The organism is Rhodopseudomonas sp. AAP120, assembly GCF_001295845.1.
Classification (GTDB): Bacteria; Pseudomonadota; Alphaproteobacteria; order Rhizobiales; family Xanthobacteraceae; genus Rhodopseudomonas.
The window spans coordinates 56,868-113,931 of the sequence record NZ_LJIC01000015.1 but is presented as its reverse complement, the minus strand read 5'-3'; the positions used below and the strand labels follow the sequence as shown (position 1 = coordinate 113,931).

General features: G+C 64.0%; 54 protein-coding genes (2 of these 54 only partly in view). 17 read left to right on the top strand and 37 right to left on the bottom strand.

Annotated elements, in window-relative coordinates; genetic code table 11:
• Both cas8c and cas5c read right to left on the bottom strand, forming a co-directional pair.
• On the bottom strand, positions 1-762 hold the 5' end (the start) of the coding sequence (cas8c, locus tag IP86_RS02570) for a type I-C CRISPR-associated protein Cas8c/Csd1 (RefSeq protein ID WP_054161002.1). 987 nt of this gene lie to the left of the window's left edge; the window shows 762 of its 1,749 coding nt (coding positions 1-762); it begins with the start codon at positions 760-762; the stop codon falls past the left edge of the window.
• The gene (gene cas5c, locus IP86_RS02565) at positions 759-1,454 is read right to left on the bottom strand and encodes a type I-C CRISPR-associated protein Cas5c (RefSeq protein WP_054161001.1); all 696 of its coding nucleotides are present in this window, start codon (positions 1,452-1,454) and stop codon (positions 759-761) included. The genes cas8c and cas5c overlap by 4 nt, the downstream gene beginning before the upstream one ends.
• A 560-nt stretch (positions 1,455-2,014) precedes the next feature.
• Between cas5c and IP86_RS02560 the strand changes: the two genes are divergently transcribed.
• The 3 genes from IP86_RS02560 (at position 2,015) to IP86_RS02550 (ending at position 3,929) form a co-directional block, all read left to right on the top strand.
• Positions 2,015-2,752, top strand: coding sequence for a metallophosphoesterase family protein (locus tag IP86_RS02560; protein WP_054161000.1), 738 nt, complete (start codon positions 2,015-2,017; stop codon positions 2,750-2,752).
• Between the two features lie 11 nt (positions 2,753-2,763).
• Positions 2,764-3,450, top strand: coding sequence for a hypothetical protein (locus tag IP86_RS02555; protein ID WP_054160999.1), 687 nt, complete (start codon positions 2,764-2,766; stop codon positions 3,448-3,450).
• A gap of 227 nt (positions 3,451-3,677) precedes the next feature.
• On the top strand, positions 3,678-3,929 hold the full coding sequence (locus IP86_RS02550; RefSeq protein ID WP_156332362.1) for a hypothetical protein: 252 nt from the start codon (positions 3,678-3,680) through the stop codon (positions 3,927-3,929).
• 35 nt (positions 3,930-3,964) lie between these two features.
• Here IP86_RS02550 and IP86_RS02545 read toward each other — a convergent pair whose 3' ends face one another.
• Positions 3,965-4,195, bottom strand: coding sequence for a hypothetical protein (locus IP86_RS02545; protein ID WP_054160997.1), 231 nt, complete (start codon positions 4,193-4,195; stop codon positions 3,965-3,967).
• Positions 4,196-4,448: 253 nt separating this feature from the next.
• Between IP86_RS02545 and IP86_RS02540 the strand changes: the two genes are divergently transcribed.
• From IP86_RS02540 to IP86_RS02530, 3 genes are all read left to right on the top strand, one after another.
• The gene (locus tag IP86_RS02540; RefSeq protein WP_245290513.1) at positions 4,449-4,712 is read left to right on the top strand and encodes a hypothetical protein; all 264 of its coding nucleotides are present in this window, start codon (positions 4,449-4,451) and stop codon (positions 4,710-4,712) included.
• A gap of 139 nt (positions 4,713-4,851) precedes the next feature.
• A complete protein-coding gene (locus IP86_RS02535; RefSeq protein ID WP_054160995.1) occupies positions 4,852-5,130 on the top strand; it encodes a hypothetical protein in 279 nt (92 codons plus the stop codon).
• A gap of 154 nt (positions 5,131-5,284) precedes the next feature.
• Positions 5,285-6,490 (top strand): hypothetical protein, encoded by a 1,206-nt coding sequence (locus IP86_RS02530; protein WP_054160994.1) that lies wholly within the window; start codon positions 5,285-5,287, stop codon positions 6,488-6,490.
• Positions 6,491-6,502: 12 nt separating this feature from the next.
• Here IP86_RS02530 and IP86_RS02525 read toward each other — a convergent pair whose 3' ends face one another.
• Entirely contained in the window at positions 6,503-6,895 is a 393-nt protein-coding gene (locus IP86_RS02525; protein WP_054160993.1) for a hypothetical protein, read from the bottom strand.
• A gap of 1,232 nt (positions 6,896-8,127) precedes the next feature.
• Here IP86_RS02525 and IP86_RS28435 point away from each other — a divergent pair.
• The 4 genes from IP86_RS28435 to IP86_RS02505 all read left to right on the top strand — a co-directional run bounded on the left by IP86_RS28435 (position 8,128) and on the right by IP86_RS02505 (position 12,759).
• Positions 8,128-8,394: a hypothetical protein gene (locus IP86_RS28435; RefSeq protein WP_156332361.1), complete on the top strand. Its 267-nt coding sequence runs from the start codon at positions 8,128-8,130 to the stop codon at positions 8,392-8,394.
• Positions 8,395-8,646: 252 nt separating this feature from the next.
• Entirely contained in the window at positions 8,647-9,213 is a 567-nt protein-coding gene (locus IP86_RS02515; RefSeq protein WP_054160991.1) for a hypothetical protein, read from the top strand.
• 705 nt (positions 9,214-9,918) lie between these two features.
• A complete protein-coding gene (locus tag IP86_RS02510) occupies positions 9,919-10,389 on the top strand; it encodes an H-NS histone family protein (protein WP_082363786.1) in 471 nt (156 codons plus the stop codon).
• A gap of 1,026 nt (positions 10,390-11,415) precedes the next feature.
• Positions 11,416-12,759 (top strand): UDP-glucose dehydrogenase family protein, encoded by a 1,344-nt coding sequence (locus tag IP86_RS02505; protein WP_054160989.1) that lies wholly within the window; start codon positions 11,416-11,418, stop codon positions 12,757-12,759.
• Between the two features lie 110 nt (positions 12,760-12,869).
• Here IP86_RS02505 and IP86_RS02500 read toward each other — a convergent pair whose 3' ends face one another.
• The gene (locus IP86_RS02500; protein WP_245290512.1) at positions 12,870-14,015 is read right to left on the bottom strand and encodes an ABC transporter substrate-binding protein; all 1,146 of its coding nucleotides are present in this window, start codon (positions 14,013-14,015) and stop codon (positions 12,870-12,872) included.
• A 159-nt stretch (positions 14,016-14,174) separates the two neighbouring features.
• Between IP86_RS02500 and IP86_RS02495 the strand changes: the two genes are divergently transcribed.
• On the top strand, positions 14,175-15,656 hold the full coding sequence (locus tag IP86_RS02495; RefSeq protein ID WP_082363780.1) for an undecaprenyl-phosphate glucose phosphotransferase: 1,482 nt from the start codon (positions 14,175-14,177) through the stop codon (positions 15,654-15,656).
• A 337-nt stretch (positions 15,657-15,993) separates the two neighbouring features.
• Here IP86_RS02495 and IP86_RS02490 read toward each other — a convergent pair whose 3' ends face one another.
• The 22 genes from IP86_RS02490 to IP86_RS02380 form a co-directional block, all read right to left on the bottom strand.
• Entirely contained in the window at positions 15,994-17,451 is a 1,458-nt protein-coding gene (locus IP86_RS02490; protein WP_082363778.1) for a NosD domain-containing protein, read from the bottom strand.
• 7 nt (positions 17,452-17,458) lie between these two features.
• Positions 17,459-18,544, bottom strand: coding sequence for an acyltransferase family protein (locus IP86_RS02480; RefSeq protein ID WP_054160986.1), 1,086 nt, complete (start codon positions 18,542-18,544; stop codon positions 17,459-17,461).
• Between the two features lie 224 nt (positions 18,545-18,768).
• On the bottom strand, positions 18,769-20,037 hold the full coding sequence (locus IP86_RS02475; RefSeq protein WP_054160985.1) for a glycosyltransferase family 4 protein: 1,269 nt from the start codon (positions 20,035-20,037) through the stop codon (positions 18,769-18,771).
• Entirely contained in the window at positions 20,024-21,166 is a 1,143-nt protein-coding gene (locus tag IP86_RS02470; protein ID WP_054160984.1) for a glycosyltransferase family 4 protein, read from the bottom strand. Before IP86_RS02470 ends, IP86_RS02475 begins: the two co-directional genes overlap by 14 nt.
• Positions 21,144-22,526 carry an O-antigen ligase family protein gene (locus IP86_RS02465; protein WP_054160983.1) on the bottom strand — a complete coding sequence of 461 codons (1,383 nt, stop codon included), beginning with the start codon at positions 22,524-22,526 and terminating at the stop codon, positions 21,144-21,146. The genes IP86_RS02470 and IP86_RS02465 overlap by 23 nt, the downstream gene beginning before the upstream one ends.
• A complete protein-coding gene (locus IP86_RS02460; protein ID WP_054160982.1) occupies positions 22,523-23,656 on the bottom strand; it encodes an acyltransferase family protein in 1,134 nt (377 codons plus the stop codon). Before IP86_RS02460 ends, IP86_RS02465 begins: the two co-directional genes overlap by 4 nt.
• Positions 23,653-24,810, bottom strand: coding sequence for a glycosyltransferase (locus IP86_RS02455; protein WP_054160981.1), 1,158 nt, complete (start codon positions 24,808-24,810; stop codon positions 23,653-23,655). The genes IP86_RS02460 and IP86_RS02455 overlap by 4 nt, the downstream gene beginning before the upstream one ends.
• Positions 24,807-25,460, bottom strand: coding sequence for a class I SAM-dependent methyltransferase (locus IP86_RS02450; RefSeq protein WP_054160980.1), 654 nt, complete (start codon positions 25,458-25,460; stop codon positions 24,807-24,809). The genes IP86_RS02455 and IP86_RS02450 overlap by 4 nt, the downstream gene beginning before the upstream one ends.
• Complete coding sequence (locus tag IP86_RS02445; RefSeq protein ID WP_054160979.1) at positions 25,457-26,284, bottom strand: glycosyltransferase family 2 protein; 828 nt, start codon at positions 26,282-26,284, stop codon at positions 25,457-25,459. The genes IP86_RS02450 and IP86_RS02445 overlap by 4 nt, the downstream gene beginning before the upstream one ends.
• Positions 26,281-27,465 (bottom strand): glycosyltransferase family 4 protein, encoded by a 1,185-nt coding sequence (locus tag IP86_RS02440; RefSeq protein ID WP_054160978.1) that lies wholly within the window; start codon positions 27,463-27,465, stop codon positions 26,281-26,283. Before IP86_RS02440 ends, IP86_RS02445 begins: the two co-directional genes overlap by 4 nt.
• Position 27,466: 1 nt before the next feature.
• Positions 27,467-28,759 (bottom strand): hypothetical protein, encoded by a 1,293-nt coding sequence (locus IP86_RS02435; RefSeq protein WP_156332360.1) that lies wholly within the window; start codon positions 28,757-28,759, stop codon positions 27,467-27,469.
• Entirely contained in the window at positions 28,756-31,779 is a 3,024-nt protein-coding gene (locus tag IP86_RS02430; protein WP_054160976.1) for an oligosaccharide flippase family protein, read from the bottom strand. The genes IP86_RS02435 and IP86_RS02430 overlap by 4 nt, the downstream gene beginning before the upstream one ends.
• Positions 31,779-33,011 carry a glycosyltransferase gene (locus tag IP86_RS28430; RefSeq protein WP_054160975.1) on the bottom strand — a complete coding sequence of 411 codons (1,233 nt, stop codon included), beginning with the start codon at positions 33,009-33,011 and terminating at the stop codon, positions 31,779-31,781. The genes IP86_RS02430 and IP86_RS28430 overlap by 1 nt, the downstream gene beginning before the upstream one ends.
• A gap of 36 nt (positions 33,012-33,047) precedes the next feature.
• Positions 33,048-34,034 carry an NAD-dependent epimerase/dehydratase family protein gene (locus IP86_RS02420; protein WP_054160974.1) on the bottom strand — a complete coding sequence of 329 codons (987 nt, stop codon included), beginning with the start codon at positions 34,032-34,034 and terminating at the stop codon, positions 33,048-33,050.
• A 28-nt stretch (positions 34,035-34,062) separates the two neighbouring features.
• Positions 34,063-35,103: an NAD-dependent epimerase/dehydratase family protein gene (locus tag IP86_RS02415; RefSeq protein WP_054160973.1), complete on the bottom strand. Its 1,041-nt coding sequence runs from the start codon at positions 35,101-35,103 to the stop codon at positions 34,063-34,065.
• Between the two features lie 231 nt (positions 35,104-35,334).
• Positions 35,335-35,901, bottom strand: a complete 567-nt coding sequence (gene nusG / locus IP86_RS02410) for a transcription termination/antitermination protein NusG (RefSeq protein WP_197279598.1) — start codon at positions 35,899-35,901, stop codon at positions 35,335-35,337.
• A 413-nt stretch (positions 35,902-36,314) separates the two neighbouring features.
• Positions 36,315-36,995, bottom strand: a complete 681-nt coding sequence (locus IP86_RS02405) for a hypothetical protein (RefSeq protein WP_156332359.1) — start codon at positions 36,993-36,995, stop codon at positions 36,315-36,317.
• A 91-nt stretch (positions 36,996-37,086) separates the two neighbouring features.
• Positions 37,087-39,333, bottom strand: coding sequence for a polysaccharide biosynthesis tyrosine autokinase (locus tag IP86_RS02400; protein ID WP_054160970.1), 2,247 nt, complete (start codon positions 39,331-39,333; stop codon positions 37,087-37,089).
• A 244-nt stretch (positions 39,334-39,577) separates the two neighbouring features.
• Complete coding sequence (locus IP86_RS02395; RefSeq protein ID WP_054160969.1) at positions 39,578-40,204, bottom strand: hypothetical protein; 627 nt, start codon at positions 40,202-40,204, stop codon at positions 39,578-39,580.
• Positions 40,205-40,369: 165 nt separating this feature from the next.
• Complete coding sequence (locus IP86_RS02390; protein WP_082363766.1) at positions 40,370-41,899, bottom strand: O-antigen ligase family protein; 1,530 nt, start codon at positions 41,897-41,899, stop codon at positions 40,370-40,372.
• Positions 41,817-42,563, bottom strand: a complete 747-nt coding sequence (locus IP86_RS02385) for a hypothetical protein (RefSeq protein WP_054160968.1) — start codon at positions 42,561-42,563, stop codon at positions 41,817-41,819. Before IP86_RS02385 ends, IP86_RS02390 begins: the two co-directional genes overlap by 83 nt.
• 244 nt (positions 42,564-42,807) lie before the next feature.
• Positions 42,808-44,013: a polysaccharide biosynthesis/export family protein gene (locus IP86_RS02380; protein ID WP_054160967.1), complete on the bottom strand. Its 1,206-nt coding sequence runs from the start codon at positions 44,011-44,013 to the stop codon at positions 42,808-42,810.
• A gap of 372 nt (positions 44,014-44,385) precedes the next feature.
• On the opposite strand from IP86_RS02380, the gene IP86_RS28425 reads away from it, so the two are divergent.
• The 3 genes from IP86_RS28425 to IP86_RS02365 all read left to right on the top strand — a co-directional run bounded on the left by IP86_RS28425 (position 44,386) and on the right by IP86_RS02365 (position 46,478).
• The gene (locus tag IP86_RS28425) at positions 44,386-44,748 is read left to right on the top strand and encodes a hypothetical protein (RefSeq protein ID WP_156332358.1); all 363 of its coding nucleotides are present in this window, start codon (positions 44,386-44,388) and stop codon (positions 44,746-44,748) included.
• Between the two features lie 66 nt (positions 44,749-44,814).
• Entirely contained in the window at positions 44,815-45,153 is a 339-nt protein-coding gene (locus tag IP86_RS02370; RefSeq protein ID WP_054160965.1) for a hypothetical protein, read from the top strand.
• A gap of 98 nt (positions 45,154-45,251) precedes the next feature.
• Positions 45,252-46,478 (top strand): hypothetical protein, encoded by a 1,227-nt coding sequence (locus tag IP86_RS02365; RefSeq protein WP_054160964.1) that lies wholly within the window; start codon positions 45,252-45,254, stop codon positions 46,476-46,478.
• A gap of 87 nt (positions 46,479-46,565) precedes the next feature.
• Here the strand turns inward: IP86_RS02365 and IP86_RS02360 are convergent, their stop codons facing one another.
• From IP86_RS02360 to malQ, 5 genes are all read right to left on the bottom strand, one after another.
• Positions 46,566-46,895 carry a response regulator gene (locus tag IP86_RS02360; protein ID WP_245290511.1) on the bottom strand — a complete coding sequence of 110 codons (330 nt, stop codon included), beginning with the start codon at positions 46,893-46,895 and terminating at the stop codon, positions 46,566-46,568.
• Between the two features lie 77 nt (positions 46,896-46,972).
• On the bottom strand, positions 46,973-47,170 hold the full coding sequence (locus IP86_RS27845) for a hypothetical protein (RefSeq protein WP_082363797.1): 198 nt from the start codon (positions 47,168-47,170) through the stop codon (positions 46,973-46,975).
• 222 nt (positions 47,171-47,392) lie between these two features.
• A complete protein-coding gene (locus IP86_RS02355) occupies positions 47,393-48,049 on the bottom strand; it encodes an HWE histidine kinase domain-containing protein (protein ID WP_245290510.1) in 657 nt (218 codons plus the stop codon).
• A gap of 42 nt (positions 48,050-48,091) precedes the next feature.
• Positions 48,092-48,811, bottom strand: coding sequence for a Crp/Fnr family transcriptional regulator (locus tag IP86_RS02350; RefSeq protein WP_054160962.1), 720 nt, complete (start codon positions 48,809-48,811; stop codon positions 48,092-48,094).
• A 37-nt stretch (positions 48,812-48,848) separates the two neighbouring features.
• The gene (malQ, locus tag IP86_RS02345) at positions 48,849-51,005 is read right to left on the bottom strand and encodes a 4-alpha-glucanotransferase (protein WP_054160961.1); all 2,157 of its coding nucleotides are present in this window, start codon (positions 51,003-51,005) and stop codon (positions 48,849-48,851) included.
• Positions 51,006-51,298: 293 nt separating this feature from the next.
• Here malQ and IP86_RS28945 point away from each other — a divergent pair, with 293 nt between their 5' ends.
• A complete protein-coding gene (locus IP86_RS28945; protein ID WP_197279596.1) occupies positions 51,299-51,526 on the top strand; it encodes a hypothetical protein in 228 nt (75 codons plus the stop codon).
• A 59-nt stretch (positions 51,527-51,585) separates the two neighbouring features.
• Here IP86_RS28945 and IP86_RS02335 read toward each other — a convergent pair whose 3' ends face one another.
• Positions 51,586-52,461, bottom strand: coding sequence for a manganese catalase family protein (locus IP86_RS02335; protein WP_054160959.1), 876 nt, complete (start codon positions 52,459-52,461; stop codon positions 51,586-51,588).
• 242 nt (positions 52,462-52,703) lie between these two features.
• On the opposite strand from IP86_RS02335, the gene IP86_RS27840 reads away from it, so the two are divergent.
• Positions 52,704-53,441, top strand: a complete 738-nt coding sequence (locus IP86_RS27840) for a DUF4336 domain-containing protein (protein ID WP_082363758.1) — start codon at positions 52,704-52,706, stop codon at positions 53,439-53,441.
• Here the strand turns inward: IP86_RS27840 and IP86_RS02325 are convergent.
• Together IP86_RS02325 and IP86_RS02320 are read right to left on the bottom strand one after the other, a co-directional pair.
• Positions 53,372-54,100, bottom strand: a complete 729-nt coding sequence (locus IP86_RS02325; protein WP_197279594.1) for an alpha/beta fold hydrolase — start codon at positions 54,098-54,100, stop codon at positions 53,372-53,374. The genes IP86_RS27840 and IP86_RS02325 overlap by 70 nt on opposite strands.
• Before the next feature lie 30 nt (positions 54,101-54,130).
• Complete coding sequence (locus IP86_RS02320) at positions 54,131-54,379, bottom strand: DUF378 domain-containing protein (RefSeq protein WP_054161064.1); 249 nt, start codon at positions 54,377-54,379, stop codon at positions 54,131-54,133.
• A gap of 252 nt (positions 54,380-54,631) precedes the next feature.
• Here IP86_RS02320 and IP86_RS02315 point away from each other — a divergent pair, with 252 nt between their 5' ends.
• A complete protein-coding gene (locus IP86_RS02315) occupies positions 54,632-55,417 on the top strand; it encodes an SDR family NAD(P)-dependent oxidoreductase (RefSeq protein ID WP_054160957.1) in 786 nt (261 codons plus the stop codon).
• A 226-nt stretch (positions 55,418-55,643) separates the two neighbouring features.
• Here the strand turns inward: IP86_RS02315 and IP86_RS02310 are convergent, their stop codons facing one another.
• Both IP86_RS02310 and IP86_RS02305 read right to left on the bottom strand, forming a co-directional pair.
• A complete protein-coding gene (locus IP86_RS02310) occupies positions 55,644-56,693 on the bottom strand; it encodes a patatin-like phospholipase family protein (protein WP_245290509.1) in 1,050 nt (349 codons plus the stop codon).
• On the bottom strand, positions 56,690-57,064 hold the 3' portion of the coding sequence (locus tag IP86_RS02305; RefSeq protein ID WP_156332357.1) for a hypothetical protein. Its footprint extends 42 nt past the window's final position; 375 of the gene's 417 nt are visible here — the last part of the coding sequence; its start codon lies off the right edge, out of view; the stop codon is at positions 56,690-56,692. Before IP86_RS02305 ends, IP86_RS02310 begins: the two co-directional genes overlap by 4 nt.

Below are 57,064 nucleotides of genomic sequence, written 5' to 3'. Positions count from 1 at the left end.
GTCGAGGAGCCGGTTGAGCGCGGTGCCATAGGCGAAGGCCGCTGCTTCCGAGATCGGCGCATTGGCGCCCTGCTGATGGCCGTAGGAGGTAAAGGCATCGAGATTGAAAGACACGATCGATGCACCCGACGATTGCGCGCCGGTCACTCCCTTGATCGCGGGATGCAGCCGGGCCAATGGGCCCCGTTCGCCGGACAGCAGACAAATCGTATCGGCCTTGTCTCCACCATCCATCAGCCGCGTCCATGCGGCACGGGCCGCCAAACGATCATGCAGAAAGATCGAGAGCGGACGTTCGCCCTCGAGCGCGAACACCACATTCTGATCGAGCATCTCGGCGGACCAGCCACGCTCCGCGAACTGCTCCGGTCTCCACCTGTCGAGAAAGCGCAGGAGCGCTCGCAAGCCTTCGTCGTGGCTGTCGTCCAGCCAAGCGTGGTGCTGGTCGCGAAAGGCGCAGTGCTCCTGCGCGGTCCGTTTGGCCTCGCTCGCGGTCACGCCGAGCACATAGGCGGTCTTGTCCCACAGGAAATTCGGCGCGATCGCCGACGTCCGCTTGGCCGGCTGCGGCACGGCCAACAGCCGCGAGGTTTTCTTGCGACCGGTGCCGATGCGAAGATCGATCGGCTTTCCGGCCACGGTGCCGTCCGCATGCAGCGAAATCAGAAAACCGATGCGTTGGTGCGAGTACCCGAACGGCGGGAGCTCGCCGCGCGCCTCCATACGCGCGTAGACGCGAACGAGGGCGGCCAGCGCGCTCACCGCCGCAGCTCCGGTGAATCGGGCGGCGGCACCTTGACGACTCCGCGGTCGAGCGTGGCGCGAAACAGCACCGAACCGCCGTCGCCGCCGTGGTCGATATCGTAGAGCATGAAGCCGAGGTCGCGCGGAATTCCGAAACCGAGCCCCGCCGTACGATCCTCCGGATCCGGCTGCGGCAACGGCGTGTGCGGCTCCAGAAGCTCGAAGCTCGCCGGAAACTCGCGCGTGCCGAGGCATGGCTGATGAAACGCCTGTCCCTTGCGGGCTCGCCGATTGAACGTGTCGAGGTGCTTGGCTTCGTTGTCGTCGATGCCGGCCTTCGTGGTCATCGCAAAATGCGCGCAGATCACGTAGTCGACGTTCGACAGCAACGTCGCTGCACGCTGCTGCCGATGGTCCTCGATGACCAGCGCGAGGTCTCCGATCTCTTCGCTTTTCATCGCCCTCCGGATCGTCGCGACCGGTGCCTTGGCGCCGACCTCGTTGCGGCGGATCGACTGAAAGCGGATCGGCTTGAGGACGTGGATCTCATCGATGATCCAGCGGATCGCCGGCTTCCAGTGGATCGCTTCGAGAATGCCGCGCGCGGCGGACGGGGTCATCACGTCATAGGAGACCCGCTCGACCTTCATCTCCGGCCGCGTGAACAATGCCCATCGCCCCTTCACACGGAGGCGAACGCCATACGCCATACTCGATCCTCGGCCTCAATCCGGCGGCAAAAAGTAAACATGACAAGTCGCCACTGGCAATTCACCGGCCCCTGAAGTCCACATACGCGTCGAGCTGCGCAGGTGCTCCGACGTCAGCGCAGAGGTCGCTGAGATCGCCGGCCGTCGTCGTTCGAAGCCGAGCAACGTGGAGGCGTCCTGATTTGGTACGGCTGCGCCACGCGTGGCACGCACGCCTGCCGTCCCGCCAGAGCCGTAACCAAGTCTAGACGACCCCGCTCGTGTAGCGCGCAGTCGGAAGCCGACGCAATTCGAACCCTGTCCCCGATACATCAGACGGATGATGGGCACGATCGGGTGCAGGCACAAATTCACCACGATCAGTCACCACAGACGGCGTTCACGCGCTCCGCCGTCGTGCTCGGCAAGGTGTGTGCGGGCCGGATGCGACGACATGATGAGATTGGGCGACGAGTGTCCGGTCGGCGGATTGGCTCGGTGCGGGATCTGCCGCGTGAAGCCGGCGGCTTGACCGACCAGTTCGTGTTCGATTTCGCGAGATCTGTGTTGTAAACGAGGTCATGGCGCTTCTCCGATTTAAATCCAGCACGCCCAAGCCGCGCCTTCCATCCGGCGTCCGGATCTACGCGGTGGGCGACATTCACGGACGAGCCGACCTGCTGGCGCGGAATTTCGCCGCCATCGACGCCGATCTTCATCTTCGGCCTGTCGCTCGCGCGATCGAGGTGTATCTCGGAGATTATGTCGACCGCGGACCCAACTCGCGCGGCGTCCTCGATCTGTTGATCGAGCGGCGAGGCGCTCGCGAGACGATGTGCCTCAAAGGCAATCACGAAGCCTTCATGCTCGACGTCCTGGCGGAGCCGCGCAAGGTCGCGGACTGGCGGCTGTTCGGCGGTTTGCCGACGCTGCTGTCTTACGGGCTGCGGCCGAGCGTCAATCCCGGGCCGGACGAGCAGGCCGATCTGGTGGCGGGCCTCGCAGTGGCGATGCCGACCGAACATCTGGCCTTCCTGCGGGACTTGCAATCCTCGTTCAGCATCGGCGATTATTACTTCGTCCACGCTGGCGTGCGGCCCGGCGTCGCGCTGGAGGCGCAGCGGGACGAAGACCTGCTCTGGATCCGCGATGAGTTCCTCAACAGCTCGGCCGATTTCGGCAAATATATCGTTCACGGCCACACGCCGGTGGCCGAGCCGGAGATCCACCCGAACCGGGTGAATATCGACACCGGCGCCTACGCGACCGGAAAGCTCACTCTGCTCGCCATGCAGGACGACGGGATGGTGGCGATTTAAATCGGGGGCCGATGCTGCAAATTCTCGATCGCGATGCGTCGCCGATGCCGCCGGGGCGCCCGATGCGCAAAGTCGGTAGCGGACATGGCGCCGCCACCTGGCGGATCGCCACCGCAGGGCTGGGCGCGGTGTTGCTGCTGTATGCGGCTGCGCGGATCGCGCTGCCCTGGAGCGCCGAGCATGGTGAATTGAACGGGGCGGGTAGGGCGGTGGCGCTTTGGTCGCTCGACGGACCGGCCTTGTCGCACGATGCGGAGGCGCGCGCTCGCCGGCTGCTCGCCGAGCCGTCGGCCGAAGCCTCAGGACTGCGGATAGCCAATTCAGATGCGCAGACCGCGCTGAGGGCGGCGTTGTCTGTTTCGCCACTCTCGGCCGAACACTGGCTGCTGCTCGCCTTATTGAATCGCCAAGCGGGCGAGCCGGCGTCGACGTCGTTGAAACTGTCGTTCTTGACCGGGCCGATCCCGGCCGGCGCGACGGCCACGCGGCTGCGGGCCGTGGCGACCACAGCGGCCGCCGACGACGAAGAGATCCGGCTGTTGGCACAGGCGGATATCCGGACGATGCTGAACCCGACGCCGGCCGCGCAGGGGGACGAATTGCGCGCGATCTACCGCGAGGCCACGCCCGCCGGACGCGCGTTCTTGCGGGCTGCGGTGTCCGCAGTCGATGGCCGGTTTGCCGCGACGTTGCAGTAGGTCCGCCCGCATCGCGGCCAAGCCGGCAGAAACTGCCAAATTCGCCATCCACTTTACGCCGCGTCAGTGGTGTCGCCGGGTGCCGACGGCGATCGGGATCGGCCGGACACGGCGGGGATTTAACCATCCCTGCGTCCTCAGCCGAAATCGCAAGATTTAATTTGGGGACGAATTGCGTTCCTCCCGGTCCTGTGGTGCAAATACGCCGGGCAAGAGGGGGAACGTCTTTGGCACGGATGTTTGGCTTTGTGCTGTCGCTCGTCACGGCGACCTTTTGGATAATCATGGCGGCGTCGCCCGCTTCGGCAATCTCGGCGGCGGTGGCGAAAAAATGCCAATCCGCCGCGCTTCTCGCATTTCCAAATCAGCGCGTCGGCACCATGTCGGGCGTCGAGGCACGCGAGAAATTTCGGCGCGATTGCATCGACAAGAACGGCGAACTGCCGTCTCCAGCGGCCGACGCATCCCCGGCCAAGTGAACTTCGCTTTCCGACTCTGCGCTCGCAATCGGCATTCAGCGCAGGTGGGACTGCAATTTTCCGTCCCGGTAGGTGCGTTGAACGGCTCTGCCGGGAGGCAGCGCGTTGTTCGGAATATTCTGGATCGCGGTGGGACGCGAGGGTTGGACCGTCGCACTCTGGCCGGTCGGCCTGATCGCTCCCGAGGTCGCGGTTTGCCTGACGCCCTGTGCCTCGGCGGCCGTGACGCTCGTCATGGCGGCCAAAATCAGCGTAATTCGGAGCATTTCGATTTCCTCCGCATTTAAAGTTGATCGGAGTGTAGCGAGGGATCACAATTGTTTCCAGATATTAAATCTGCCGACGCGGTCCGAGGCATGACGGCACGCCGAATAGCCACACTCCCATAAATTTAAATAGTGAAAGCGGGTTCGCGCTGTTCGAAGCCGGTCGGATTTAATATAATCCGCATGCGTAACCCGGCGAACCGGCCGAGCCGTTTCCTGGCGGTTGCACATGCCGATGGCGAGGGGGTGTTGGATGGTGCGGAATTTGGTGTCTGTTGGAGTTCTTGCTGTCGTGGCTGCGATCGCCGCGCCGTCTGTCGCGAGTGCCGCGATGTCGCCGGTGCCCTTGGCGCACCGCGCGGACGTCGTTCCGGCGTCGTTCTGGGCACGGCCCTATCCGCAGGGGTACACGGGCTGGCGGCGCTGTCCGCTGGTGCGAGTTCAGACTGAGTATGGCTGGTACTGGGAACGCGTCTGCTCCGAGCCCAGCGAGCCGGTGCTGCGCCGCGCCTATTGAGGGAAATCTTGCTCGGAGGAGCGCGGCGGGCCGTGCTTCTGTCCGGCCCGGCCGGAAGGCTCGTTGCTATCTGTCGCGCGGACGGCCGTCTTGCCTGAAGTTTCGATATTCGCGAAGTGGCGGGCGAATGCCGAGCGGAATGCTGGATCTCGGAGGGCCGAGATTCGGTGTCGACGTCGGGCGAGACGGCGTCGAGGCGGACGCGCCGGAGTTGGTCGGGCCGGAAGCCGAAGTTGGCGGATCGTTGACGCCCTGCGCACGGGCAACCGAGCCGCAGATCGCGAAATGGAGCGCTGCTGCCGCGACAATAATCCGCATGGTGAACTCCGGGCGTCAGTGGGGCGGCACGACCTTCGCGAGCCAACTCTCGGATGCCGGCGACGTTCCGATCGGGGCCCGAATGCACCGCGGGCTTTAAATGTCGCAGGCTCCGGACAGAAATGATTTAAATGTGTTGCGTCGCCGTAACCGGCGGACGGCCGTCGCAGGGGCGCGATGTCGAGCGGCTGGGCGGATTTTTGCTGCCTCCGAACGCCGAGCGTTCCGGCAGCCGATACAACTCAAGTCGAGACATGACCGAGAACGCTACGAAATTGGTGTTGCCACCGGCAGATGATCCGCTGCAGGTGCATTTTGCGCTGGTCCTGTCGCGTCTGATCGAAACCGCCCAGGCCGATCAGGCGCAGCTCCGTCATACGGTCTACGAACTCGCGCGGATCAAGCTCCGAGATGAGTTCCGCAGCCGGGACGACGGCGACATCGCACGTCTGGCAGCAGCGCTCGACGGCGCGATCGAAGGCTTGGAGTGTTGTTCGGAGGGGCGCGTGCCGGAGCCGCGCTGGCCGTCGGCATTGTCACGACTGGCCGCGCCAGACGATGTGGTGCCGCCCTTCGTCGTTGCGCGCGCGCTCTTGCAGGGCGACGTAACGGCTGACGCCGGGCGCGAGGCTGGCGCCGGCAATGCGAGGCAGCGCGATCCGGTGGCCACGGCGCGAGGCCGGCGATTGTCGCAAGACGGCTCCACCATCGCGGGTCTTGCGGTGGTCGGACGACTGGTGCTGATTGGCGCCCTCGTCGTGGTCAGCGGCGCTGTGGCTGTGAACTGGAGCCGGCTGCACCGGGCCATCGTCGAATTAAGGGGGGCGCCGGCCGTTGCCGATGCGCCACTCCGTTCGGTCGTGGGCCAAGGCACCGCGCCAGAGGTTATGCCCCAGACGACACCGGCGTCTGCTGCGCCGGCCGGGCCGGGCTTCCCGTTGCCGACAAGTTTCGGCGTCTACGTGATCGACGCGGACCGGCTGGTCGAGCTGAAAGCGCTGCCCGGTCGTGTTCCCGATCCGCGGGTTGCGATTTCCGCGGCCATCGCCACGCCGAGCGACGCGCATCTTGCCTCCAGCCGACCGCGCTTTGTGGTTTTCAGGCGAGATCTGGTCGCCAATGTACCCGATGCCGTGCAGCTCCGGATTGTAGCCAAGGTGAAAACTGCCATGGCGGGGCGTCGAGACACTACATCAGCCGCCGCTCGGGATCAGGACGTTTGGGTCATCCGCAATATCTCGTTTCCCTACCGGGCCGCGCCGATCGAAGGACAGTCCGAGATGGTGATGATCCAGCCCGAGGCCGACGACCGGCCGCTGCCGGCGGGGCGCTACGCTCTGGTCATCAAAGGGCAGGCCTACGACCTTTCGATCGACGGGCCGGTTACCGATCCGCAGCAGTGTTTGGAGCGGGTCAACGCGACGAACGGCATGTTCTACATGCCTTGTCCAGGAGGCTGACGCCGGCGTTCGCTACCTGTTCGTCGCGAGCGCGTCCGCGTGCTCCGGAAAGCTGGCCACGAGCGTGGCCTTCAACGTCTCGAAATGACGGATATTCGCCTCCAACTCACGCAGGCGGCGTTCGCCGTTGGCGATTTCGAAGCTGAACACGTTCTGCAGATGTGTGTTGGCGGGCTCCCGATCCAGATATTCGTCCGCATCGTTGCCGACTGTGATCGCGGCACGCGCCAGCACATCGTTCAGTCGTCTGTCGAGCCCGGCATGCTCGACGCGGGAGGCCTGGAGGGCGGCGTCGATGCTGCCGGCGATCGAGGCGACGCGTAGCGCGTCGGAGCGGCGGTCGCGTTCCGGCGAGCGGGCCCGGAACATAGCATCCGGCTGTGTGCGTGCGAACAGCTTGAACATCACTCCGACTGCGCCTCCTGTTGCCGAGCCGACTGCGACTGATCGCGAGCCGGAGTTTCGTTTCTGTCCGGATGTCGTGGGACCTGCGGTTCAATGTGCGCCGGGCTCGTTGCGCACCCATGTCCAGGCGATCGCGCCGAAGGTAACGCCGGCTACGGCGATGTAGGCGATCAGGCAACCCGCCAGGAAAATCGCGGTTCCCACCCCGGTTCGTATCCTCCGCGCAATGTCCGCCACGTTCGCCCCCGAATTAAATCGCGATTATAATAGGGCGCTTCGCTGCGGTCGCCAATAGATTCGACTCTAAGTCGCGCCCCGGGAGAGATAAATTTGAGAATTAAATATAATATAAATGTTTAAGGGGGCCGGAGAATGTCCAGGATGGCCCGGTCGGTCCCGGAGCGGAACTGCGACACGTTCCCCGAATGATCCTGACGGCGGCCGGGGGAGGCTGAGCCGGATGAGGGAGGGATGAATGATTGTAGATGAGCGGCTGCAGTTGTTGATCGGATCTCTCGCAATCGCTTGTTTGTCGCTCGGCTTGGTCGTCTGGCAGCTCTATCAAGCCGGCCAGAATGCGTGCGCAGGAGCCGGCTAGGCGCGCTGGTCTGGTCTTCTCTCGAGGTTGGATCCACCGGCTGGTGGTCATCCGCGCGAGAATGCGCCGCGAACGCTCCTGGCGCGCGTTTGTCAGTCGTACGGGGGCGTACGAAGCCCGCTGGGCCGACCGCCGAACATCACGCGGCTGTGAGCGGGCGCCTGCAGTTGTAAGCGATGTTCGTGAGCTGCCCCATGTCGGAGCGTTGCAGCCTCACAGCTCGCCCGTTGGCGGCGTCGGCGCGCTGGACGTCATCGAGCGGCGGCTGTTCCTGGAAGCATTCCGCGATCCTCGCGCTTAGTTGCAAAGTCCGGGGCTGCGGTTCTGCCGCGCAGTCGCGTTGAACCATCTGGCTCGATCGCTGTGGCTCTCGGTGAGTTCCTCGTCGGGCATTCGCCGCGACGCCGCATGAGGCGAGGACAAGATCGCCACGCTCAAACTTAGTCGAGGTTCGAATGCGGATTGAACTCGGCACTGCGCGCCGCTCTCACGGCGGATGCATCGAAGTTTAGGCAAATCCTCGTAATACTACGTAGTCCGTATTGCGGACGACGATCGCATATCGTCCGTCGGCGTTCAGAAATAAATATCCGGCGCGGTTGAAATAAATGCCGCGTTCGGCTCGCGGAGTCGCGTGTCGAGTTTTGTGTGCCGGCTAAATTATCGTGAAGGCGTTCATTTAAATTTTCGAGTAGTTGCAAAAAGACCGCTAAAACGGGCGCTTTTCGAAGATCGCCGCGCGCTGCTATCGGTCGATATAAAATGCGCCGTTCGTCTTCCCGATGAGTTTGTTCATTTTCACGATTGTTTTGTTCATCTTCGCGAAGGCGCGGGTATTGGGCGCGACGCGCGTTGCGAATTGCCATTCTTCGAGCACGATTGGATTCCAACAACCGGTTAGGAACGCTTGTACGGAATCGAATGGACTCGACATTTTTGGAAGTTTACGCAAGCATCATGCGCGCTGAGCAACTCGCTCGCCCTCTTGGCTCACGCCATAGCTTTAATCGGTGCCCGCCGGGGGAGGACGCAGAGTCGGGATGCTCGATCAGGTCAAACAACTCGCGATTCGCGAAACGGACGACACATCGCCTGATGGCGATCGTGGCCGCTTTCGTTTTCCTCCAAGTTTAGGGAAAGTTCCAGACTTTCGATGCCGCAGAAAGAGTACAACTTCGATCCACACGCGATCCCGGCGGACTTGCTGGCTGCGATCGGCGAGGTTGCGGTCGCGTCGGCTCATACCGAGTACGTCGTGGAGCTGGCGATCCGAGGCTGCGGGCGTGGTGACACCACGGCTGCCAAGGGAATGACCGCGCGCGCGGCAACGCGTTCGTTCGAGAACGCGTTGAACAGCCTCGCGGCAAGCGCGATCGTGGATGCCGACCGCGATCGCCTCGGTGAACTCCTCCAGCAAATCAGTTACGGTTTCGAACGCGCTGCGATCTACATCCACAACTCGGTCTGCCTCGATCCTCAGACGGGTGAATGTCTGATCGCGACGCGAGGCGCGCGAGGTGAACTGAGTGGAGAACTCATTCCGGTCACGGCTGCCGAAATCAGGGCCGAGGCCGACTTCATCTATCAAGGCGGCATCGCGTTGCTGGCTTTCTTGATGCAGAAGAAACTTCTTCCGACGCTCCGGCGTAGCGCGCGGTCTCCTGCGCAAAAGGGGCAACCGTCGAGGAAGCGGAGAGACCGTCGAGTCGTGGGGGAGTGATCGTCGGCTGGCAGTCCCGCCGGTGCGTCGGCCCAGCCGTACTGATGCATCCCGTGGCGCAGGCCGAGACGGTGGTGCTTCGAGTTGTGAGTTGGTGGGCGCCGCCTGTATCTGGAGGGACACGCCGTCGCAGCGGGAATTGCTTAAATGGCCACGTGCGTGGCGAGGAGAGGTTATTGGCGGCGCGCAGCGCTGTTGGAACTCACTCACATTGTCGCGCATGAGATGTGCGGGGGGACCGCTACACGGACACGCGATTTTGTTCCGCCTCACAGCAACCAATTAAGCGTCAGAGTATTCACTACCTTGGGACGACGCAGAGGAGCGCGGTTATTAAATATGCTCCGAGCGAAGTTTGGGGCGTATCGGTCGTAAAATGGACGCGCTCCGAGAGGCGATGGGCGGCGGAGAGTTATGAATGAGCAGTTCGGAGATTGGTTTTGCGACGCAGCATTGGAACTGCGGCTCAGCCCGGGTCCGCAGTCCCCGAGTGCGCAGTCAAAGTACACTCGCGTTAAGCGATTTTAGTTATTATTTAGACGAATAGTTGCGGGGCGGCATTTTGTATAATAGTGCACACGTCCGTCGTCTCACAAAAAGTCACCGAGTTGTAGCACGCGTGCGCGTTCTACTTCGGAGAAGCATCAGACGCCTAAAGCCATGGCACGTGGAAACAGCAGGCAAGAACGAGTCGGAGGGTCGATCATGAGGGTGCACTATCTGCGCTCTACCGCCGCAGACGCGGTGAGCGGCGGATCGGAGAAGCGCAACAGCCGTTTGGAAGCTGCTTGGAAGACGCTGGATCCGACAGTGATGACAGTCGATGAGTTGCTGTTGTTTCACGAGCGTGTTGGGCAGATGCTGTGCACCAAGCTCCAGTCGCTGAGTTCCAAGGTCCGTTTGGATCAGGAGAAGCTGCAGGCACATCTCTCCAAGCTGCGTTCGGGGCTGGTGACGGTGAATGAGGCGGAGCCCGAGCCGGAGGCGGCTGCCAAGCCGGCGCGGCGGCCATATCCGAAGGTTTATCCGAAGTACCGCAGCCTTCGGAATCCGTCGCTCACCTGGGCCGGCCGAGGAAAGCAGCCACGCTGGCTGCTGGCCGAGATGAAGGACGGTAAGACCCTGAACGATTTTCTGATAGATAAGCCGACCAGCAAACGCAGGAAGGCGCGCTGAGCGCTGACCGAGCCGAGCTTTCAAGGGCCGTTGCATCACGCAGCGGCCTTTCGGTTTTTAGGCCGCTTCAAGTTGCGCTGAGGCATGCTGCCTGGCGTCATCCCTCCTGGCGGCGTGGGTGTTTGGCGCGAGTTTCTCCCGCAGGGGCGCACCACTGACGCGGCCTGGGTCTCATGAGGCACTCACCCACGCCCAGCGAGGCGACCCTGGAAGCCGTCTAGACAACCGGCATCGCTGCGAGCCGGGAATTTTTTGAAATCGCGTCATACGTGTTCAGAAAGGCCGCTGTAATCTCGACGTGTTGGCGCCCGCGAGAGAGGGGCGCAAACGGCGCCGACGCAAAATCGCGCCGCGCAGGTTCGCGCGAGCAGCCGTCGGCACGTTCTTCGGCCGATTCGTTCGCGCGAGTCGTTCGGCGCATGCAATCCAGGATAGGGCCGGATAGAGGTTCACTTATCCACCGCACGGGAGACGCAGGGGATGCGCAAAATGCGACAAATTGTCGCATCAACGCGTTCTTCTTCCGCGAAGGATAACGCGGACGAACTCAGCAGGAGGGAGGCTCCGGAGAAACCTGTTCTCTTTAACTCACCGCAATAGGGGCGTACTTTAAATAGCCACCATCTTGATCAGCCCTGCATATAATTTCGACAGATGGTTTCTTGTTCCATTTTATACAGCGGCTTGGATCGCAGTTTCCCAAGCAGCTCCGTTCTTGATACCGGATGCCACGTTCGGCCGGCGCCCTATGTCGCGCTGGCGAGCTCCGACCCTGATCGAACTCCGCTTCGGCGCCTGCGATAAAGCTGGATTGCTGTCCGGGGCGGTGGATGAATATTTAATGTATTTAATTCTGTAGTTTGTCTCGTATTATATTGTGCTGCGCACAAGTTTTATTTAATGGTGGTCTGGCGGGTTCCCGCGAGTGCGTGCCGAGACCTGCGGCGAGTGCTCCGGACCGACGGCCCACCTGGTGAATCCAAGCGTCTCAGGTCGACCTCATTGATGCAGCAGAAAAGGTAACCGATGCGAATAGCGATGATTGGGACGGGCTATGTGGGCCTGGTGTCGGGCGCGTGTTTCGCCGATTTCGGTCACAGCGTCGTCTGTGTCGACAAGGATGCCAACAAGATCGCCGCGCTGCATCGTGGCGAGATCCCGATCTACGAGCCCGGGCTTGACGAGTTGGTCGCCACGAACGTCAGGGCGGGGCGACTGGGGTTTACGACTGATCTGACCGTGCCGGTCGGTGAAGCGGATGCCGTTTTCATCGCCGTGGGAACGCCGTCGCGCCGCGGCGACGGTCATGCCGACCTCAGCTACGTCTATGCGGCCGCGCGCGAAATCGCCGCCGCCTTAAAGGACTTCACCGTCGTGGTCACCAAGTCGACCGTTCCGGTCGGCACCGGAGACGAAGTCGAGCGGCTGATCCGCGATGCCCGTCCAAGCGCGGATTTCGCGGTGGCGTCGAATCCCGAATTCCTGCGCGAAGGCGCCGCGATCCGCGATTTCAAGTTTCCCGATCGTATCGTGATCGGCACGTCGGACGAACGTGCGCGTAAAGTGCTCGGCGAGATCTATCGGCCGCTGTCGTTGAATCAGGGGCCGCTGCTCTACACCACCCGTCGCACGGCCGAGCTGATCAAATACGCCGCCAATGCATTCCTGGCGACCAAGATCACCTTCATCAACGAGATGGCGGATCTGGCCGAAAAGGTCGGCGCCGACGTTCAGGACGTCGCACGCGGCATCGGCATGGACAATCGGATCGGTCCGAAGTTCCTGCACGCGGGCCCGGGTTTCGGCGGTTCGTGCTTCCCCAAGGACACGCGGGCGCTGGTGAAGATCGGTCTCGACCACGAGACGCCATTGCGCATTGTCGAGGCCGTCCTGGCGGTCAACGACAATCGCAAGCGCGCGATGGCGCGCAAGGTCTCGCAGGCTCTCGGTGGGCAGCTGCGCGGCAAGACCGTCGCTTTGCTGGGGCTGACCTTCAAGCCGGACACCGACGACATGCGCGAAGCGCCGTCGATTCCGCTGGTGACCGGCCTGATGGACATGGGCGCGCGTGTCCGTGCCTTCGACCCGGCCGGCATGACGCAAGCGCGCGACGAGCTGCCGGACATCACCTATTGCGAGGACGCCTATCATTGTGCGCATGGTGCCGATGCGCTGGTGATCGTCACCGAGTGGGTTCACTTCCGCGCGCTGGATCTGCTCCGCCTCAAGCAGGCGATGAAGCAGCCGGTGATCGTCGATCTCCGGAACGTCTATCGTCCCGACCAGATGAGCGAATCGGGCTTCGCTTACTTCAGTATCGGACGGGCGCACCATCGGACAACGATCGTTCCCGAACCGGTTCCGGCTTGACGAGGCGGGCGTAGCAGGGCGGGCGCGCCGATCCGCGCGCCCGGTTCCAGTGTTCAGGCGGAGACGCTTGCGCCGGCCGTTTAAGGCGAGGCCGCTTCCGCGCCGCGGCGCTATTTGACGACGCTCGACGTCGATTCCGGAAAGCCGACCGCATCGCTGCCGCGCCCGATCGCGGCCGACGACGCGGTCTCGCGCGCTCGTCGATACGCCTCCCGTAGCAACTGAAAATCGACGGATTGCGGCAGTGGGACGGTCTCGTCGCCGACCTTGGCGAAGATCAGAACGTCGCGCAGCGTGCGCCAGCGGCTGTCATCATAATCGCCGATCCGGCCTCCAGTGGGCAACACCAGGTCGCGCTGTTGGTCGAGGTCGAAACGGACGCGCTCGGCCCGCAACCGGCCGGGATCGCTGCCGACGATGACGGGCACGCTTCGCGCGTAGTCGGCGTAGACAAATCTCCACCCATCGATCAGGGCTTCGAGAATAGCCAGCACTTCGGCGCGATGTTCCTGGAGGAGTTTCGTGCTGGTGAAATAGACCAAGCCCGGAACGTGAATGGCAAAGTCCTGAGGCGCCATCCGGTTGGTGCGAACGAAGTCGGCGTCCGAGGGCTGCGGCAATCGGTCGACCGACGAGATGATCGCATCCACCGTTCCCGTACGCAGCGCCGCGATCGAGTCGGCCCCGTCGATCTTGCTGATGCGGCTGCGGGGAAGGCCGAGCTGCGTCAGCATCGCGTCGACGACGATGTCGCCTTCACTGCCCCTGCGATGACCGATGGTTTTGCCGATCAGATCGGACGGGCGGCGAAGTCCCGACGATTCCAGCGTCAGGATCACCGTAGGTGTCTCCAGAAGACTCGCCGCAAAAGCTGTGACGGGAACGCCGCGCCATGCGGCGGCCAGAAAGGCGGCGCCGGTCGTCACGCCGATCGCGCCGCGCCGGACGACGTCCGCGACGAAATCGGGAGCGCCTGGCTCGGCTCGTACATCGACATGCGGCGGCAGCAGTCCTCTGCGATGGGCCACGATCTCGCCGGCAAAGCGCGGTCCGAGTTGCCCATCGATCAGCAGGGCCGATGGTATCGAATCAGCACGCTTCACGACGCGATGAGGCGAGATTCCATCGCGGGGTGGCGGCGATTCCGGTCTCACGATCAGCCAGCCCGAGCCGAGCAACGCCATGACGGTGAGCAGGGCTGCCGCGATCCGCAGCAGTCGCCGTTGTGTTCGCTTTTTATTCTGCTTCCGTGGCAACTTTGATCCCGAATTAAATGGTGCATTTAATTTAAACATAAAAATTAAATAGGCAAAACGGGCGGATTGAAATATCTGTTGGGTGGGTCGCGAGCTCGACGAATTAACTCGAATGCAGATCGTTCGTGAGCCAATCTTCCGGAACGGAAAGTTTAATCGATGACAATCACCACCTCGAATAAACTGCCCCATCCCGACGACGGCGCGACGGCAGGGGTGTTGCCGTTGGAGCCGCGGCGAAACTGGCTGAGGCCCGCCGTGATCGAGCGCCTGCTGCCGGTGGCGGACGGCTTGATCAGCATCATCTGCGGTGTCGCCTGCGTTCTGTTCTACGATCTGTTCCCCAGCACAGGTCCCTTCACGATCGAGACCTATGCGTCCGCGAGCCTGCTGATCGGGGTCAACTTCTGCCTGCTCATGATGTTGCAGGACGGCTATCGGGTGAAGAACCTGGTCGAGCTGTCGCAGCAGATCAAGATGACGATCGCGACCTGGACGGCGGTGTTCGCCGCACTGCTCGCAATCGCCTTCGCCATGAAGGTCAGCGGCGAATTCTCGCGGGGCGTCACGCTGTCGATGTTCGTGCTCGGCTTGGTCGCGCTGCTCGGCTGGAAGGCTCTGGTGTCGCGCCTGACGGTCTACGCACTGCAGTCGGGCGCCTTTGCCAACGGCCGTGTCGTCGTCATCTCTGAATCCGACATGCACAAATCCTCGGATGCCATGCTCGAATTGCGGCGCCACGGGTACCGCGTCAACCGTACGCTGGAAATCAACTCCCACGATCTGACGTCGCCGTTCATGATGTCGGCGATCGCGCCACGCCTCAACGATCTGATCGGCTACTGCCGTCAAAACCGGATCGACCAGATCCTGCTGTTGATGCGCTGGGATCGGCAGAACGCCATCGACGGTCTGCTCGATATCCTGAAGATCCTGCCGATCCCGGTTTATCTGGTTCCCGACGCTAATGTATCGCGGTTTCTCAGCTATCCGCTGGTCAATGCCGGCAGTACCTGGACGGCCGAGTTGCGGCGCGCGCCGCTAAGCTGGAGCGAGCGGGCCGTCAAACGCGTCGTCGACATCGTCGGTGCATCGGTCGCTTTGGTGCTGTTCGCGCCGGTGATGCTGATCGCCGCGGTCCTGATCAAGCTCGGCTCGCCGGGGCCGGTGTTTTTCCGTCAGACCCGCAACGGCTTCACCGGTCGTGATTTCAAGATTTTCAAGTTCCGCACCATGCGGGTGCTCGAGGACGGTCCGAAGATCGTTCAGGCCACTCGTAACGACCCGCGCGTGACGTGGATCGGGGCCTGGCTGCGGAAAACCTCGATCGACGAAATGCCGCAGCTGTTCAACGTCCTGAAAGGCGAGATGTCGCTGGTCGGACCGCGGCCGCACGCCACCGCGCATAACTCCGAATACGAACAGATCATCGCCAATTACGCGTTCCGCCACCACGTCAAGCCCGGCATCACCGGTCTCGCCCAAGTCAACGGCTATCGCGGCGAGACCAACACACTGGAGCTGATGCAGATGCGCGTCGAGTACGATCTCAGCTACATCGATAATTGGAGCATCGCGCTCGACATCGCGATCTTGTTCAAGACTCTGCTGGTCGGCTTCCACCAACCGTCGGCGTACTAAGGCCGTCAGCCACGATCGCTTGGAAATGATGGAAGGACGAAGCGTGAGCCCGGGAGCGTCTCTTTCGCAAGGCCGCGGGCTTCGGCGAGGCCCCTCGAAGCGCTGGGCGTAAGGCGACGCAGCGGCCCGGTGCGCGTGTGTTGTCGGAGGAGGCGGGAGCGCTGGCTGTACTCGGCACGCCGTTAAGGTGCGCCCGAGCGGAGCGATCTTTGGTCGATAGCGGCGCGCCGCATTGGAACGCTGCCGAGGACGCGATCGTGAATCATGCAATGAAGGCGTCTGTTAGCCGCGTAGCGGCGCAAGCGTTCCGCAGAAGCGGTGCGATGGAGCACCGCAGTTACTGATTGCAGGCCGATGCGTCTCCGCTCAGTCGCGAACTGGCGGCGATGTCGATGGTGCCGCCGCGCAGGAAGCGATTTCCGGACACGATCGTGTCGGCGAGCGTCGAGTCGACGCTCACGAGCGCGGTGCTGGGCAAAGCCGCCACGTCGATGACATTGTCGGCAAAGATCGTGCAGCGTGTCGTCCTCAGCCGCGTGCCCGGCTCCAGTTGCACCACGCGTCCACCAGCCGGCCGCTCGCCGCGGAAGCGGTTGCCGACGATCCGATTGCCGTTGCCGCCGTGGATGCGCAGAATCCAGGGCAGGTGGGTCGCGTCTTTCCAGCTGAAGTCGTTGTCGGCGATGATGTTGCGGGTGGCGCCGGGAGCGAAGATCAAGATGCCGCCCGCCGCGTTGTCGACGAAGGTGTTGCGGACGATCTTGTTGCCGGAGATCTCGGCATCGCCCTTGACGATCTGAATCGCCATCCGCGGACCGTCTCGGAACGTATTGCCTTCGATCAGCGTGTTGGTGACCTGCTGCCAGATCACCGGTTCGCCGGGGCGCATCTTGATGCGGTTGGGCTCGAGGTCGATTTCTGCCGATTCGTACACCGCGGGTGAGTATTTCGGAAAGGAGTCGGGCGTTGCGCACGGCTCGCCCTTGGCGGGCCGAGGCTCGCAGACGATCCCGATTTGATTACGTTCGAACAGGTTGTTGCGCAGCACGTTGCCGTCGCCGTGCGCGATCATCATGCCGTTGCGAAGATTGCCGCGGACAATGTTGTTTTCGATCAGATTGCCGACGGCCATCGGCTGTCCGTCAGGTGATTGTCCGTGCGGCCAACGCAGCTTGCCGTTGCCGATGTCGATCGCGCCTGGATAGACAGTGTTCGCTCCCAGATAGATGCCGTCGCCGTCGAAATCTTCGGCGCGGACGTGATCGACCGTCCACCCCTTACCGCCGAGAATCGCGATGCCGTGGATGGCGCCTGACAGCGGCATCGGCCGCCCGTTGTTTTGCGCCCGGCTGTTGCCGAGCAGCGTCAGCCGCGAGATCCGGACGTCCTCCACCGCCGCCACGGCGTTCATGGCTTTCGGCAGGAACATGTGTCCGGGCCGAAGCGGCGAACGACCTTCATGCGCGAGCGGCTGCGGCCGCAGTGTCAGCACCGAGGCGTCGCCTTCGCCTTCGATCGCGATGTGAGAGGGCAGTTCGATCGACCCCACGAGGTAGCGACCGGCGGGGACGTGGACGGTGCCCTTGATCTCGGCGGCGCGATCGACGGCGGCCTGGAAGGCCGCGGTGTCGTCGCTGGTCGCATCACCGCGGGCGCCGAAGGCGCGAACGTCGAGGGATGTGCCGGCTGCTGCGGCCCGGGCCGCGGCGGCGAGCTGCAGAGGGACAATCAGTCCGAGGGCGAGTGCGAGAAGGAGGAGGCGTGAAGCGGTCGGGTGCGGGCGGTCGGCGATCATGCTGAGCTCAGCTCCGGAGGCGGGGGCGGTTCGGACGGATGCCGCTAGCGTCGAAGCGGGTGGGAAGCCAGGCCATCAGCGGACGCTCGATCAGGATATGGAAGACCAGCCCCGCCGCCACGGCGGCGACAAACACGATGCTGAAGACGAGCCAGTCCGGAAACGGAACGTGAGCCTGAAGGCGCGTGAGAGCCTTGCAGAGTGCCGAAACCACCGGATAGTGCGCCAGGTAGATCGCATAGGAGGCGTCCCCGAGCAGACGCACAAAGGGCGGCGCAGCGAAGCCCGAGCCTCGCTCCAGCGCGGCAGCTCCGACGATAATGAGCGCTGCGCCGATGCCATAGGCCCAGATCACCATCATGGATTTGTCGTAGAGCCCGACGGCGAGGGCCGCCCAGTTCGACACAAACACGGCGAGCCCCAGCGTGAGCACGGCGCGCGGATTGGCCACCGCGTCACGCCGATACAGCAAGGCCGCGGCAACGCCGAAGCCGAACAGCAAATTGTAGCCGGATACGACGCGGTCGAACGGCGCCGGCATCGTGACGAAGTGCCCGATCGCGATCGCCGCGATCGCCGCGCCGGTGACCACCCAGCGCCGCTCCGGCGCGAGCAGGATGATGGCGAACGCGATATAAAACAGGACTTCGTGGCGCAGCGTCCACTCCACCGACAGCAGCGACGGGCCGCCCCAAGGCAGGATCATAAAATCCTTCAGCATGATCCAAGGCAGCTCGGCGGCAGCGATGCGGTCCTGCGGAATCATCAAGAACAATGCCGCCTGCGAGGCGAGCACGACCCAGAGCGCGGGGTAGATGCGGCGAAACCGTTTCCACAGGAATGGCAGAACGACGTCGCTGCGGCCGAGATCGCGCGCGTGGGCCGTCACCATCACGAAGCCGCTGAGCACGAAGAAGTAGTAAACGCCGGCTTCACCGGGCTCGAACACCGGAAAGATCTCGCGGCCGAGATATTTCGGCAGCCCGAGCGTGGTTTCGACGTGAAACAGCACGACAGCGAGTGCCGCAAACGCGCGGCCGATCTGCAGGGTCTCGATCGAAGCCCTGGTCGATACCTTGGACGAAGTCTCCATACAGATCTCTGTGTTCGCCGATGCGCGGATGCCCGCAATCGGAATGGACGAGATAACCGGCGAAGGAACGCTCGAAGGATTGGCCGGACCGCTCTGCCGATCTCGAACGGACGACGGCTGCAGGCGCCACCATCAGGCGTCGAGGCTGCTCCTCGGACTTTCGTGCGCAGGCGCCGCGCGGACCTATTCAGCCGTCGGTGTCGCGTTCGCCTCGACGCATCGAACTAGGCGGATCGAGCTTCGCTGCGGTGGGTCTTGCTCCGCTCGGACAAAACGCGCTCGTAGAGCGCCTCGAGCCCATCGAGATGCCGATCCATCGTCGCCGGAGTCTGCCAATAATTGCGATAGGCGGCTTCGCCGAGGTCGGCGACGAGCCTGTCGTTCGCGGCGAGGCGGGAGAACAGATGAGCGAGCGCACCGGCGTCGCCGTTCTCGAAAAGAAGACCGGTCACGCCGGGTTCGATTGCAGCCGCCGGTGCGGTTGCGGTCGCGGCGATCACCGGGACGCCAGCACTCAGAGCTTCGGGCACCACCATGCCCTGGGTCTCTCGCCACAGCGACGGCACGACGACCGCGCGGCTGGCGCGAATGGCTTCGCAGACCTTCGCGGCGGGCAGCCAGCCGGTGATGGTCGCGGACGGCGCAATCCGCGCGACGTCGTTCCGCAACTCTCCATCGCCGACCAACACCAGCGGCACGCCCGCCCGTTGTGCAGCTTCGGCCGCAATCAGCACACCCTTCTCACGCGAGAACCGTCCGACATAAGTGAAGTGGCCGGATCGGGCCGGCGCGGCCGGGCCGAGATCGGCCACATCGATCGGATTCGGGACGACGACCATCTCCAGTCGATCGGAAACGAACGGCTGCATGATGCGGCGCGAATAGTCGGTCACGCAAACCGCCGCGGCAAGCAGCCTGGAGGCTCCGGCAACATGCGACAGGCTGATCTGCCGCGCCACGCGCCACAGCTTGTGGGCTCGCGCGCGTGCGTCGCAATCGGCGGCGAGACATCCAAGCGACATCGGCGTGCGAGAGCAGGCGGTCCCGGTCGGAAAATCGTGCAGCGCGGCGTTCGGGCAGACGAAGCCGTAGTCGTGCAGGGTCGCGATCACGGCGTGCCCGGAACGGCCGGCAGCGGCGAACACGCTCGCCGACAGCGCCTTCGACCAGCTGTGGATGTGAACGATGGTGCGCCCGCGTCGCATGCGCTCCAGCACGCTGCCGAGTTGCTCGGCCGCCTTGCTGTTCCACAATCCCTGCGCGGCCATCCTCAGCCGCCCGCCGCTGGCGAGATCGCTCTGGCCGAGCAGATGGAGGTCGATGCCTGCGGCGGTCAGGTCGGGTGCGGCCGGCCCCATCGCCGCAAACACCGTGACGCGATGGCCACGCCGAGCCAATCCAATAGCCGACTGCAACGCGACCTTCGAGGCGCCGCCGCCCGGGAAGGCGCGATCATTGACGACCACCACATCGGGCAGGTCAGCGTGGCGCACGGCGTTTCTCCTGCGCGACCTGGTGATAGACCTCGATGGTCCGATGCACGCAGGTCTCCCAGTTCAGGCGACGGGCCTGCAGCCGCCCGCGCTCGCGAAGCGAGTCGCAAAATGCAGAGTCGGTGGCGAACTTCATCAATGCGACGGCCACATCATCGCTGCGCCGCGGATCGACGTAGACGGCCGCATCGCCACCCACCTCCGTCATCGGCGCCATGTTCGACGTCACGACAGGGCAGCCCGAGGCCATCGCTTCGAGGATCGGCAGGCCGAAGCCTTCATACAGGGACGGATAGAGAAATGCTGTGGCGCGCGCATACAACGCTCTCAGCACCGCGTCGGACACATAGCCGAGTTCGACGATGCGATCGGCGATCCCGGTCGCGGTGATCGCCTTGATGTCTTCGGTCGTATCCCATCCGCGCGCGCCCGTGAGGACAAGTCGATGCGGCAGGCGGCCGGCGACGTTCGCGAAGCCGGCGATCACCCGGGCGAAGTTCTTTCGCGGGCTCAGGGAGCCGGTGAACAGAAAGAACGGGCGCTCGGAGAGGATCGGCGGCAATTCTTCCAGTGTCTCGCTGCTCGGCGGCGCGAAGAACTCTTCGCCGACACCTTCCTCGATCACGTGGATACGGTCGGCCGCGGCGGCGCCGCCGAATGCCATGACTTCGTCGGCAGTCGATCGCGACACGCAGATGATGGCAGCCGCCCGCCGCGCAGCGGCAGCGATCGACGATCGCAGCAGCCAGGGCCTCGCCTTGCCGAAATACTCGGGATGAACCAGCACGCCGAGGTCGTGATAGGTGATGATCCAGGGCTTGGCGGTAGCGATCGGATAGTCGACATCCAGGGAGTGAATGATATCGACGTGGTCGAGCCAGTGTTCGAGTCGCGGCACGGGCGAGCCTGACGCCCACATCGATGCCAGCACGCGCCGGCTGAGTGGCAAACGACGGAAGCCGCTCTTGGTCAGCCAATCGGGCTGGTCGTCGCCGAAATCCGAAACCGCGGAGATCGGCACGGTGTCGATGCCGTGCGCGGCGAGGCCGCCATGAATCTCGTGCGAATAGCGACTGAGTCCGAAACGCGCGCGCCGCGCAAAATTGTCACTGTGAAGCGCGACGCGCATCTGAAGGCACTCCCATTCTGATTGGTCTCAGCCGTCTCGCCGGGGCAGCCGCGGTCGTCATCGCGGTGATCATCCCGACGAAGATCATGATGTGGTTCAGCAGTTCCTCCGACAGCACCGCGTGGTTGTCGGCGAACACGATGAAGGCGAGGGCGAGAGCGCCGCCGCTGGTGATCGGCCGGATCGCTTTGGGAGCCACGAAGCCTTGATGGACGACCCAGATCCAAAACGCCGCCATGACGAGGAACCCGAAGATTCCGAAGAAGTAGATGTACAGCAGGTAACCGTTCGAGACGAAGCCATCGAGAATTTCGGATGGGATGTCGACGTTGAAACGCGTCAGCTTCTGGATCTCGAGGCCTACTCCGGTGAACAGCAGCGTCGGATCCTGGACCAGCATCTCCCAGAAGCGTTGCGGTCCTTCGCTGAGGCGGGCGCTGACATTGGCCTCGTCCACGCCCGCGGAGAGATTTCCGAGGCGGTCGAGCAGCGCGCTGGGATCCACGAAAATCAGGATCGGGGCGATCAGCGCGGCGCCGAGCAACAGGCGCGGAAGGGCCCGTTCGGGAGCCGTGGTCATGACGTAGCCGAGGCCGACGAGGCCCGTCGCGATGATCACCTGACGCGATCCGCAGGCGAGGGCGACGATCGCGAGGCTGGCCGGTACGACGTAGCTGAGCAGGCTTTGGCGGCGATCGATCACGCTGATCAGCCAGTAGTTCAGCGCCGCCATCAGGGCGACGATGCCGAACGTGTTCGGCGAACCGAACGGCCCGGAAACGCGGCCGAGGGCGCTCAGAACCTCCGCGGCCGCGACGCTGCCGCTCTGGTCGGCGGTCTCGTCGCCGGCGCCGTAAAACAGACGAACCAGCACCGCATTCCAATCCGAACTCGACTTCTCCAGGATCGCAATGGCGGCGAGGACGATCAGTCCGATGGCGATGCCGAGCCGTATGCCGTTGCGTTCCGCCGGGGTCGCGCCGCGCAGCAGGAACGCGCCGAGCACAATGGTGGTCATGGCGAGGCCGGTGTGGCCGAGATTCCAGACCATCTCCGGATAGAAGCCGTAAGTCAGCGTCGGCAGCAGGGTGCCGAAGATCGTCAAGATGCCGACGAACAGCACGCTCCAGGGCGGAACCTGCTGCGGCCATGCGGAGATGCCTGGGCGAGTGAGAACGATCGTCCATACCAGGCATACCGCGACATCGAACAGATAGACCGGGATCGGGCCGATCAGACCGCGTAGGAGCGGCAGGCCGGTGATCAGGAAGCCCCAGCCGAAGAACAGCCAGGGCGTCCGGGACGTCCTGGCCCAGCACAGGAACACGAAAACCGCGAGGAAAACCGGCAGCGACTTCATTTCGAGCCTCCCAGTCCCTCCGGCGTCGCGCCCACAGCAGCCGCGCTGACGCGCTTCGACCCGGTTCGTCGCCCGAGCCATGCGAGCAGCGGCCGTTCGAACCACAGATAAACGGCGATCGACACCAGCACCGAGCTGACGACGGCGAGCGCGAAGTACGCGGCGACGGAATTGAGGTGAAGGCTCGACCACAGCACCCCGACCGCCCGCAGCGTGAACAGGTGCGACAGGTAAAGCGCATAGGACGCGTTGCCACACAGCACCAGGACGCGGCTCCAGCTTCGATCCGGAAGATCGCGGCCGAGCACCGTCGACGCAACGATGGCGGCCGCCGGAACACCCCAAAAGAACCAGCGATCCTGAAACGCATTGAGGCCGGCCTGATTGCCGAACGACAGCGCCAGCAGTGCCGCGAGGATGATGGCGACACGCGCTACGCCGGGCAGCCGGATGTTAGCGAGATACAGCCGGCCGACCAGGATTCCGAACAGGAACTCGACGGTGATCGGAAAGCCCCACGCATCGAGTTGATCGCCGACCGCATTGGGAAACAGCACGCGCGGAATCATCAGCGCGAACAGAATGGCGACGATGGCGGTCAGGCCGACTGCGCGGCGAAACAGGAGGCCGAAAGCGAATACACTGTAGAACAGAATCTCGAAGTTCAGCGTCCAGCCGACCGAGAGCGGCGGCACCAGTCCGCCCGAGGGCGCCCGCCACGGCACGAACAGTAACGATGCAACGATGTGCGGGAACGACAGCTGCGTCGATTGAACCCGCTCCGGCAGAACGATGACGGTGAGCACCGCCAGCAGCGTGAAAGCCCAATATAGCGGCGCGACCCGGATCAGCCGGCGCCGGATGAACGCGGCCGGCGCGCCCGGCCGCCCGAACTGATCGGCGGCCATCATGTACATCACGAAGCCGGAGATGACGAAGAAGATGTCCACCCCGGAATGCCACGGCAGGCCGGTCGGATCGTCGAACGGCGCGAGGCCGGGTATCCGGCCGCGGCGCAAGGCGTCCTGGAGGTGGCCGATCAGGACCATCGCGGCGGCGACGAAGCGCAGGAATTGCACGCTGCGGATCGTGGCGCGCTCCCCCCCGGCCGGTCGGCTGAGCGTGCTCATCGGGCCTCCCGGCGCCACAGCCGCTCGATCCGTTCGGCGACCGTGAGATACAACGTGTCCCAATTGCGCGTCGCCGCGACGGCCCGCCGGCTCAACGCCAGTTCAGGGCGCGGATCGTCGATGCGTTCGGCGACCAGACGGACGAAGTCGTCCGCGGTCGAAGCGAGTTCGACCACGGGCCGCAGCGGTTCGAGCGATCGCAATGCGACCGAGACGATCGGCCGACCTGTCGCCAGATACTCGATGACCTTGAGCGGATCGGAGCGGTGACGAAGTTCATTGATGACGTGCGGCTGGATGCAGACATCGAAGGCGCGTAGATAGGTCGGCACCTCGCGGTGCGGTACCGCGCCGACCCGGACCAGTCCCGGAATGGCGGCAAGGCGCTGCTCGACCTCCGGTTTGACAGGGCCGACGATGACGACCTGCTTCGGCCACTTCGCGGCCAGGCGGGAGAGCAGGTCGAAATCCATCCATGACGCGACCAAGCCGACAAAGCCGATGCGCGGATGCGGCACATCCTGCAGCGGGTCGTCCCTGGGGCTGTCGTTGAAAAACATGCTGTCGACGCCGTTCGACACCGGCGTGACCGGGGTCGAGGCCAGGCTGCACAGCTTGGTGCGCAGCTCTTCGCTGGTGGTGAAGATCTGGTTGGCGCGTGCGGCGAGCCGCTGCTCGCGCCGGCGCGTCAGCGCGCGCTCGGCTTCCGAGGTCGCGTAGTAATCGTAATCGTCGGTGACGTCATAGACCACACCGCGGGGGGCGAGACGCTCGAGCGTGTGAATCGCGGCCGGCAGACGGCACCAGACCAGCGGGCAGCCGAAGCCGAGTCTTGCCGACTCGCGCTTCACCGCGCCGGCGAACCGATGGCCGTTGATGGCGCCGATCAGCGAGGACGTGCGTGATCCTGGAAGCTGCAGCGGAAGCTCCATCACCGTGATGCCGGGCTCGACCTCCTGGGGTGCGGCAGCCCGTAGTCCCGCCTTTATCCGCGCGCGGATCGCGACGGGATTCTCGACATAGAGAATGCGAGCGCCGTCGGCGGCGAGGCGGCGGGCGAAATGGTTCTGCCGCGTCCAAACGCCGTGCCATGGCGGCGATTGCAGCCAGACGATGTCGAGGCCGGCGAAACGGCCACGTCGCGCAGTGGTCATTCGGCAACCGTGCATTCGAAGAAATAGTGATAGCTGTAGTCCGGGCAGAACCACTGCCGCTCGATCTGCAGATGGCGGCGGATCACCTCCGCCGCATGCTCGATCGAGTGACCGCGGGTGCCGAGCTCCCAGTGATGCTGGCCGTCGAACACCCAGGTCTTCGGCCGCGCCAGCTTGCGCGAGAAGATGTAGCGGAAGCGGTCCTTGAGGAAGCGAAAGCGCAGCTCGAGCGGATAGCCCCAGTGCGGCAAGGAGATGATCACCGTCCGCCGTGCGACTTTGGTGAGTTCGCCGATCGCGGTGTCGAAGTCGGCGAAAGGCAGATGTTCGAGCACCTGGAAGGCGCAGACCAGATCGTGCGACTTGGCCGGGACGATCTCCGACAGACGACGGACGTCGCCGACATAGTCCGGGGCGAGTTCGGGATCGAAATCGAAGGTCTTGACCGCGATGCCCGATTTCTGCAGGGCAGCGGTGGTCAGGCCGTTGCCCGGTCCGATCTCCAGAACGGTGCGCGGCGCATGACGTAGGATCGCATCGATCTGGTACCAGTAAGAGATCCAGCGTTGCAGATGGACGTAGCTGGTGAACTGGTAGAAGTCGGCTTCGACCTGAATGTCGTGTTGAACCGAGCCGTTACGCGTCATCATGTGCCGTTGCCTTCATCCAGTATGCGTTTTTCGAGCTCATCTCGCGCGATCCGGTTCTGGTCGTCCCAGGCGACCGCATAGCCGTTGAAGGTGCCGGCAAAGACGTAGAGGGCGAAAATCAGCCCGTGCTCGCCGTAGCGCCACGCGCCGCCCCACGTCCATGCCTTCACCGCCCGCCACATCGGTATGAACAGCAGGTGCCACCAGCGGACCGGCCCACGCCTGGCGATCTCGCGCGCGGTCGGCTGCGCATAGTTGACGTTCTTGCCGATGCGTTCGACGAAGCTCTCGTCATTGAGGTGCCACATTTCCGCGGCGAGTTGGCCGATTGCGGCCGCGCCGCCGTCGACTTCGACCTGCTCATGGATTGCGCCGACGAAGCGATGCCGGCCGCGGCGGCCGAGTTGCACATTGTTCCAGTTCTGCCAGCCTCCGGCGCGGAACGGGCGGTGCAGAAAGAAATTCAGCCGGCGATAGCGGAAGCCGTCGAACTTGGTCGACGACAGCGTGGTGGCGATTTCGGCGGCGAGGCGCGGCGGGATGCGTTCGTCGATGTCCATGTGCAGCAGCCAGTCGGCGGTCGCGAGCGCGGAGCCGGCATTGCGCTGCGCGGCGAAGCCGCCGGCCGACTCCAGGCGGCGCTGCAGCACGCGGACTTTCGAGCCGCAGCCCTGCAGATATTCCAGTGTGCCGTCGGTCGAGCCGTCGTCGACGATGATGACCTCGTCGGCAACGGGATCGACATTGGCCATGAAAGCCGCAATGTCGCGGATCTCATTCCGCGCGATCGCCACCACGGCGAGCGTCGGTTTCGTCGGGCTCATCGGCAGACACCCTCGAACAACGCTGCGAGGGTGCGGATATGGCGCCGCGAGTCGTACTGCTCCTCGACGGTTTTGCGTGCGGCGCTTGCCATGCTGGATGCGGTGTCGCCGGCTGCAAGCGCAGCGAGCGCGGCGACGAAGCCCGGCCGATCGTCCACCGCAGACAGGATGAAGCCGTTCACGCCGGGCTCGATGATCTCACGCGCCGCCGGCAGCGGCGAGACGATCACCGGCCGGCCCGACGCCATCGCCTCGACCACGACATTGGGCAGGCCGTCGTTGAAATCGTCGGACGCCAGCAAAGCGAAAACCTGACAGTCGCGCATGTAGCCGGTGACCTTGTCGTGCGACACCCAGCCCGGCAGGTCGAGCCGCTCGGAAAAACCGGTCGCAGCCGCGACCTGGCGGATCGTCTCTTCTTCCGGCCCACGCCCGAGAATGGTGAGGCGGACATCGAGCCCCGTAGCCGACGCGTCGGCGCAGGCGCGGACAAGACGGTCGAAACCCTTCGACGCGGTGAGCCGGCCTGCGGACAGAATGCGCAGCGGCGGCGGCGTTGTCGCCGCCGGCTGCACCGAGAAGGTGCCGACATCGACGCCGTGGTAGACGAGGTGGGACTTTGCGCGGGCGCCCGGCCCGAGCCGCGACAGGAGATACTCCATCGCTGCGCCGTTGCAGAACGTGGCAAACTGCAGTCGTTCGAAGCAGGCGGCGAAATGGCCGTTGTCGTGCGCGACCTCATGCGCATGAATGCTGACCGAATAAGGCAGGTCGGTCGCCAGGCTGGCGAGGTGGGCGCATTGCGTCGCGTAGGGCCAATGCGCGTGCATCAATGTCACCCCGTCGCGGCGGGCGCGGCGCGCCAGCGCGGCTGCGCGGCCGAGGCGCAGCAGGCGATTGCTCCGATCGGTCGCGGTGCGTGCCAGCCGCTTTTCTTCACCGAACATTGCCAGCGTCGAGATCGACGGTAGCGCGGCAGCGGCCTCATTGCGCGAGATGTATTGCGTCTTCGCCTTCAATTCGCGGGCCTGATCGCCCAGCAATTCGGCATCGCGGCCTTGCGGTTCGTCGAACGAGTATATCTCGACCTCGTGGCCGAGCCCGATGATGTCAGCGACCTCCCGGCTGATGAATGTTTCGGACGGCCAAGGGAAGCGATGGATGACGTAGCCGATCTTCATGTCAGCGATCTCGCAGCAGTTTCAGGAGAGCAGGATCTGCAAGAAGAGCCGCCGGGTCGTCGGGAGCGAGAGCTAACTTCAAAGCAAGGCCTTGGTACTTGACGATGATACGGGGATCGCGGACGCGTCCGTCGCGATCGACGGCCTGAACCAGGCCGAGCGGGGAGTCGTGCCGCGCCACGACGGCCCGGGCAGTCGCGCGGGCCCGGTCGGTGAAGTCCGCGAGGCCGGTGTAGCCGCCGAGCTTGAGCAGCGAGATCGCCATGTCGACATTGGCGTCGAGGTGATCGCGCGGGCCGCCAGGGCGCTCCGGGAATAGGCCGCTGCTCCATTGATGAGCGGACCATCGTCGGGCGATGGTCACAGCGCAGGGCAGTGCGTCGGTGGACAGGCCGGCGGCGTGAATGTCGCACAACAGATCGATGCTCGCGAAAGCGGCTTTCAACGAAACCTCGTGGCCGCCGCCGTTACGGTCGAGCCAGAGGAAGACGTCGCCGTGATTCAGGAAGTGCGCGCGGAAGCCGGCGATCCAGCGCCCAATGGCCTCCTTCCAGCGGTCGTCGCCGGTCGCCTCCCACAGGCTGACGAGGCTCCAGACGAAATTGGTGTTGTCCTTGAACAGGCGCGCGCTCGACGTCGCGCCGAGGCCAGCGATGCGCGAGATCGCGGACGAGCGCGCGCACAGCTCTCGGTGAAACACGCCGGTCCGGCGAAAGCCGTCGGTTCGCAGCCAACGCGCGGCGAGCCGGCCCGACGCGTCGAGAAACCGCGCGTCCCCGGTCTTGGCATGGAGCTCGAGCCAGAGCTCGATATAGCCGCCGTTGAACGGACTCGCCGGCTGCAGCCAGCTTCGCGGGTCACGCCACTCGATTGTGGCGTCGATCAGCAGATCGTCGACGAACATCGTCTGGATCAGCGTGAGGGCACCTTCCTGCGCCCGCCGCAGCAGCGCCCGATCCCCTGTCAATTCGTGCAGCTCGAGCAGGCCGAGCAGCCAGTCGTGGTTGTCGAACAGCCGGATCCGGCCCCGACTGCGGAACAGCGCGGACGCCAGGTGGGGTTCGGCCGCCTCGATCTGATGGTCCACGAAGTCCCGGCGCCCGAATTTGGCCAGGAACGGGAGGACATCGCCGAAGTCTGCGATCAACGGCGTCGGATCCAGGATGACGCCGTCGGCATCGAGCGTGGTGATCAGCAGCCCGTCGGCGTCGACGTAATGGTCGACGAACCGATCGAGCGTGCGTTCGATCCAGCGGCCGGGATCGCCGCACAAGGAGGAGGCCGGCATGCTCAATAGCCGTACCGGAACAGGCGAAGACCGCACCGGCGCAGGATCCGTTCGTCGGCCTTCAGAAACACATGGCGCAGCATATCAGCGACGCCGAGGTGCCAGAACAGCGCGATGGGCATGTACCAAGGCGGACGACGCGGCGCGATGGCGGCAGCAGGTGGCAATGGACCGATCGTGCCGAGGTGATCGGCACGGCCTTTGAACATTGTGGTCTCCGGACCGGTGTGCCGGGTGCGATGGATGCTCAGACGATTGCCGCCAACCACTGCGAGTTCGCAAAAACCGTCGCCGTCCAGATCCGCGATCACCGGCGACCCGCGCACCGCGCCGCCCATGGCGAGCCGCGTTCGCAATCGGCCGGTTTCCGCGTCGAGCACGACGAGCTCGCCATTGTTCGAGCCGGCGACGATCTCGACCCGGCCATCGCCGTCGACATCGGCCATCAGCGGCGTGGTGTAGCTGCGGCATGTCGCATGCTCGGTGAAGTATGCGCGCCCTGGCGGACGGCAGCGGTGATCCGGCCCATGCTCGCATTCGGCCGTCGGTCCGAAATCGTGGCGCCACAGCAGATCGCCACTCCAGGCGTCGACGGCGATCACCGCCGGCCGCGCCAGCGCACAGGCGACGGCGATCGGGGAGCGGCCGGGCCGCTCGAGCAACATCGGGCTGGAATCGACGCCGCCTCCGACCACGGTGGTCCAGACGCGGCGGCCGGTCCGTCCATCGAGCGCGATGATCGCGTTGTCTCCTTCGCCGCCGGTGTGTTCGCCGCCGCCGAACAGCACCAGCGGCCGGCCGCTGCCATCGATCACGAAGGAGGGCGAGGAGTCCGGGTCATAGCCGAGCTTGGCGAACCACTTGATCCGTCCGGTCCTGGCATCGAGGCAGAACAGCCGGGACGAGCGAATGCCGATGACAATCTCGGCGGTGCCGTCGCGGTCCACATCGGCGACCAGCGGCGACGAGACGACGCCGCGCTTCATCCGGCCGGCGAACAGATGGTTCGGCAGGCGGCGGCGCCAGCGCTGTTTGCCGTCGGCGCCCACCGCGACCACGACGGGTCCGTAGACCGCCACGAACAGGGTCGGGACGCCGGAGCCGTCGATGTCCGCCGCGGCCACCGAGGAGCGGATGACGTCGTCGAATTTGTAGTGGCGCAGCAGGCAGCCATCGGGCGCGAACATGAACAATTCGCCGGCGTGGGTGCCGACAATGATCTCCGGACGACCATCGCCGTCGCGGTCGACGATCGTAGGTGACGCCGTGATCTCAGCGCCGAGCGAGCGCTTCCAGACGATGGAGAGATCCCGCCCGTCGAGCGCACGGATCTCGCCGCTACGATCGACGGTAATCACCAGCGTGCGGCCGCCCCAGCGCACCACGGCCGGCGTCGACCAGGTTTCCGCTGCGAGACGCACATGGGAAACTTCGGGAAGATCGATCGAGGCCGACGCGGGGGCGATTGGGGCTGCGACCGAGCTGGCCTTCTGCAACGTCGGAGCTGTGCGACGCTTGCCGTCGATCCGGCTGGCGAAAGTCTCGATGCGGTGCTGCACGCGGGGCGGCATGCTCGAGCCGGCGAAGCGCAGCAATGCGGCGAGCTGCCGGCTGCTCAGCGCGATCACCGCCGCAACATAAGTCAGCACACCGAGCAGCAGCATCGCCACGATCAGCGGGATCGATGTGAAGGTGACGATCGCCGTGCACCACATCGCCGTCGCCAGCGCGAGCCCGCACAGCGCCGGGCCGATCGCCAGGATCGGGCGCATGCCGATGACTTGGCCGACGTTGATGAACACGATCAGGAAATTTGCGCCGGTACCGATAGCAGCGGCGACCGGGTAGGCGGCTAGCCCGAGGGGAGCCGCGAGCAGCAGCACAATTCCGATCTGAAGCACCAGGCTGACCATGCCGCCGATCAGCAGAGCTCGCATCCGACCCAGCGCCTTCGCGGCCTGCGCGGTCGGCACCGCCAAGACCTGGAGCGCCGAAGCCAGCGTGAGCCAGCGGATCAAATCGCCGACATCGGCCCAATGTGCCGACAGGATCTTCGGCATCAGGGCCGGCGCCACAACGCCGAGCAACACCACGGGGGGCAGGAATACCAGCGCGCCGGCCGCAAGGCATTTCTCGAGCAGCGCGGCCATGGCGGAAGGATCGTGCTGGATGCGGGCAAACATCCGCATCTGAATGCTCGCCAGCATCACCAGGGGCTGCAGCAGCAGCGCCTCGAGCATCGTATTGGCCATTGCGGCGATACCGACCGAGGCCGCGCCGAACAGCGAACCGATGACCACCGGAATCACTGAGCGCTGTGCCAGATCGATCAGCATCTGGCCCTGGAGCGGCACCGCGAAGTGCAGCAAGGCTTTGGCGCGCGAGGCCTCGAAGCCGAACCGCGGGAGGCCGCGAACCAGCAGGTGGGCGACGATCGCACCGGCGGCGTAGCGGGCGAGCGTGGCGATCACCAGCGCCCATACACCCCAACCCAGCGCGGCGAGCGTGATGGCGAGCACTAGATAAACGACGTACTCGAAGATTTCGCAGATCGTGGTCTGATCGTGTCGCAGCGCCCGTTGCAGGATCGCGAATGGAATCGAGCGCAGCGACAGCGGGAACAGCGCCAGCGCCAGCACCTTGATGACCGGAACGAGTTCGGCCGAATGATCCCAGTACGATGCGATCTGCGGCGCGGCGGCGTACAGCGCGATCACCGCGATCGCGGCGAAGCCTTGCTGGACGGTGAGGGCCACTCGGTAGTCGGCCGCGGCGACCGTCTCCCGGCGACGGATCAGCGCCGCCGTGACGCCGCCGATGGTCAAAGCCTGCAGCACCGAGAAGATGAACTGCGCGACGGCGAACAGGCCGAACTCGCTCGGCACCATCAACCGCGCCAGCACCAGCGTTCCGGCGAAAGCCAGCAGACGGACCAGAGCGTGTCGGCCGAGCACGCTGACGGCGCCACGGGCGGCGCGGTGCCGCGCCTCGCCGTGCGTGAGTTCGTCGTCGGCGGGGCTTTTCATCAGGCGGTTGCCAGTCGCAGCATCATCGACTCGATGTCGGCCCATATCCGCGATTGCTCGAATTCGGTTTCGACCCGTCGTCGCGCGCGCTGCTCGAAGCCACGCCGCAACTCTGGGTCATGAAGTAGCCGGGACACAGCGGCCGCAGCCGCATCGACGTCCCCCTTGCCGACGAGAATGCCGCTGACGCCGTCGGCAACGGCCTCCTCGACACCGGGCACTTTGAAGGCCACGGATGCGCGCTCCATCCCGGCGGCTTCCAGGAGAACGTTGCCGAAGCCTTCGAAGAACGATGGGAACAGGAACACGGTGCTCAGCGCGTAATACGGCTCGGTCTTGGCCACATAGCCGATGCGGCGCACGAAGCGCTCCTGCGTGAAGTAGCGTTCGGTTTCGGCGGACGCCCGGTCGCGCGGATCGTCCGGCCCCGCAACCACCAGATGAGCGTCGGGGTGTTTGGCGCGTACCTGCTCGAAAATCGGCGGCAGCAGATCGACGCCTTTTTCCCCGCACACCCGGCCGACGAACAGGACGACAGGTGCCGCGGCCGGAATACCAAGCTCCATACGAAGCGCCTCGCCGGCCGCGCGGTTCTCCGGTGTCAGCCGGAAGCGGCGCGTGTCGAGACCATTGCTGGATCCCGAGCCGATCAGCAGCAACTTGTTCGCGGCGCAGACCTTGGCGTCGCGCAGGAACACCTGCAATTGCCGCGAGATCGGGACGACGACTGCAGAGAGGCGCGCGATCAGGCGGTCGACGCCGAGATACACCTCCCGCTTCAGTCCGCCCATCAATTCGTAGACGCAGCGGCGATACACGAACACGACGCGGCCATTGAATGTCAGCGTCGCGGCGATCGATGCCAGTAGCGACGCCTTCGGTGTGGAGACGTGAATGACGTCGTAGCGGTGGCGCGCGAAGAACGCGACGAACTGTGCCAGCCCCTTCAGATCCGCGACCGGCGACGGCAGCCGCCGCATCGGAATGATGTGTGGCTGCAACTCGCCGAAATGCTCCACCGGAAAGTCGCGATACTCGCGATCGCCGACGACCACGTCGATCTCCCAGCCCCGGCTGCGGAGATAGGGAAACAGGCCCTTGTAGAGCGTGGCAAGTGTCAGGCTGTGCGTGCAGACGAAGCAGACCCGATAGGGCTTGCCGGGGGTATCAGTTTTCGCCACGACGAGGCATTCCAGTTGCGGATCGGGCAGGACCCGATGGGACGGAGACATACGCAGGTTCGCGAGCAGGAACGCGCGGCTGAGAGATCAGATGAAAGTGGCACCGGAGCGCTTGCTCCACTGTGTCAGTGCGTCGCTGAGCGTTGTCTCGAACTCATAGCCTTCCGACATCAATGCGTTCGGGATGATGTTGGTCGACTTGATCAGCTTGGCGATCCGTTCGCGATTGATCGAAGTCTTGATGCCGACCGCACCGAGCAGCTCGAATGCAAGGCCGCCTGCTTTCATCAGCGACCACGGCACCAGCAGCTGAGGCTCGTTGAAGCCTGCGACCTTGGCGAAGGCGGCGCAGATCTGTTCGGTCGTGGTGCGCGCCGGATACGACATATTGTAGGTGAACTCGCGGCGGCCGAGATTGCGGGCGAATTCCATTGAGCGCACCAACTCGCCGACATAGCAGCACGATTTGATGGTGTCGCGCCGTCCCGGATAGACGAAGTGGCCGCGCGACAGCAGGCGCGCGAGGCGGGTGAAGTTTCCTCCTTCGCCGGGACCGAAGATCACCGCCGGGCGCACCACGACCAGCTGCCGATCGTCCGCGCCCTCGCGCCAGGTGTGGTGAATGCCTTCAGCCTGAAGTTTGGAGCGGCCATAGGCTGACACCGGTGCCGGCGGGGCGGCCTCGTCGACCGCATCCTCGGTCGGTCCGTAGACCGAAATCGACGATGTGAACAGCATGAAGCGGGTGCCGATGGCGCGGGCAAATGCGCAGATGTTGATCGCACCGTTGACGTTGGTCCAGAAGTACTCCCAATCCTGGTGACCCGGAGTGGTATGGACCGCTGCGAGGTTATAGATGTCCGCGCCGTCGAGATGGCCTGGGATCACGATCGGCTCGCGAACGTCGCCGATGATGTACTCGACCTTGGGCGCCGCCGCCTTGGCGGGTGCAATGTCGTAGGAGACCAGTCGATCGTAACGCCCGCTCGCCGCCAATTGGGCAAGCAGATGGCCTCCGATGAATCCGGCCCCGCCGAAAACGATCGCAGTTCGATGTCCGAGTGCGTTGCTCATTTGATCGTCGCTCGTGGATGGAAACTGTTCAAAGGACTTCAGCGACCAAGCCGGCGTCGGCCGCTGCGCGATGGGTGACGTACCAATCGACGAAGGCCGCCACGCCGACGGAGACGGGTGTTTCCGGGCGGTGGCCGGTCAATGCTTCGAGCAACCGGTGATCGGCAAAAGTCTCGCGCACGTCGCCTGGCTGCATCGGCAGCATGCGCTTCTCGGCTTTGCGGCCGATCGCGGCTTCGATCGCCTCGACGAACTGCATCAGGCCGACCGGGTGCCCCCCGGCAATGTTGACCACGCGCCACGGAGCGACGGGCGATAAAGTGTCGACTCCGCCGTCGAATACGATCGGGCTGCCGATTTCCGGGGGCTTGTCGGTGAGACGGACGATCGCGTCGATGAGATCGTCGACATAGGTGAAGTCGCGGCGCATCTGGCCGTTGCCGTACACCTCGATCGGTCTGTCGTTGAGGATGGCGTCGACGAACTTGAACAGCGCCATGTCCGGCCGCCCCCACGGGCCGTACACGGTGAAGAAACGAAAGCAGGTGGTCGGCAGATCGAAGAGATGGGCATGGGAATGCGAAATCACCTCCATCGCCTTCTTGGTGGCGGCGTAAGGCGTGATCGGAAACGGAGTGCGGTCGCTCTCACGGAACGGCATCACGTCGTTGCCGCCGTAAACCGAACTGGTGGAGGCGAGCAGCAGATGCTTCGGTCGCACCGCGCGGGCGACCTCGAGCACGTTGAAGGAGCCGACGAAGTTGGAGTCGACATAGGCCCGTGGATTCTCGATCGAGTAGCGGACGCCGGCCTGAGCGGCGAGATGCACGATGACGTCGGGCGCGGCGAGACTCGCCGCATCGCTCAGCGCCTCGAAATCCTCCAGCCTGGCTTCTACCGGTGTGAAATTCGCGGCTTGTCGCAGGATGGCATGACGATCCTGCTTGAGGCGGCGATCGTAATAATCGGTCATGCCGTCGAAGCCGACCACGTGATGGCCATCGGCGAGCAGGCGATGAGCCAGATGGAAGCCGATGAACCCGGCGGTGCCGGTGATCAGAAAGCGCATGGGGTTCGTGGTCTTTGGTGCGGGGGCTGGATCATCGCCATCGATGCCGCAGGAGCGTGCGTCGAAGCGCGCGGGGTGATCGACCGGCGGACGAGCGCGCCGCCGGTCGGGTCGGAGGTGAGGCGTATCGTTGCGGGTGGGAGCGTCCTGGCACGCTACCGCCATCTGGGTGAAGCGAACTGCTTCATCCACTGTTTGAACACGACTAACAGACGGTCCGGCGCTTGCGCGTCAGCCCGCGATTTCGAGCAAGTCCTGTGCCACCGTGAGGCGCACCGATCCGTTCAACATGGCGAGTAGCATCTCGATCCTGCCGTTCGGCCCGACGCTCAGTAGCTTCCCGATATGGCCGGCGAACGGTCCCGAGCGGAGCCCGACGGAATCCCCCGGCATGAAGACCGGCGCCGGAGAACTGACCAGGTCGCCGTCGGCGCTGCGTTGAAGGTCTTCGACGAAGCCCGACGGGACCGGGCAAGGATGATCACGGGTCGCTACCAGATAAGCCATGCCCATGGTGCCGTTCACCGAGCGCCAGCGGTCACGGCTAAGATCGAGCCGCACGAAGATGTAGCGGGGGAACATCGGCGACCTGATCGTCTCGATCTTTCGCGCATGCGATCGCCTGGCCAGCAACTGCGGCAGGAAGGTCTCGAAGCCCTGGCGCTCGAGATGGGTGCGGGCGACCAGTTCCCTGCGGGGCAGGGTGTGGCCCACATACCAACGCCTCGATGCAATCGGGGCGGGGTCCGTTGATGAGGTTGCTGCGAGCACGTCCGCCTCGGTGAATCTCTTCGTCACGTCGTGTCCGTAAGCTCGACCGCGACGGCGCGACAGCAACGTCACAATCCGGAGCTTCGGTCGTTCAGCTGCGGCCAATTAATAAGTGCAGTCGACCGCAGATTGAATGTTGCGCTCGGGTGATCCAAGTCCAGACTTAATTTAAAACCTCCCGATCTGATTAACGCGGCGGCCTCTCTCGCGCAACTCAAATCAACGACCGAAAAATCAGGGGCGTCTAAAACAAGTATGCGTGACGGTCTGTTTTGAACGTTTGGAATATTCAATCGCGGTCTTTAATTCGCGCGGCTGATGTGGCGCCGTGTACGCGGGCGCGGAAGCATCGTGCGGCGACGATGCATGACCCGATCGTGATCACTCGGCAGAGGCTCGTTGCCGTCGCGCTGGGCGCGCGATCATCCTCGACGTCCGGCTCAACGCCACGGCCTCGTCTCCAACTGAACGCCAGGAACCTCGACTCGCGCGCCTTCGTCTTCGAGACGCCGCGCCAGAGCTTCCTTGGGTTGTCTCCCGACCGCGTCGAGGCTGGCCAGCAGCCGTTCTCGCTGGCCCCAACCGACGCCGAGGAGATTGGCGACGGCCTCGTCGATCATGCCGCTGCCGACCATCTCTGAAAATTCGGAGATCGCGAGAGTCTGGGTCCGAGGATCGAGAATCGGGTACGCGGCCAGGGCGAGCCGGTTGCGGCTGGCCGAGACCCATCCTTCGTGCGGTCCGGTGACGTAGGACTGGGTCAACAGGCGAGTGTCGGACGGATTGAACTCCGCACGAGCGGTTCTGACGAAATATGCGCTCGCCCAGAGATAAGAGTCGCTCGGGTTGAGCCGGAGAGCGGCTCGAATTCGGCTTTCTGCGACGGAGAATGCCGCCTCCACTTCCTCGGAGGTGGAGCGGGCTTGCGCATCCTGGGCGAGCTGGAGCGAGACCATGGCGCTGGCGCGAGCCGCCACCGGATTCGACCACGTCAGTTCGGGTCTGGCAGCGGCGAGTTCCGCCTCGACCTCTTTCAGGACGCCCGGCTTGAAGGGCGCATTCGATGCGATCAATTCTGCGACGTCGCGCGCTGGTGTGACCAGGACGGCCCAGGGCAGCATTCCGGCGCCCCATATCGCAGAACAGACCCCGAGCACGCCGAACGCGGTCTGTAGAACGAGCCGGTGCAGCCAGAGGGAGAGGGAGGCGCTGCTATTCGGCATAGCCGTAGCGGGCGTAATACTTCTGATAATAGTGGCGCCCCTGATAGGATTCGTACCGCGCGAGCATGCGGGTGTCGGCCTTGTTCAGGACCACGCCCAGGATCTTGTCGACGATCCCCGGCGCGGACCGCAGCGTGTGTTGGATCACGTCCGGCTTGGTCTTCCCCCATTCGACCACGAACACGTAGGAGTCCACGTAGTTCGAGGTGACGCGCGCATCGACGACCGGCGCCAGCGGCGGCAGATCGAGTACCACGTAGTCGTATTTCGAGCGGAGGTCGCTGACCAGCGCCTGCATCGCCTTGGACGACAGGATCTCGTTGGTGTGCAGAAGCTGCGATGTCGAGCCGGCCGGCAGAATCGCCAACTGGGTCGCGGGGTCGATCTGAATCACATCCTCGAGATTGGCCCGCTGCGCGACCACGTCGACCAGGCCCGCCGCGGCATCCGGCGCCAGAGACGCGGAGAGGGACGGGTTGCGCAGGTCGGCGTCGACGAGAATGACCTTCGCGCCGCCATGAGCCATCAACTGGGCGAGGTTGCTCGAGACCGTGCTCTTGCCCTCGCTCGGCATCGTCGAGGTCGTCGCGAGCACTCGATTTTCCCGGACGAACGAATTCAGGTCGATCGCGACCTTGATCGATCGCAGCGCTTCGGAGAACCGCGATAGTGGATTGTCGACCACGTAGCGCAGGAACTCCTTGCTCTTGCGGCTGCCCGTCTTGGCTTTGGCTTTCCACGGCAGCACCGGCTTGGCAGCATCGTTGCCGAGCAGCGGCAGGATCGCCAGGCAGTTGGTCCCGAGCTGCTCCTCGACTTGGCCGCTGGTGCGGAACACGCGGTCGGAAAACTCGCGGGCGATCGCCGCGGCGAGGCCGAGGATCAGGCCGCCGAGCACCGCCAACGCGAGAATCACCATCGTATTGGGATAGCTCTTCCCGAGCGGGGTGGACGCGGAGCTGATCACCCGAGCTTCGGTGATCGGGAACGATTGCTGCTGCACCGACTCCATGTATCGCTGCAGGAAGTTGTCGTACATCGCCTGATAGGACTGCGCGCTGCTGTCGAGATCACGCAATTGGATCTGGGCCTGGTTGCTCGACTGCGATTCGGAAACGGCGTTGGCAAGGCTCGCCTTGATGCTCTCCTCGCGGGTGACGGCAATGTCGTAATCGCTCTTGTAGGATTCGCGGATGCGCTTGAGCTCGTCGACGATGTTCTTACGGATTTCGGCCATCTGGGTGCGCAGATTCAGCACCGCGAGATGGTCGGCGCCGTATTTCGCCGTCCAGATCGACTCCTTCGACGCCATGTCGACGTATTGGCCGCGCAGCTTCACGATGGTGTCATTCTTCAAGGCATCGGCTACCGACGCATCCGGTACGCCCTGCTTGAGGATTTCCGTCATCCGCTCGAGGCGCGCATTAGCTTCCGCCGTGGAGGCGTGAGCGAGGACCAGCTGGCTGTTGACCTCGGCGATCTGCTGGTCGGTCATCAACCCCTTGCCGGTGTCCACGATGTTGTTGGCGGTCTTGAAATCGACCACCGCGCGCCGGGCGGCGGAGGCCTGAATCCGAAGCTCCTTGATCCGATCCTGCAGCCATACGCTGGCGCGTCGGGTCGCTTCGTATTTGGCTTCCAGCTGATCGACGATGTAGGCGTCCGCGATCGCGTTGGCGATCCGCGCGGCTTTGGCCGGGTCACGCGACGTGAACGAGATCCCCATCACGTAGGTCAGGCCGACACGCTTGATCTCGCGGGATCGCTCGAAACGCTGCAAGGCACGGCGGTTGAGTTCGAGTTCGGAAGCTGATTTTCTGCCGGAAGACAGCCCGATGAAGCTGAGGAGCCTGCCGACGATTCCCGATCCGATGAATTCCGGATCCTCGGTCAGGTGGAAATTGCGGATCACCGCCTGGCTGACGTTTTCGGATTTCAGCATCTCGATCTGGGTCAGCACGGTGGCCGGATCGACGGCGACGTCGCCGAGCATTTGTTGCTGGAACAGCTGGACCTTACGGGTGTCGATGACCATCGATGCGGTCGAGGTATATCGCGGCGCCGCCGTGAACAGGAACAACAGAGCCAGAATGACGACCGACGACATGATCGCCAGAATGGTCGGGAATTGCCTGCGCACGATCTCCAGATAGGAGCCGAGGGAGCGCGTCTCGCCGCCTTCGAGCTCTGCCGGCCCCCGGTTGATTTCTTGCGTCGACTTGTTTTGCTGCAGCATGTGAAGCTTCCTGAAATCGCCCCGCAAAGTCCGATCGTCCCGAGCGCGCCACCGCCGACCAGCGGATACGGGAGCGGCTCGGCGGAATTTATTAACTACCGATAGTCGCAGATAAACGCGAGCGGCGTCAGTTAAATTTTAATAAAATTAAAACGATTGAATTTAATATGGTTAAAATGAAAGGCGACGCCCCGGGGGGTGCCGCCTCATCCGTCCAGGTCGCGCCGCTTGGCGCGCGTCGAGATCAGCGCGTACGGCTGACGGCGCCGCTCGAGGTTCCGCCGACAGAGCCGGAGGTGGACGAGGTGCCAGTGTTCGAATAATGCAGGCCCCCGAACGTCGTTGCGCCGCTGTTCGAGCCGCCCACGGCGATGCCGGTGTTGCCGGTCGAGCCGCCGGTTCCGGAGCCGCCGCCGCCACCACCTCCCGTGCCGCCGATGCCGAGTGCGACGTCGCCGGTGGCGGCCTGATAGGCTGCCGAGATGTCGGAGTTATTGGTCGCGTTGACTGCTTGCTGAATCTCGTTGGCGTAGTTGGGGTCCGATCGCAAGGCGAGGCGCGACACCTGCGCGAGGCCGGAGAGAATCGCGGTGCGCTGCTCCCGGGTGATGTCCGGATTGGTGAGAAGCTCGATCAGCGCCGCCAGCGTGCTCGGGTCGGTTCCGGCGAGGTCACGCACATAGGAGATCATTTTTGCTCCCGCTTGCGGATAGCGCTGCAGCAGGAGGGTCGGCGTGTTCTTGAATTCGGTGACCTGCTGAGCGGGAAGCTGTTGATTCGGCTGCAGCACGGCCGCGTGTGCGGCCAAACTCAGGGTCGTCGTGATCGCGGTCACCGCGGCTAGGCGAAGCACATTCTTGAAGGTGCCCATGCAGGCCTCCCGAGAGTTGCCGTCAAAGATGAAATAAATCGCTTTTCCAAATTTAAACGATTAACGCGGATGCGTCCATATAATTGTATGTCGACTTATGCCTGTGACCGTTTTGTTGAGCCGGATTTACATTGAATGAGCGAGCCGGCTCGGGATCGCCGCGATCTACATCGTCGAGCCCTGCGACGCGGGTTCGACGCGTGCGCCGGAGGAGAAGGACTGCGCAAGTCCCACGCCGAACAGCGCGAAAAACGGGATCGAATATCCCGGGATCTGCAAGCTGAAATCGACACTGGAATGCAGCATCGCCAGACAGCCGATCGCCGCAGCGGCGAGTGGAAGCACGGCGTCCCGGCTGCGATACACCACCCCGCGCGCGTGAACGATCAGCATCACCAGCCACCCTGCGGCGATCAGCGATGCCAGAGGCAGGCCGACTTCGGACGCGAGTTCCAGCGGCGTCGAATGCGCAGCATTCCACACGCCCTGAATCGAGATGTCGGGGCTTCGGTAGGCGGGGAAGCTCGATGTGAAGGTTCCCATTCCGGTGCCGAACCACGGATTATCGTGGATGATCCGGAGGGTCGACTTCCACGCCTCGAGCCGTCCTGCATCGACCAGATCCCGCGTCTCGAAGCGGCTGTTGACGCGCCCACCGAGGAACTGAAGCAAGCCGAACGCGACCAAGCAGCCGACGCCGAGCGACAACCAGATGCCGGAGCGTGCGGGCAGGTCGCGTCGGATGAAAATCGAGAACGCCACCACCATGGTGAGCAGCGACAGCGCGACGCCCGCACGTGAGCCGGTCATGAACATCGCAACGAGGCAGACCGCGAAGGCTGCGAGATCGAGCGCGATCTCTCCGGTGGGAATCAGGCGCAGGTCGGCGCGCAACTGCCGCCAGGCGACCCGTCGTCCCGGCAGGTGCCGCCGGATCTTCACGGCAATCAGCAGCATCCACAACACCGTGCACGATCCGAAATAGCACGCCGCGGTGTTGCGGTTGATGAAAGTGCCTGTGACGCTGCCGACGTAGGCAACCTTCTCGCGCCAAAGGACCATCTGCGGCTCGATCACCTGTGCGAGCAGCCCGTACAGCGCGTAGCAGGCGCCTGACCATGCCAGGACCTTCACCAGCAGCCAGGCGATGCGGCGGTCGCCGCCGATCGTCAATCCGATGCTCAAGGCGAGGATGTTCGCGAGCGGTGCGCCAAGGGCGAAAAAGGCGGCGTGCCGAACGATCGAGGCCGAGGTCGGCAGTTCGGTTCCGAGAATGGTGGAGGCGTGTTGCCAGGATGGGTGGTAGGGGGCGAACCAGGGCGTATCGGAAAGCTGCTCGTGCAGCACGATGCCGTATCCGATCGCGATCACGCCGACCCCGCTCAGCAGCCACAGCTGAGCCGCGGTGGCCTCCCGCAAGGTCACCATCAGCAAGCAGAGGGAAAGGCAAATGCACCAGAACGCGATCGGGATGTCGTCAGCGGAGCCGAACGGAAACGGCGCTGCGGCCACGACGAGTAACAAGATCGCCGTCGCGATACCGTTGCCGGCAAACACCGACCGGAACAGGTCCCGCACGGCCTGCACCGACGAGACGAACGAGCCAGCCTGGTCAGCGGAGCGGCTGCCCAGGCCCTGGTTCGAGCCTCGCCGGGTCGATCTGGCAGTCGAACGCGTAGAGCCGGAGGTCGGCATTCAACCGGTTGTCCTTGGTTTGGGCACGCAGGGCATAATAAGGTCCAACGTCGTCGACGCCTTCCGGCAATTTAATCCCCGGAACGAGTTCGTCGTCGCGCAGGGGCATGCCAATATGGCGGATGACAGAAATAAAATCTATGGAGGGATGATCGACGGCCGTCGGCGGACGAGTGGCATTTTCCGTGGGCGGAATTAAACCGTTCCCGGTCGTATCCTGGGGCCGGGCGGCCTCGTCGGGCGTGGTCGGCCTCGGCGCATCGGGCAACAGGGTCCCGCGCGGCGATGCCGCGCCTGTCGTCCTGGCAGCCGGCCATCGTCCCGACAGCCGGACGACGGTGAGCTTCGGCTGGCCGCGGCGCTGATGGCAGACATTCTCCTCCCAGACTTTGTACCAAATCGGATTCGCCGGAGGCAGGCGAAGCGGAAGATCCTTCGAGACAATGCCGAAGTAGCGAATTTCGCGCGAGTTTGCGGATATCCGCAACTGGACATTGACGCTCCCCTCGGCGTCGACCGCGCCGGCCTGCCGGATGCGGGCAATGAGAGGAGAGCTTTGCTCGATGCTGACGCTCGCATCGACACGATAGCGAACGCCGACCAGCGCATCGTCCTGTTGAGCGGTGGCGGCCGGCGCCGGCATGCGCAACAGCCACAACAGCACCGCCGGAACGGTGACAATCAGCCGTACGCGAAACCTTGCGGCTGAACCATCACCGTTCCGGGCGGGCACCGGGCGCGGTGTTGCCGCGACCGGCACTGTGGCCGCGGCAACCCTATCGCGTGGCAACTCGTGCCCTTCGCGTTTCCTCGATCTCCTCGATGCTCTCGACGACGGCAACCCGGTTACTCCTCGGGATTAAATCGGACCTCACGGCCCGCGCCGTTGCGGAGCGGTCAAACCCGCGCTACGGCGCGAGCTTGATGTTGTTGCGGAAGATCAGCGAGCCGTTGGCGAGATCGAGCGCATCGCCGCTCGTCGCCATCACGGTGCGCATGAACTCCAGAACCTTGGTCGCCTCGACCGACTTGGCGTTCGACACGTAGATGATGTCCTGGTTCTTCATCATCACCTTGGTGGCGAGGAAGAAGCCACCGGGGTCCTTGAAGCTGATGCTGAAGATCACCGGAATGGTGTCGGACCGGTATCGGCTCACGTCGATGCCGAGTTGGGCGGCGACTTCACGCGGCTCGCGCCGATAGAGGAAGACCGCGCCGGGATCGGCCTGGTTGTCGAGCAGGCCGCCCGCTTTGCCCACGGCTTCGCCGAGATTGATCCGCCATGCGTCGAAGTTGAATTCGCCGCTCTGGCCGCTCGCGCCGAAGGCCATGAACTTCTGCTGCTCGCGATAAACATAGATCCGGTCGCCGGGTCGTACGTAGATGTTGTTTGGCGGCGACATCACCAGATTCTCGAACGGCACCGTGGCACGTTTGCCCTCGCGTTCCAGCATCACCCAGGTTTCGAAGCCTTGCCCCTTGATGCCGCCCGCGCGGGTGATGGCATCGAGGACGCGATCGCCGGCGCCCGCTGCGCTGGCCGGGTATCGCGCCGGGGTGTTGACTTCGCCGAGCACGCTGATGAGCGACGTGCGCTGCGTACTCATCGCCACCACCGCCTGCGGTTCGATGGCGCGGTTGCGAATCCGCTCGACGATCGAGTTTTGGATTGCGAGCGCGGTGCGTCCGGCCGCCGGGATCTGCCCGGCATAGGGCACGGTGATAAAGCCGTCGTTGTCGATGGCCTGATCCGGAATGGTGACGTAGTTGCCGGGACGCACGCCGGCTTCTGCCGGAATGAACAAGCCGCCTGCGGCGGCTTCGAAGACGGTGACGCTGACGATGTCGCCGATGCCGAACACGATCTGAGACGGCGGTCGGCGGTCGGTGAACGCACCCGCCAAACCCTTCGGCTCGTGGGTGTGCAGAATTGCGATGATCTCGGGCGAAAGCTTCACCAGTTCGTAGTTTGGCCCGTTTTCGGTGCGCTGTGATTTAATATCGTCGGACTGAGGTCCTGACGCCGGCGTTATCGTTCCGCAGCCCGCCAACGCGAGTGCCGATCCGAGCAGAAGAAGATGTGACCATTTGGATAGAATTGACGATGTCGTCATGAATAGCCCCTACATCCCCTCGATAGTCGAGTACTACGGGGGCATCGAGCGGCTTTCAACTTGATCCTCTGATTTAAATTAGATAATGCCGAATTTAATCAGATTATGTTGCAGATGCGCAACTTAAATGGAACATTTAATATGCAGTCTGTCTGTTCGTGCCTCCGGCGGGGGGCGCTGGGCTTGGTTCTCGCGGCCGTCGCAGCGACCTCGGCAGCGGCTGGTCGAGACGCAGTGGTGGCGGCGGGGGCGCCCGAGCCGGCGGAGCCGCCGGTGGTGAACGGCGGTCCGTCAGCAGCGAGGTCGCTGCCCCGCCCGAGCTGGAAGTTGGTGCGAGGGGTGCCCGACGATCAGGGGCGCTCGGCCGTGTCCATGACCAAGATCGCCGACACGCGGAATTCCGATCCGGAGATGGTCGGCTTGATGATCCGGTGCAGCCCTCCGATCAAGGTCGAGGTGGCGCTGGTCGTTGCCGCGCCGTTCGCGCCACGCAGCCGTCCGATGGTCCGATTCGATTCGGCGGGCGGTGGTCAGCTCTATGAGGGCAGGGTAGCGCCCGGAGGGACGGCGATCATTTTGCCGGATGGCGCCGCGGGGTTGTTGTCGGGACCCTGGCGGGGGCTCGACCGTCTCGACGTCAAAGTCACCGAGAATGGCCGCGATGTGGCGGGCCGGATCGAGCTTGACGGGTTGCCGTCGGCTTTCGCGGAGATGATGGCAAAGTGCGCGCAATGACGCTTGTTTGCCCCGGCTTTGGGGGGCTGCTAGGGTTCCAGAAGATGTCTGGAGCGGCGCGCGAAGATGCTCGATCTCGTTGTTTTGGGGGGACTCCCCGGCCTTGTTCTCGGGATCCGCTATCGGCTCGTCGTGCTGCTGCCGGTGTGCGTCATCGGCGGGCTGAATATTGTCGCAATCGGGCTGTTGTTGGGAGAAAGCCTTCGGACGGCATTATGGGCGGCTGTCGTCGCCTGCATCGCACTGCAGGTCGGGTACGTGCTCGGATCGTTGATCGGCATGCTGCCGTTCGTCGAGCGGCGTCTGCGATTAAGCCGTCCCTCTGCTTCGAAGGGCGGGAGCCCGGACGTCGCTCCCTCCGGCCGCGCGAAGAGCATCGTCGGAAAATTATCATTGAAAAAATAGCGCGGACCATGTTGTTTGATCGCGAAGGGTTCGCGATTTAATGGTTCGCGGTGGCTGCCCCATTTAATTCTCTTCTCGCCCTGCTTGGCCTGGCCCCGTTGCTGTCGCTTCTGTCGAGCCAGGGCGCGGGCGAGGCGAAGATAATCGTCGTCGGCGTCGGGCTGATATCCTTGGCGGTCGGCTTGCGCGGTTCCGACGTCGATCAGATCAGGCGTTCGCTTGCCGGGGTCGGGTGGGCCGTGCTGCTGATGCCGTTGTATTTGATCGTTCAACTGCTGCCGTTGCCTGGCCCCGTCGCGCACACGATCTGGAAGAGCGCCGGCGAGGCTCTACAGATGTCCGCCGTTTCGGCCATCACGGTCGATCGCGGCGATACCTTGTTCGCGCTGATGACCGCTGCGTCGACGCTCGGGCTGCTGATCGTCACGGTCGCGATTGCGCGCGATCGGCGCCGTGCCGAACTGACGCTGCGGGGCGCCGCGGCTGTCGCCACCCTGATGGGCCTGGCCGCCCTCGTCGTCAGCCTGATCGATGCCAGACTGCCGCTGCATTCGGCCGTGAGGCCAGACGCCGTCGCGCTGATCGGGAGTCTCGCGATCGTGCTGGACGCCGCCCTCGTCATCGCCGCGCTCGAGCGATTTACGGCCCGCCGGTCCGCCGCGGCTGAAATCGCGCCGACGGTGTTGATCGCCATTATAGGGCTGCTGATCAGCGGAGCGGTTCTCATCCGCGCCGGAGGCCTGCCGCAGATCGTGGCGGTTGGTCTCGGTGTTGGCTGTCTCACGACGTTGGCTGTGATCCGGCGCTTCGATATGTCGCGAGCATCCGCCGTCGTTCTATGTGTCATTGGCGGAGTCGCGTCGGCGGTTCTGATCGTCTGGCTGGGCGACGAGAACGCCGCCGCCGGATCCTTGCTGCTGCGGTTCGTCGCGCCTTCGCAAGACATGCCGCAACTGGAAGCGATGGTTGCCGATGCGAGATGGCTGGGAGCCGGCGCGGGCGCGTTCCAGGATCTGGCGCGGCTCTATCAGGGCGGGGGTGCGTCCGGCGTCGCAACGGCCCCGACGGTCGCCGTCGCGGGTGCGGTCGAATTGGGCTGGCTAGGGTGCGTCGGCGCAGCCGCGGCCGGATCCGCCATTTTGGTCAAGCTAGCCGGGGCTGCCTTAGAGCGCGGACGCGACTGGATCTATCCCGCCGTTGCGGCTGTCGGGCTGGCATTGGGCGCGACCTCGGTGCTGCTCGACAATGCGCTGTGCATTCCTGCTGCGGGCATTCTGCTGACCGTCACGATCGGTCTTGGGCTTGCGCAGAGCTACAGTCAATAATGCTGCGACACTCGAACCCCGCTGCTTTGCCTGGAAGGCCGGTGCCCCGGGCTCGGAGCCGGCTCCGCATTGGCCTCGCGATCTGTTTCAAGACTCCGCAAACGGCGCCGCGGTAATCTCGGCGGCGTCCGCGCACTTTTCACATCGTCCGACGTGCGCAAACCGCGCAGGAATCATCCTGGCATCGTAGCCGGTGGCGAAGATGAATCGCACGCCGCGCTCGGCTAATTCATCCGCAAGCGGAAACACCCACGTGCCGCGCAGATTGATGTCCAGTACGGCCCCGTCCAGATGCGGGTTAGCCCACGCCAAGCTGCGAGCTTCGTCGAGAGTTGCTACCGGACCGATCACATTGGCGCCGCATTGCTCGACCTGCCGCATCAGATGGTCGGCAATGAAATATTCGTCTTCGACCACGAGGATGCTGCGGCCAAACAGCCGCCCATGGCCTGACCCGTCAGCGCCTATGGCGCGCGATGTGGAGGCGCCCGGGGTCAGCGATTATCCTCCCGCCCTTCGAGCCAAGCGATGATGCCGAGCGCGGCCTCCGCGGACCTCGCGTGCTCCTGGAAATGTCCCAGCAACTCGCTGTCACCGCTCGCTTCCGCTTCACGTTTCCAGCGTTCCGAACAGGCCGAAAGCCGTTCTTCGAGGGACGTTTGCTGTTTGATCCTGTTGCGTCGCTTCTTCACGCATCGCCTTTCTGTGGTTTCAGGCAGGCTAGCGTCGCGGACTCCTTGCGGCATTCACTTATGCTAATGGGAGGCTCGTAAGTGCGCTCGCGCTCCGGTCCGGAGGTCGCGGCCGGCGGGATGACCCGTATATGAAAGTGTGTCGATTATGGCGAACGGTCGGCTTCCGTACGATCGTGTCAATCGCTCCCGGGCACGTTGCTTGGTCGGTTAGCCCGGCGTTCAGGGCAGCGGGAATTCGATGGTGCAGCGAAGCCCGTCCGGCTCGAATTCCAGATTTGTAGTGGCGCGCAGTTCATAGACCAGCGTCCGCGTCAGCACTTCGGTGCCGAACCCCTGCCGGCTCGGTTTGCCGACGGTGGCCGTGTCATTTTCATTCCACACGAAGATCAGCTTCGACTCGGTACCGGCGGCCGATACGCGCCATTTGATATCGACCCGCCCGGTGTCGCTGCCGAGGGCTCCATGTTCGATGGCATTCACGGTGAGTTCGTGGACCGCGAGCGCGAAGACCTGGCCCATGCGCGGCTGCAGTGCGAGTTCGGGCCCCGCCAGTCGCACCCGGACGCCTTCCAGCGGACGGTAATGCAGCAGTTCGTCTGCGAGGAGCTTTTGCAGTTCGATCGCGCCTTGCTCGTCCGCAATCGACTGGACGCGTGCGATCGCATCGAGCCGGTCCTCGAGAAGCCCCATGTACGAGTCGAGGTCGCTGCGGCTTTCGGAAGACTTTCGAATGATCATGCGGAGCAACGCGACCGTTCCGCGCAGCCGGTGGCGGAGCTCGCCGGGGGCGTCCTGCTGATCGAGCAACCGCCGCAGCCGCGCGTTGTCGGCCTCCAGAGCCGCGATCCGAGATCTTGAGGATTCATCGACCATCATGGCCTCCGCTACTCGTTGCCTGCCGGCATCGCGCCCCGCTCATTAGTTCGCTCCCTCTGGATGAAGATAGCCCTCATCGAAGAACGACAATTCGCGCAACCCTTGCAGATCGTGGATCGCGAGCCGCCGGCCGCGCAACGACATCAGCCCCGTCCGTCGCAGTTCCTGCAGCGATCTGTTGACGTGTACCATTGACAGGCCGAGCAGATCGCCGAGGTCGGCTTGCGTTATCGGCATCTCGTAGCTTAGACCCTCGACCAATCCGACCATCTCCAGCCGCAAATGCAGCTCACAAAACAAGTGGCCGAGACGCTCGGTTGCGGTGCGGCGTCCCAGACTGACGAGGTGCTCGCGATCAATCGCGGTGGCGACCAATAGATCCCACCACAGCGCCTCCTCAATCCGGCGGCTGGCCAGAGCGGCGTTCTTGATCGGCCCGACACGCACCGGAGACATCATCACCGGTGTGAGGGTCGCGACCGAGTGATCCATGAACCGCGGGAGCATCCCGAAAGGTTCGCACAGGTCACCCGGTACGAACAGCGAGATGATCTGTCGTTGACCGTTTTCGAGTGTGGAGTAGCGGCATGCCCAGCCGTCCACAATCAACGGAAGCGAAAACGGCTCGGCTCCTTCTTCGGCGACATCTTCCCGTGCACCGATCGCGCGCGCTGGATCTAAGAGACTGACCAGAAGCAGTTCGTCCTCGGTCGTCAGCCGGGAGCCGTGGCGCAACTTGCGCAAAAAGGGATGATCCGTCACGGGGCGATTTCCTGCATGGCCGACGGCAGCGGTTCGATCAGCGCCGCTTGCGTTCAAGCATGGAAGCCGGATCTGGAGGGCCGGAGGAGCGCCTTTCACCGATACTCGCGATCGCCGATCTGCGTTCCGCCGCCAGAATGTCCAACAGCTTCCATCCGTCGGTTTGTTCAATTTGCTCGAGCGTCAACGCATATTTCCGCCGCCAGTTCGCATGCTCTGTGGAGGTGGCAGGCACATTCACCGGGGTGTGCTCACCGATCAGATCATCGAGCTGCGTCATCGCGAGCAACGCGGCGCTGCTTCCGAGGAAGCGGTGGACGGCCGCCGAAAAGGCGTCGGGGTTAAGTTGCTGTGCGGTCCCCTGCAACCCGAGAAGGCGAAGCACCGCGTCTCGCTGCGTTTCCCGCGCCCGCCGCTGAGCTATGGCATCGTCCGGTGAGGGGTACAACCCGAGTCGATCCTTGAGCTCGATGTCGCTTCCCTCCAGCCAACTGGGCAGGGTGGGAAGGTCATGGCTTCCGGCCACGGCCACTGCGAGCCGAGGATAGCTACCTGCGGGGATAAACTCGCCGTCTTCATCGGCCTCGAAGAACAACACTCGGTACGACAGGATGCGGGCATCCTCCATGCGGTCCCGAAAGCCCGCCGGGACGGTGCCGAGGTCCTCGCCGACCACGAGGCAGCGATGCCGCTGGCTCTCCAGCGCCAGGATGCCGACGAGATCTGCCATCGGATAGCTCACATAGGCTCCCGCTGAGGGCGGCGATCCTTCAGGGATGCAATACAGCCGCTGCAGTCCCATCGCATGGTCGATCCTCAATCCGCCTCCGTGCCGCATGTTGGCGCGTAGCAGCTCGATGAACGGGCGATAACCCTGCGCGGTCAGCGACACTGGATTGAGCGGCGGCAGCCCCCAGTTTTGACCGGCCGGATTGAAGATGTCGGGCGGCGCCCCGACTTCGGCGGCGGCCATGTAATCCGACGGGCTCGCCCACGTCTCCGACCCGCTGCGGTCGCAGCCGACGGCGAGATCGAGATAAAGCCCGACCTTCATGCCGGTCGCCGTGGCGGCGTCCCTCGCAGCTGAGAGTTGCTGATCGGCGATCCATTGCAGCCAGTTATGGAAATCCACCTTGTCTGAATGTTCGCGAGCGAAAGCGCGCGCGCCCTCTGCGGTCGGAGAGCGGTAGGCGTCGGGCCAATGATGCCAGTCCACGGCAGCCGGCTCGACCGAGGCGAAATGGTCCCGCAAAGCCTGGAACAGCGAAGCGCTCGCCAAGCTCTCGCCTTCGCTTGCAACGAACCGCTCGTAGTCGGCGCGCCGGGTTGCGTTCGCCTGCTTGTGGAACTCGGCGTGGAGGAGGCGCAGTGCTTCCAGCTTGAGGGTGGCGACAAGCGCGTAGTCGACTTGGGAAGACCGCCGCGCCTGTTCGATCCGCTCCTGGAAGCCAGACGACGTCACCAGCTCTTGCGTCATCCGCGATGCTCGATATTCCGGGACCGCCGTGACATCAATGTAGAGAATATTCAGAAAGCGCCGGCTGGCCGGCGAATAGGGGCTGGCGTGCTCCGGGTTGTCGGTGAACATTTGATGCAACGGATTCAGGCCGAGAACATCGCAACCGCGAGCCGCTGCAAGTCGGACCATCTGCCCCAGGTCGGTGAAGTCTCCGATCCCCCAGTTGCGCTCTGTCCGCAGAAGATAAAGCTGGAGCGACAGCCCGTAGCTCGGCTCGTTGCGTTCGAAGCTGTCGGGCAGCCAGCAAGTGCCGGGCGTAACAATGAGCGTCGTCTGTGCCCCGGACCCGCCCAGTGTAAATTGATGATAGCCGTAGGGGACGTCGGCCAGGACCAGGCGAGCTGAGGACGTCCCGGTCGCGGCGGTTGTCGCGGTGCGGCCCCGCCGCGTCGTGCCATCCTCGAGGACGAGTTGCCACTTCGAACCGGGCTCTTGAACACCGGGGGCGAGATCGATCGTAATCGCGCCATTCCGGGGGCGGAGCACCAGCGCGGGCGGAAAGGGGGAGAGGTCCGCTTGGTCTGCCAGATCACCGTGCGGGGGCAGCACTCCCATGCTGATCAGCAGCTTGCGGATGACCTCGATATCGGTCTCGACGGTGTTGCCGCGGGCATCCTCGAAGGTGAGCGCTATCCCGTAGCGCGAGGCGAGGCATTTAATCTGTTCTGCGTCCACGAGTGCTCCTGCCGGCGTCGGAGGCCACCTATGGCGTTGCACGATCGTGTTGCGATGCCCGAGTTCTCGACGCTGGCTGGTCAACCCGAAGCTGTGCTCAGTGTTCCGAGCGTCCCCCCGGCGTAGCCAAGCCAAGGCGTCATCCCTACCGCACGGGTGAGAAGCCGCCGCCCTGGCGACAAGCTTTTGCCATAGGTTAGAGACGGGACCTCGAAGCCGGGCTAGCATCGTCCTGTCTGGATCGCCTGTAACGACTTGACGAGCGAATGAGGCTCGCGCTGGAGGAACAACCAATGATGGACGATTTCGACGCCCGGACTCTGGCCAACATGAGCATGGCCCTCGATCGTGTTTGCGGAACTCTGGAGAATGGCGAAGAGCACGCCGTGCGGGCCCATCTCGCTGCAAAAATCGCCGAATGCGCGCGAGCGGGAGCCTGTTCTTTGCAAGACCTGGAGGCTGCGGGTCATGCTGCGGCCAACCGGAGCGGCCTGCGACGCGAGGCCTTGCGTACTGAGTGAGGCGCCACGGTCGCGATGCCGGGGGGCGCTGCACCCACGGCATCGCAGTCGGCCGGCTATTACTTGACCTTGGCTCCAGTCGGGTCGATCTGTTCGGCCTGTGCGCCGGACAAGGGCCGAGCTGGGCCCAGGACCGGTTCTTCGCCGAGCGGCTCGAAGTGCCCGGCGTAGAATTCGCCGCGTCCATCCATCGAGGGGCCCGACGAGAAGCGGCCTTCAGGCAGCGGATCGCCATCGCGGCCGGTGCCCATCATGAAGTAGCTGAAGCGCTGGTGCTCCTGGCTCTGATCGAAACTGTTCGGGATCGGAAGCGCGGCGGCGCCTCCCATTTCCTCGATCACCGCCAACCACTGTTGCTGATGCATCGTGTCGCGCGCAATCATGAAATGCAGCATGTCGCGCATGCCCGGATCGGAGGTCGAATTGAACAGGCGGACCGCGAGTGTCCGGCCGGTCGCTTCCGCCGCCACGTTGCAGTACATATCGGCGGCCAAATTGCCACTGGCATAGATGTGCGAACAGTCGAACGGCACACCTTCGGCGTTCGCCGGGAACGCAGCGAGGCCGGTCGATAGCAGATGCCGCTGCAGCATACCCTCGATGGTCTGCCGGCTGTTCTCGCCCCCCATCACCGCGCCGACCATCTTGTCGGCAGCGCCTTCTTCCTGAGCGCTCAACGGCGCGTTCTCGAGGTTGAGCGCCACTGCGGTGGCGAGCATTTCGATATGCCCGATCTCCTCGGTCGCGGTGTTGAGCAGCAGGTCGCGATACTTGTTAGTTGGGCCGCGCGCGCCCCATGCTTGGAAGAAGTATTGCATGCAGACGCGGATTTCGCCTTCCACGCCGCCGATTGCCTGCTGGAGTTGCCGGGCAAACAGCGGGTCCGGCTTCTCGACGCGAACTGGATACTGCAGCCGCTTGTCGTGATAGTACATTGGTCGTTCCTTTCAAGCTTAGTCGGTCGCTGGATGACCTGAGAGCGGTGAAGAAAGTGCTCTCTCAGGGTGCTGCGCAAACCGGTCGCATTTCGCATTGTTCCTAATCGCTCACCGCTTCGCGGAGCGCAGGTGGAAGCCGCGCGTCCTAGGCGTAGCAACGTTAGGAACCGGCTCAGACGGCGGTTGTTCGGAAGCGGGATCGATCTCAGCACCGTCCACGACATGATCGGAGCCTGCCAATGAGCCGCGTCACCTATCCTCCACTCGACACGCTGAAGCAGGTGGCCGAGGGACTGTGGCTGGTCGACAGTGGGCCGATGTCGGCGATGGGGATTCCATTGCCGGTCCGCATGACAGTAATCCGGCTCCCGAACGGGCAGATCATGTTGCACTCGCCGACGCGTTGGTCCGACGCTTTGAACGCAGAGCTTTCGAAATTAGGTGTGATCGGGCATCTGGTGGCGCCGAGCGTGGCGCATTGGACTTTCATGCAGGAATGGCAGGCGCGGCACCCAGACGCTATGACGTGGGCCTCGCCTGGTTTACGGAAGCGTGGTGCAGTGAAGAAATCCGGGCTGCGGATCGACGAGGATCTTGGCGAGCGTGCCCCGGCTATATGGTCGGACGTCCTCAAGCAAAGAGTGCTGACCGGAGGCTTCGGCGTGACCGAAGTGATCTTTCAGCATCTGCCGACCCAGACCGCGATTCTCGTCGATCTTGTTCAGAATTTCGAGCCGGATAGAATCGCGCCGTTGGTTCGTCCGCTGGCGCGCATGGTCGGCGTGGTGGGACCGAATGGTCGCGCCCCGGTGTACTATCGGTTTGCGATCAACCGAAACCGCGCCGCCGCGCAAGCGGTCGCGCGCGAACTTGTGGAGCAATGGCGTCCCGAACGTGTGCTTTTTGCTCACGGGCGTTGGTTCGAGACCAACGGCACGGCACGCTTGCAGAAATCGCTCGACTGGCTGCTCGACTGACGCTGCGCCGCGCGCGCCCATTGCCGCTGCCGCCAGGGGCTGAGAGCCATCACCCCGAGATGGCCGAGCGGCTCGATCAGGACATTCTGCATCGGAATAGTTTTCGCGGCCCGTTTCATCAATTCGTATCGCCGCGAGAGCGGCACGAAACGATCGAAGGCGCCGATCGAGAAGCGGCTGCGGGGATCGATGCGGTCCAACCATTCGACAGGGTTAAGGCCAGTCAGCGCGCGCGTATAGTCGTCCAGCGTCAGCCCGCGTGCCTCGGCTGCATGGCGCACGGCTCGTGCCGCCGGGCTTTGCCAGATCATGAGGTCGCCCCGATCTGCGGATGCGAAGCTCCAGAGCCGCGTCCGGTGGCGTCCGGCGAGCACGGTTGCCGGCACCGAGCCCATACTCAGGCCGATCAGTAGCGACGGCGGACCCCCGCGCTCGATCTGCTCGGTGGCGTCTGCGAGGACGCGCCGGATCGAGGCGGCGGCCCGCTCCGGATCCGGCGAGACAATGCTGATCGGTAGCTGATAGCAGAGCCGCCACCGGCGCAAGCCGAGAAGGCCGAAACGGACGGCCGTCCGAAAGCTCGTCCGCCAAGGCAGAAAGTAGATCCCGCCGCGATCGTCGTTGCCGACGATCCGGCGAAATCCATCGTCTCCGTCCATTCGGGACATCTCGTTTGGGGTCCCGCTCGTCTAGTAAGTGCCGGTTCCGTATGCGGTCGATCGTGCCGAGAGGAGGCGTGTCAGCGTCGTGATCTGATACAGCGCCGAGACCGCTACCAGAATGTAAACCACGCGCGCAGCAGCCGATGATGTCGCAGTTTCGGCTGCTCCGTTGCCGAGAATTGCAGTGACGAGATCGAAATCGAACAACCCGACCAGCCCCCAATTCAGGCCGCCGACAATAACGAGTAAAAGAGTGATGATGTTGACGATGCGCATGGCGTTCTCCAAGAGATGTGAGAGGTCGGTCAACATGCGTATTGTGCGCCTGTTCCTAATCACGCCGATCGGGCAAGTGTCTTGTCGTCGCAGCGAAATGCCGGGGCATCCGAAGCAATGGCTGGACGATCGACGTGTAGAAGCGGCGGTCGATGAGTAACGGCCGACCGCCGTTTAGGCCTTTGGCTAACGAGGAACGCGTCGCAGCGGAGGTGGTTGTCGAGCCAAATCCAGCAGATAAACGGAGCGCGCATGACCGGACAAACTCCCTTTGCGATCGTTACTGGAGCTTCCACGGGCATCGGGCTGGAGTTGGCGCGGTGCTGCTCCAAGGCGGGATTTGACCTTTTGATCGCGGCTGACGAGCCTGCGATCGAGGCGGCGGCGGTCGAGCTGCGGACGGGCGGTCGCTCGGTGGAAGCGGTGCAGGCGGACCTGGCCACCGAGGAGGGCGTCAACCGGCTGTGCGAAGCAGCGAAAGGCCGACCTGTGGACGCCTTGTTGGCCAATGCGGGGCGAGGTCTTGGGCACGCTTTTCTCGAGCAGAACTTTCCCGACGTGCGCAAGGTCATCGACACCAACGTGACAGGGACGCTGTACCTGATCCACCGGATCGGCAATGAGATGCGTCGTCGAAATTCCGGACGGATTCTGATTACAGGCTCGATTGCCGGCTTCACGCCGGGCAGTTTTCAGGCGGTCTACAACGCCTCCAAGGCCTTCCTCAATTCGTTCTCCTTCGCCCTGCGCGAAGAGCTGCGAGACAGCGCTGTTACGGTCACCTGCCTGATGCCGGGCGCGACGGAGACGGATTTCTTCCGCCGCGCCGATATGCTCGATACCAAGGTGGGTGCTGCCGAAAAGGACGATGCTGGTGAGGTGGCTCAGATCGGGTTCGACGCGATGATGAGCGGAGAAGGCGACGTGGTCAGCGGTTGGAAGAACAAGGTGATGTCTGCTGCCGCAAACGTGGTCCCGTCCGGCGTATTGGCCAGCCAACACCGCAGAATGGCCGAGCCTGGCAGCGCCAACAGCTAGGCAAGTCACGGCCTCAGGGATGGCATGCTCTGCTCGCAGAGCGCCGAAGAGTTCATAGAGGCGCCTATCACCACCTGGGCGCTCAACGCCATCTACGTCTCGCGATTACGGCGCACGCCGCCCGTCACCAGTTGCACGGAAGATCGGCCTGATAAGTAGCTGAAGGACGCCGCGATGCGCCGCGCCGGGGGCTTCATGTCGACCGATGAGGTCGACTTGGCATCGTTCACCGGCGCTCGCGCTCGTCGGTAACCGTGCCTGCTTCGCGTCGGATGATACGCAGGCCGTCCCGGCCGCCCAGAGCGCCGTATAGCGCCGCCTCCATGTCGAGGCGGCCGGTCCGCCAGCGGCGGGAGAGGGCGGCCCGAGAGAAGTTGAAGCTCTTCTCCGGCCCGGGCTCATCCGCTCCGGCACGGTAGCTCAACAGAGAGATTTCATCGTCGCCCCGGGACGTGCCGTCTCTCTGCCGTTGCAGATGCCGGATGCTGATCTTGTCCTTGAGGCGCAGATAAGTCTGGTTTCCAAACAGCAGGTCGTTCTTGCGTTCCAGCGCAGCTTCCAAGCTGCTCGGAAGCCGATCGTCGCGCGCGTAGAGATCGAGCACGAACAGACGCAGCGGTGCGAGGCATTCCTGCATGATGGGATCGAACGGCGCATTGAGCGACAGACCGCCGTCGCCCAAGGTCCTCGTTCCGATCGTGACCGGTGCAAACTCTGGAAGAAAACCGCAGCTTGCAAGCAGATGATCCAATTCGATCCGATCGCACGCCGTGTCGAAGATCACCGGGTCGCCGCTGCGCAGGTCGGTGGTCGCGACCGATAGTCGTGTTTCTCCGCCGTTCAGCCGCGCGAAATCGATCAGGCCGGACAAGCGGCGTCGCATCGGCGCCAGATCGTACAGGCTGTGAAACAGCAGAGGGGACGGAAAACGCGGATAGAAGTGCGCCATGTCGCCGACCACGTGGGCGCGGAGGGCGCTCACCCACCCTTCAAAATGCGCGAACGGGCTGGCGACCGAAGCCTCGGCGGCGATGCCCCAGAACTCCAACAGGCGAGGCACTCGATGCTCGGCCGCGTTCCCGGCTATCAGGGCGGCAGTGATCGCGCCTGCTGACGACCCGGCTACCCAGTGCAGCGGTAGACGGTGATTTGCGAAAGCCTGATAAGCGCCGCCATGATATGCGGCCAGGCTGAGGCCGCCGCCGAAGACTAGCGCCGTGACGGGGCCGTCGATGCCGGACCGATCTGGCCGCGTGGGTGACGGTCGGTCGGTCAACGGAGGGCTCGCGCGTCGGCTCTGTCGTGCGCTTCGTTCTTGGAGAGGCCCGCCGCGCACGCCAAATCGAGCAACGCAATGCCGCCAACGGCGGCGATGGCGACTGCAACATTCGCCTTTTTACGATTGTCATCGCGCAGATGAAGGGCCAGCGTGCCGACGTCCAGCGCGTCGCCGGCAACCCGGCTCCAGACCGATGCCGCGGACTCGGTCGATAGGATCGACACGCCGCTGGCGATTTCCCGGAGTCCGTAGAGTTGGACCAGGCCTTCGCTGCCCCGCATTCCCAATGCGCGCGTAAGGCGGTTTGGCGCGATCAACTCGGCGGCGCCGAGCGCGAGCGAGAACCACCCGAGCGCCCGCGCCAGTTG

What these genes read in the sequence shown, in the direction of transcription:
- IP86_RS28425 (WP_156332358.1), top strand. Translation starts at nt 44,386, where the DNA reads ATGACCAAGATCGCCGACACGCGGAATTCCGATCCGGAGATGGTCGGC.
- IP86_RS02540 (WP_245290513.1), top strand. Translation starts at nt 4,449, where the DNA reads ATGGTGCGGAATTTGGTGTCTGTTGGAGTTCTTGCTGTCGTGGCTGCG.
- IP86_RS28430 (WP_054160975.1), bottom strand. Translation starts at nt 33,011, where the DNA reads ATGTCTCCGTCCCATCGGGTCCTGCCCGATCCGCAACTGGAATGCCTC.
- IP86_RS02420 (WP_054160974.1), bottom strand. Translation starts at nt 34,034, where the DNA reads ATGAGCAACGCACTCGGACATCGAACTGCGATCGTTTTCGGCGGGGCC.
- IP86_RS02460 (WP_054160982.1), bottom strand. Translation starts at nt 23,656, where the DNA reads ATGAGCACGCTCAGCCGACCGGCCGGGGGGGAGCGCGCCACGATCCGC.
- IP86_RS02315 (WP_054160957.1), top strand. Translation starts at nt 54,632, where the DNA reads ATGACCGGACAAACTCCCTTTGCGATCGTTACTGGAGCTTCCACGGGC.
- IP86_RS02450 (WP_054160980.1), bottom strand. Translation starts at nt 25,460, where the DNA reads ATGATGACGCGTAACGGCTCGGTTCAACACGACATTCAGGTCGAAGCC.
- IP86_RS02355 (WP_245290510.1), bottom strand. Translation starts at nt 48,049, where the DNA reads ATGATGGTCGATGAATCCTCAAGATCTCGGATCGCGGCTCTGGAGGCC.
- IP86_RS02465 (WP_054160983.1), bottom strand. Translation starts at nt 22,526, where the DNA reads ATGAAGTCGCTGCCGGTTTTCCTCGCGGTTTTCGTGTTCCTGTGCTGG.
- IP86_RS02325 (WP_197279594.1), bottom strand. Translation starts at nt 54,100, where the DNA reads ATGGACGGAGACGATGGATTTCGCCGGATCGTCGGCAACGACGATCGC.
- IP86_RS02495 (WP_082363780.1), top strand. Translation starts at nt 14,175, where the DNA reads ATGACAATCACCACCTCGAATAAACTGCCCCATCCCGACGACGGCGCG.
- IP86_RS02535 (WP_054160995.1), top strand. Translation starts at nt 4,852, where the DNA reads ATGCTGGATCTCGGAGGGCCGAGATTCGGTGTCGACGTCGGGCGAGAC.
- IP86_RS02400 (WP_054160970.1), bottom strand. Translation starts at nt 39,333, where the DNA reads ATGCTGCAGCAAAACAAGTCGACGCAAGAAATCAACCGGGGGCCGGCA.
- IP86_RS02505 (WP_054160989.1), top strand. Translation starts at nt 11,416, where the DNA reads ATGCGAATAGCGATGATTGGGACGGGCTATGTGGGCCTGGTGTCGGGC.
- IP86_RS02415 (WP_054160973.1), bottom strand. Translation starts at nt 35,103, where the DNA reads ATGCGCTTTCTGATCACCGGCACCGCCGGGTTCATCGGCTTCCATCTG.
- IP86_RS02560 (WP_054161000.1), top strand. Translation starts at nt 2,015, where the DNA reads ATGGCGCTTCTCCGATTTAAATCCAGCACGCCCAAGCCGCGCCTTCCA.
- IP86_RS27840 (WP_082363758.1), top strand. Translation starts at nt 52,704, where the DNA reads ATGAGCCGCGTCACCTATCCTCCACTCGACACGCTGAAGCAGGTGGCC.
- IP86_RS02480 (WP_054160986.1), bottom strand. Translation starts at nt 18,544, where the DNA reads ATGGAGACTTCGTCCAAGGTATCGACCAGGGCTTCGATCGAGACCCTG.
- IP86_RS02380 (WP_054160967.1), bottom strand. Translation starts at nt 44,013, where the DNA reads ATGACGACATCGTCAATTCTATCCAAATGGTCACATCTTCTTCTGCTC.
- IP86_RS02545 (WP_054160997.1), bottom strand. Translation starts at nt 4,195, where the DNA reads ATGCTCCGAATTACGCTGATTTTGGCCGCCATGACGAGCGTCACGGCC.
- IP86_RS02370 (WP_054160965.1), top strand. Translation starts at nt 44,815, where the DNA reads ATGCTCGATCTCGTTGTTTTGGGGGGACTCCCCGGCCTTGTTCTCGGG.
- IP86_RS02530 (WP_054160994.1), top strand. Translation starts at nt 5,285, where the DNA reads ATGACCGAGAACGCTACGAAATTGGTGTTGCCACCGGCAGATGATCCG.
- IP86_RS02555 (WP_054160999.1), top strand. Translation starts at nt 2,764, where the DNA reads ATGCTGCAAATTCTCGATCGCGATGCGTCGCCGATGCCGCCGGGGCGC.
- IP86_RS02390 (WP_082363766.1), bottom strand. Translation starts at nt 41,899, where the DNA reads ATGCCGACCTCCGGCTCTACGCGTTCGACTGCCAGATCGACCCGGCGA.
- IP86_RS02440 (WP_054160978.1), bottom strand. Translation starts at nt 27,465, where the DNA reads ATGAAGATCGGCTACGTCATCCATCGCTTCCCTTGGCCGTCCGAAACA.
- IP86_RS02405 (WP_156332359.1), bottom strand. Translation starts at nt 36,995, where the DNA reads ATGCTGCCCTGGGCCGTCCTGGTCACACCAGCGCGCGACGTCGCAGAA.
- IP86_RS02470 (WP_054160984.1), bottom strand. Translation starts at nt 21,166, where the DNA reads ATGCGCGTCGCGCTTCACAGTGACAATTTTGCGCGGCGCGCGCGTTTC.
- IP86_RS02430 (WP_054160976.1), bottom strand. Translation starts at nt 31,779, where the DNA reads ATGAAAAGCCCCGCCGACGACGAACTCACGCACGGCGAGGCGCGGCAC.
- IP86_RS28945 (WP_197279596.1), top strand. Translation starts at nt 51,299, where the DNA reads ATGATGGACGATTTCGACGCCCGGACTCTGGCCAACATGAGCATGGCC.
- IP86_RS02510 (WP_082363786.1), top strand. Translation starts at nt 9,919, where the DNA reads ATGAGGGTGCACTATCTGCGCTCTACCGCCGCAGACGCGGTGAGCGGC.
- cas5c (WP_054161001.1), bottom strand. Translation starts at nt 1,454, where the DNA reads ATGGCGTATGGCGTTCGCCTCCGTGTGAAGGGGCGATGGGCATTGTTC.
- IP86_RS02320 (WP_054161064.1), bottom strand. Translation starts at nt 54,379, where the DNA reads ATGCGCATCGTCAACATCATCACTCTTTTACTCGTTATTGTCGGCGGC.
- IP86_RS02490 (WP_082363778.1), bottom strand. Translation starts at nt 17,451, where the DNA reads ATGATCGCCGACCGCCCGCACCCGACCGCTTCACGCCTCCTCCTTCTC.
- IP86_RS02455 (WP_054160981.1), bottom strand. Translation starts at nt 24,810, where the DNA reads ATGACCACTGCGCGACGTGGCCGTTTCGCCGGCCTCGACATCGTCTGG.
- IP86_RS02335 (WP_054160959.1), bottom strand. Translation starts at nt 52,461, where the DNA reads ATGTACTATCACGACAAGCGGCTGCAGTATCCAGTTCGCGTCGAGAAG.
- IP86_RS02515 (WP_054160991.1), top strand. Translation starts at nt 8,647, where the DNA reads ATGCCGCAGAAAGAGTACAACTTCGATCCACACGCGATCCCGGCGGAC.
- IP86_RS02395 (WP_054160969.1), bottom strand. Translation starts at nt 40,204, where the DNA reads ATGGGCACCTTCAAGAATGTGCTTCGCCTAGCCGCGGTGACCGCGATC.
- IP86_RS02525 (WP_054160993.1), bottom strand. Translation starts at nt 6,895, where the DNA reads ATGTTCAAGCTGTTCGCACGCACACAGCCGGATGCTATGTTCCGGGCC.
- IP86_RS02445 (WP_054160979.1), bottom strand. Translation starts at nt 26,284, where the DNA reads ATGAGCCCGACGAAACCGACGCTCGCCGTGGTGGCGATCGCGCGGAAT.